We start from the raw sequence: 57,671 nt of genomic DNA on the forward strand, positions 1-57,671 counted from the left end.
GAAAGTTAGCGGCGAAGCAAGTGCTTAATTTAACAGAGTCTCAAGAGATTCCATCTATGGACTCTGCTAAAGCGACAGACCAAGTATCGTTTCTAGCTTTAAACAACGTAATGGAAGGTTTATATCGACTTGATAAAGATAATAAGGCAGCTCCAGGGGTTGCTGAATCATATAAAAAGAGTGATGATGGTAAAAAGTATACATTTACATTAAATAAAAATGCAAAATGGTCAAATGGAGACCCTGTAACAGCGAAGGATTTCGTGTTTGCTTGGAAACGTGCGGTAGATAAAAATACAGCAGCGGAATATGCATACATTATGTTTGATTTAAAGAACGCAAAAGCAATTAATGATGGGAAAGCACCACTTGATACGTTAGGTGTAAAAGCTGTAGATGATTACACATTAGAGGTAGAATTAGAAAATCCAGTTCCTTACTTTGTAGAATTAACTTCATTCGGAACATTCTATCCGTTAAATGAAAAATTCGTAAAAGAAAAAGGTGAAAAATTTGGTTTAGAAGCAGATACAACGTTATACAACGGACCATTTACATTAACAGACTGGAAACATGAAGAAGGATGGAAATTAAAGAAAAATGCACAATATTGGGATAATAAAACAGTTAAGTTAGATGAAATCAACTTTAACGTAGTAAAAGATAGCGGTACACGTGTAAACTTATATGAAAGTGGACAAATCGATCGTGCGGGACTTACATCTGAAATGGTTGACAAATATAAATCAAATCCAGACTTCTATACACAAAAAACACCATCAACGTTCTTCTTACGTTTAAACCAAAAACGTGGTGGGCAAGATACAGTATTAAAAAACAAAGATTTACGTTTAGCGATTGCAAAGGCATATGATAAAAAAGGCTTAACGAACGTTATTTTAAATGACGGATCTACACCGGCAGATTACTTAGTACCAAAAGAATTTGCGAAGAGTCCAGATGGAAAAGACTTCCGTAAAGATAACGGAGATATTTTAAAAACAGATGTGAAAAAAGCAAAAGAGCATTGGGAAAAAGCGAAAAAAGAACTTGGAAAAGAGCAAGTAACGATTGAGCTATTAAACTACGATAGCGATAATGCGAAAAAAGTAGGGGAGTTCTTAAAAGGAGAACTTGAGAAAAACTTACCAGGGTTAACAGTGAACTTGAAAAATCAACCGTTTAAACAAAAGTTAAAATTAGAATCAGATTTAGATTATGATTTATCTTACGCTGGTTGGGGCCCTGATTACTTAGATCCAATGACATTCATTGATATGTTCGTTACAAATGGTCCTCATAACCAAACTGGATATTCAAATCCAAAATATGATGAAATTGTAGAAAAAGGTAAAGGCGAGCTATTAACGAAAACGAAAGAACGTTGGGATAGCTTACTAAAAGCTGAGAAAATGTTACTTGATGATGCTGTAATTGCACCATTATATCAACGTGGTGATGCTATCGTTCAAAGACAGAAAGTAAAAGGTATTGTTCACCATCCAGTTGGTGGAGACTACAGCTATAAATGGGCATATATTACAGAGGATAAATAAGATGAGGGGCGTACAATACGCCCCCTTTTTCTATGCACTTTTCTTCCGTCCTCGAATATATAAAATAAAAAAGGGAGAATCCCATGAAACGAAACACATACATCGATTTCCTAGCTTATTACGGAATAGGAAGTGCTCATCCTGGTGGTTTTACGTTAACAAAACAATTGTTAGCACAACTGCCTTTTAAATATGGAGCGAATGTCCTTGAGATAGGTTGCGGTACGGGGAAAACAGCGGCATATATGACAAGGGAATTTGGTTATAAAGTAACAGCGGTTGAAAAGAATGAAATTATGATTCAAAAGGCAAAAGATAGATGGTTGTTTGAAGGGTTAGATATACAATTAATTGAAGGAAATGTAGAGAATTTACCGTGTTTGAATAACTCATTTGAGTTCGTACTTGGAGAATCAATCATCGCTTTTACAGACAAAGAAAGGGTTATCTCGGAGTGTTATCGTGTATTACAGCAGGACGGTAAGCTTGTTGTCATTGAAATGATTATTGATAGGCACATTGATAAGGGTGAGGAAGAAAAAATCGCCCAATTATATGGTATGAAAGAACTGTTAACTGAGAATGAGTGGGTACAATTATTTCAGAAAGCAAATTTTAAAAGAATTACAATTGCGGGTGGTGGCACGATTGCAGAAACAATCTCTGGCTCTGTAGAAGAGCCAGAATGGAATGTATCCTCACATATTCCGAATGAGTTATATGAGGCGTGGGCACAGCATGAAAATGTACGGCTTATGTACCAACACATTTTAGGGCATCGTATTTTTATATGTGAAAAATAAAGAAAAAGAGTTGGCTAAAGGTAGCCAACTCTTTACTATGTTAAATGAAAAATAATGCAGCTAATGTAATTCCGAAGATGAAACCAAATCCGAGTTCAACACCCCAGCCACAACCGCCGCCTCCCCAGCCGCCGCAACCACAACTACTACAACCACGACCACCACATCCGCAGCTGCTGAATCCACCACCGCATCCGAATCCACAACTATCACACCTGCTAAGGCCTCCACAAAGGTCACAACCACCGTTTGCATAAGCGTCGTAGTATCCGAACCCTGAATCAAAAGATGAGCGCTGTTGCACCGGTTCAATCCATACAGAGTTTTGTGTCACATCGATTATTTTACCTAAATGTATACGGCCATCACGGTCTTCGATCCGAACAACTTTTCCGAAATAACGTTGGCATGTATGATAACATTTTTGTCTATGCATATTCTTTCCTCCTTCCGCATTACAGTAATACGATATGTAAGGGGGACAAGTGCGGCTTGTACGAATGCCCTATCTATCATAATTGTTATAGGAAAGGGGAAATATAAGAAGAGGATATATAAGGAGGAAAAGGCATGAAATCTACAGATCAGTTTCAGACATACGAAGTACCATGGGAAGATTTTATTGAAGCGTTACGAGAGGAAATGAAGAAGCAAGTAGGGACAGATATTATTGATACAGTAGTTTGCAATTTAGAAGATGGTTTTGAAGTGTATACATATGTGCAGGGGGATTTAGATTTTGAATATAAGGAAGCGCTTGAGAGAAAATACGGAAGTGATGCGAAGACACCTAATGTGTTAACGATAATGTTATTAGCTAGTATTTATAATACAGGTGAAGAGAATATACGCTTGCATGCGGATCATAAAGAGAATCCGATTGTTGAAGTGTATGTAAAGCAATGAAACACGCTGTGAAAGGCGTGTTTTTTAATTGTATGATAAAATGTTAGAAAATTAAGAAAGAAGGTGATGAGTTGGGAATTAAACATCTTAATTTAACAGTTGCAGATGTAGTAGCTGCAAGAGAGTTTTTAGAAAAGTATTTTGGCTTAACTTGTAGTGGAACAAGGGGGAATGCCTTTGCAGTTATGCGTGATAATGATGGATTTATACTAACGTTAATGAAAGGGAAAGAAGTTCAGTATCCAAAAACATTTCATGTAGGATTTCCACAAGAAAGTGAAGAACAAGTAGACAAGATAAATCGAAGATTGAAGGAAGATGGATTTTTGGTCGAGCCTCCTAAGCATGCCCATGCGTATACGTTTTATATTGAAGCACCTGGTGGATTTACAATAGAAGTGATGTGTTAAGTCAAAAATCAAACTTTTTGTTATGTGTTTTTAAAATAAAAAGTAGGAAAAGTCTGTTTTAAGCGTGGAGCTTAAACAGGCTTTTTTACTTATATAATTGGATAGAGAATGCTAGAAGGAATATTACCAAGTGTATGATCTGTTTACATAATAAGGTTATGGTGGGTTAGTTGTCCTAAAATACAAGTCATATATCTTGTTTCCTCTCATAAATTTAAACATAGGAATTTGTCTACAAAGGTGGCGAAGCCTCATCATGAAAATCCGAATTTGTGCCACGTTCATGTTGTTTCTATTTATATGTTTACCTTTATCAGCTTTTGCAAAAGGAGAGGAGGCAAAGGAAAGGGTCGTTTCACTTGTATATGACGATTCGGGCAGCATGAGAAATAACGATCGCTGGAAATATGCCAATTATGCTTTGCAAAGTTTAGTTGCGCTATTGGATGAAAAAGATAAATTTTCTTACGTTCCAATGAGTAAGCCGAATGATCCATTAAACATTTCGTTAACGAAGGATAAAAGGCAAACAGAAATTGAGGGAATTGGAGCGTGGAAAACGTATTTAAATACTCCATTTAGCGCGGTAGAAACGGCGATGCAATCTATAAAAAAGGAAGCAGATATAGATGGAAAACGTGAATTTTGGCTTATTGTATTAACTGACGGGGCATTTAATGATTTAGAGAAAGATAAGGTTGGCGGAAAAGAACAAATTTTGCAGAAATTAGCCCAGTTTAAGAAAGAAATGGATACAAAAAAGATATCGTTACATCCAGTCTTAATTACGATGGAAGAAGATTTAGGACAACAAGAAAAAGAACAACTAAATACGTTCAAGGAAATATGGAAGAAAGAGATAAATGGTGTTACGATGCCGTCAAGCGGAGAAGATGGCATTGTAAAAAGTGTAAATCAAGTGGCAGCATTAGTTGCAAATCGTGATCCATTCTCCTCTGTTGAATCGATTGTAAAAACGAAAGTAGTGGGGAAAAGAGTAGAGATTACAACACCATTTCCGTTAAAGCGTATGACGCTTGTACGACAATCGCCTTCTCTGCCCGATTATCAGGTCACACAAATTTCTAAACCATTACAATTACAATCTTCTTTTTCCATACATGCACCAGGAGAAGCAAAATTGTTCGGAAATATAGTTCATATAAGTACGGAAAATGAGGAAGTTATTAAACCAGGAACTTATACGATAGAAGTGGATCAGGACATTGAGAAAGAAGGACTACAAGTATTAGTTGAACCAGCGCTTAATTATACGGTTTCTACTTATGACAAAGATGATAGTAGTCAAAAAAATGTAGAGAACATGTACGAAGGTGTTACTGCTGTTATTGAAGCAAAGCCTACGGAGTTGCCAGTTCAGTCTTCTTACTTTCAGGCAGAAGTAGAAATAGATGGAAAACAATATGCAATGAAGTGGAACGATAAAAGGCATGTGTTTTATTACGAAACGAAGCTTGGTAAAGGGTTAGTACGCGGGAAAGTTCATATGAATATAAAGGGGTTTTATAGACAGACGAAAGAATTTAAAATTGAAACAGCTGAGAAACCGAAATTATCACTTCAAACTGTTACAAAAGATTATGAAGAAAAAGTGACAAATTTAGAGAATAGTAAACCATTTGTTTTACAACCACAGTTAGATGGTAAGTTAATGACAGAAGAAGCTGTAAAAAAACTATTAAAATCTACTGGTGTCACATCTAAACAATCAATTAATTATAAAATAAAGCAACATGGAAATCAAATCTATGTTTATCCTCGTCCCTATTACTCCGACACATTTAATTTTACAGATACCGGCACCGTAGAAGCTACCATCGTAATGCAGGATTCAAAGTTACAAGAAGTAAAGAAAAACATAACATTCCATATTCAAGATGCTCCGTTTTATGAAAAATATGCGCTTATTTTTAAGTTTGTCATTCCTATCACTTTATTACTGCTAGCAGTAGGAATCATTGTTTTAGGATGGATTGTTCGGCCAAGATTTCACCGGAAAGCACTACTGTATTATGAATGGGATCAAGAGGTAGCGAAAGATTGGCTATATCAATCTGAACCAGAATTACTTCGAAATAAATGGTGGAACCATTATTTTGGTATCCCATTTAGAGCAGAAAGAAAAACCGTGCAATCCGTTACGTTTATAGCGAAGAAAGGTTCGAAATCTGTCTTTGTAGCGAAAGAATCACAAGTAGTTGGAATGATTATTGATGGAATGTTTATAGCAGAGGATGAAGTAGGAATGGAACATAAGACACTATATCCAAATGAACTTTTACTAATTGATAGGGGATATGGTAAAGAGATTTACAAGTACGAATGTGAATAGTAGGTAGGGATAAGAAGGGGATGGAGTATTGATCCTCTTTCCCTTTTTTCAAACAAGCAAGAATAGGAAGGTGGTTCACATGACATTACAAGTTCCAACAATATTAATTGGTTTAGGTGGAATCGGTAGTACTGTGACGCATCAAATATATGAAAAACTGCCTGAAGAGCGCCGGAAAAAGGTAGCAATGCACGTATTTGATACAGATGTGAATACATTAAGTAAATTCGATCATATTCGAAAGTTTAAGACACAAACAAGTTCTAGTAAAACGCCTAGGGAGTATATTGCGGGAGATCCAACGATCCCAGAGTGGTTTCCGATGGATCCGACTATACTTGATAAACCATTAACAGAAGGAGCAGGACAGTTACGCGTCATTTCACGTTTAGCGTTACGTGCTGCGATGAAAGAAGATAAATTGACGTCTTTTTGGCAAGAAATCGAGAAGATTTTTCCGGTTACAAGTGATCAAACGGAATATGGTGTGCGTGTCATTATAGTAACATCACTAGCAGGCGGAACAGGTTCAGGGATGTTTCTGCAAATTGCTTTATATTTACGTGAAATGCTTCGGAAGAAATTGCAGCATCATAACATTTTAATACGCGGTGCGTTTTTAATGCCGGATGTTTTAGTAAAGACGAGAACGGTTAGCGCGAAAGAATTTGAAACGGTGCAAGCAAATGGCTATGCATCGTTAAAAGAATTACATGCTATTACGCTCGGGTCTACTGGAGAATTATCAAAACGCGGCGGTGTAACAATTGAATTAGAGTATCGCCCTGATCAAGTAGATGAAGACGGAAGAACGAATCATACAATTAAACAACATCATTTACCGTACAATTATTGTTTCTTATACGATTACGAAAACCTACATGGACACCATTTACACAATTTATCAGACTATATGGAACAGATGGCAAATACAATTTATTTACAGTTATTTAGCCCGATGTCCACAAGTCATTTTGCACAGGAAGACAATCAAATTCAGCAATTAGCAGAATCAAGCGGAAAAGGACGATATTGCGGGGCAGGAACGGCAAAACTCATTTATCCATATGAACATGTGTTAAAATATTGTGCTTTAAAATGGGCTGTGCAAGGTTTAGATGAATCGTGGCTTCATTTAGATCAACTGTTTCAAGAGAAGAAGCAAAGATACGATCAAGATGTAAAACGTGGGATGCAACGTGAAAAGCCGGAGAGAGGTAAAAGTTATTTAGAGGACTTGGAGCATCTTGCTACCCGTCCAGAGCAAGCTCATATTTTCTATAGACAAATGTACAATGAAACACGTGAAGGAGCAGAGGGTGGTAAGCTCGGAGTTGCGAAATCAAAACTTTTTTTAGAAGCTGTAGAAAGTTATGTACAACGAACGGTGCAAAAAGATGAGGAATTAAATCGTCTGCAACATGAGTGTAAAATTTCAGCTACGAAATTGAAAATGATGGAACAAATGAAGGGTGAAGTGGCAAGAGTGGATCATGCGGTTCGTTTATATGCGTATGCGATTCCGAGCCGGGTACATGAACATGTAACGACACTTTTATATGACATGATTGAATCAGACCGCTTTTCACCAAGTGGCTCTGAAGGGCAGTCCTATCAATTAAATACATGGTTTTTAAAGAAAACAGATCCCGTTCACCCAGTAGCAGCACGTTTTATGTTATATGAAATTCGAAAGCAGTTAGTAGAAAAAATGAATCGACTACATGAAAATAATGAACAAAAGCGTAATGTAATTCAAAATTACGATAAAAAATTTAATGTGGGTAATATTGATGGAACGGTAACGGCTGTACGCCGAGTAGAAATTGCTCAACAACAAGGCTGGTTCGGAAAAATGATTAATAATCAGCAACGTTTATTCAAAAGAGAATTTGAAGACATCGTAACGCAATATGTACACAAATTAAATGAATATCGAAAAGAAATGCTATTAGAACTTGTATATCAATCGCTATATCAAGCAGTTAATAAAATGATTCAATATTGGGAAAGATTTTTTGATAATTTACATGAAACACGTGAAAATTTACTGTTTGAAATCCAAAAGCGCAGTAAGGAATTTGAAGGGAAAACAAACCCGACGAATGTATATGTATTAGCTGAGGAACAGCTGCAAGAAAAGATATGGCAAGATATGCAGGAACATTTAAATTTAGGTGTACTACCGAAAGATATATCAGCGGAAATTTATATGAGTTTGTACGGGGAATACTGTCGTGATGCGAAAACAGAAGAGATTCAGTCGAAAAAGGTAGAGGATTTCTACCGAGAACATATACTGAGCTATTGTTATGACGAACTGCAAGTACGCTATCGTGATAAATTAGAACTGAATATTATTGAAGCGTTGCGAAAAGAAGCAGATTATAAGAAACGTGATCGCGATGAATACGTTCGTGAAAAAATTGAAGACCTGTTCCATTTAGCGAGTCCATTCGTTCCGAAAGTTGCTCATCATAGGGAATTACAATATTGGGGTATACATCCTTCTTTAAAGAAAGAGTTGCAAGAGGAATTAATTCAAGAAATGTTTAAAGAAAAAGATACAGTACATGAAGCCTTTTCGCCATTTGAAGTGATCTGTTATCGAGCGCATTACGGCTTATCGCTGCAAGACTTTCCTAAATTATCATCAGGACATATTTCAAATGGATTTATGAATGATAAAGGTGACTATTTCCAATCGTATTATCGCCGTGTAAACAAATTAAATAGTAAAAAATCTAGTTTAACGCCGCATTTAGATAAGTATTGGCATTTACCAGCCTTTATGCCAGATTTAAACGCGACTCAAACAAAATTAGATTATGATAAATGTAATCGTGCATTACTATACGCATATATGTATCGCTGGATTAGTTTAGTTGCTGTTGATGGACAGTTTGTGTATCAATATAACGGTGTAGGACGTAGCTTTTTAATTCAGTCGATGGGGAAAAATATTTCAAGCGAAAGTTATAAATTACACAGAGCGTTGCTTCATAATCCGTTTATTTATGAAAACATCTTGTCACGATTTGAAGAAGAGCAAGAAAAGGCGATGATACAAGGTGGACATTTATATACACATTCGTTCGTATTAGGAGCCCAAGATGTAAGATGGCTTAGAAAAGAACATGTCCACAATCTTTTGGATATGATTTTAATGTATGACCGTGAAGCGAAGTATGATCCGACGTTAGAAGAAACATCAGATGAATTATTAAGACTATTCCTTGATGAAATCGAGTTGTATTTCCAGAACTATTACGGTACAGGTGCCGATATGGTGGCAAAGAAAGAGAAAGAAATGTTTATTAAACAGTTGTGGGATCGCTCGCATGCAAAAGGATATGTAGATCCAAATAGCGCTCCGTATAAAAAATGGCAAAATTTATTAGGTGTTCAAGATGAAGAAGAAACGTCAAAAACGAATGTATAATGAATGAAAAGGGAATCCTTAAAAGTGGCAATACAACTTTAGAAAAGAGGGATTCTGATGCCGTTTTTAGGAAGTGTATATCAAATATTTGGGTTATATCCGGAACTTTATTATGGGATGATTTCAGCGGAGCTGCAAGAGGAAGCTCAGAAGGAGCATCTTGAAAATAGTAGTGCAGAAGCTGAAGCGGAAGAATAAAAAAAGTGCAGATGAAAATCTGCACTTTTTTGTTAGTATTAAAATGGTAAAATAACCTCAAATGAATTATTATTTTTAAATAGTAACTCATTTGAGGTTATTATGATTTTCATTGCATTGTATGCAATGAAAATTGTATGAAAATCAATGTAATAAAATGTGTATGAATATTAAGGTGGAAAACAACAATGTTTTTGAGAAAATAATTATGTATAAAAATAACATTTGATACATAATCAACCGATTATTTTTGATTGATTTATTATTGACAATATAATTAATTGTATGATAAATTCAATCAGCATTCTTAATGGTTTTTTTGTACCATTAATATTTTGAAAATTCAATATGCTATAAGGGAATTGATTTTTCTGTTTTTTTGAGGTGGGTTACTAAGTCTATAGGGGAAGTGAACTATGTATATTTTTATTTTTAAAATAGAACAGTAATAAAGAATGTAACAAGTAAGAGATAAACTTGAAAAAGAGGTTTCAAAGAATGAGTCTTTTCATAAAGAAAGCAATGGATGAAGAAAAGAAAAAAGTATTGAATCAAACTTTAGGAGCGATTGATTTAACTCTTTTAGGTATTGGAGCAATTATTGGTACAGGTATTTTCGTATTAACTGGTATTGTAGCAGCGAAACATGCTGGTCCGGCGATTGTATTATCTTTTGTATTAGCGGCAATTATATGTGCATGTGTAGCTTTCTGTTATGCTGAATTTGCATCTACAGTTCCAGTTTCGGGAAGTGTATATTCATATACATATATGACACTAGGTGAGATTTTTGCATTTATAGTTGGCTGGTGTGTTATGCTGGAGTATTTATTAGCGACTTCTGCGGTTGCAGCAGGCTGGTCAGCATATTTTCAGTCATTGCTACTAGGTTTTAATATTCACATTCCTACGGTTTTTGCTTCGGCACCAGGAATGGGGAAGGGTGGAATCATTGATTTACCAGCAGTTCTTATTATTTTAGTTGTTACATTTTTATTAAGCCGTGGTGCAAAAGAAAGTGCACGAATAAATAATATAATGGTTATTATTAAACTGGCTGTTATTGTAGGATTTATTGTTGTAGGGACACAATATGTAAGACCAGAGAATTGGCAACCATTTCTACCGTTTGGTTTTCACGGTGTGGTAGGAGGCGCTGCTACTGTATTTTTTGCTTTTTTAGGATTTGATGCAGTTGCAACAGCCGCAGAAGAAGTGAAGCGTCCACAACGTAACGTGCCAATTGGGCTACTTGTTTCCTTGTTCATTTGTACGGTTCTATATGTAGGTGTTTCATTCGTGTTAACTGGAATGGTTCCGTTTACGGAATTAAATGTTGCTGATCCGGTTGCATATGCGTTGCGCATTGTAGGAGAAGATAGAATTGCTGGGTTGTTATCGGTGGGAGCGATAGCAGGGCTAACAACAGTTCTGTTAGTAGCTATGTTTGCATTTGTTCGTGTATCTTATTCGATGAGTCGAGATGGATTGTTACCAAAAAGACTTTCAAGTGTCCATAAACGTTTACAAACTCCATTTTTTAATACATGGGTTACAGGTATACTAGCAGCTTTATTAGCGGGATTAGTGGATTTGAATTTATTAGCTAATTTAGTGAATATGGGAACGATAACAGCATTTGTGTTTGTATCTATAGCTGTCATTGTATTAAGAAAGACACATCCTAATATGAAGAGGCCATTCCGTGCTCCTCTAGTACCTTTTTTACCTATCGTTTCGATAGTAAGTTGTATATATTTAGCTTTGAACCTTTCTAAGCTTACTTTAATTAGTTTTGTGGCATGGATTATAGTAGGGGTTTTCATATATTTTGTATATGCTAAAAAACATAGTAATGTTAGAAATAGAAATAAAGTATAGTCCATTGAAATAATACTTGTAATGGAAATGAAAACACGCTACTTATTCATATAAGAACAAGTAGCGTGTTTTTTCTATTTAATAATCCCATTTTCTAAAATTTTAATAGTTGGTGCCACTTTCACATTAGCTTTTGAAAAGGCACTCGGCCAATCATCTTCGACTTGTTTCCATTCTTTATATTGAAACGCTCTCGCATAATCACCAAATCCGAATGGATCAAGTTGCTGTTTTTGAATGTTGTGGATTAAATCGTTCAAATCTTTGTTTAGTTGTTTTGTAATAAGAGAAGTTAATTTCTTTCTATCTTTGTCTATATCCATATTGAATGTAAGTTCAGAGACAGCAATTTTTAAATCCATTTTAACATTAAATTTGAAGTGGTTATCGCTATAGTCTGTATGGATATCACGATTCATGCTAAGAACATTTATTGTTACGAAATCGCCGCCATCGGTATCTTTTAAATCACTATTACTTTCAACTGAAGTAGAAGGGATTTTCAATGTAAGCGAAACCGGTGTATTCGCTTTCTTTTGTAACAAAAGAAGAAGGGCGCTTTCATAACGATTTAATGACATTTTATAAATTCCGCGAGAAGTTAATAGCGCGGAACCAGTAACGATAACATCCTTTTTACCTTTTTTTATTTCTGAAATAGCAGGTGTTATACCTTTATTAAACGTTTGCCTGTGAAATTCATGGAATGTCGTAAAAACGGTCCGATTGTACAGTTTGTTCGTGTTAATTAAATCTGTTAAATACTCGGGAAGGGCAGGCTTATCTTTAAAGTTATTATATATAACTGAAGAAATTGGACCGTCTACTGCAACCATGCGCATGTTTCCAGTGTTTTTAGGATCACGATACCAAACATCAAGGTAAGGCATAGCCCCTTCTTGTTTTAAAAAATTTGTGCTAAATAAAATGAGCTGTAACTTTTCTGTAGATACTAAACCGCCACTTGAACTATTAAACGTTGCTTTTGCTTCTCGAGGTGTACGTACTTTCGCTTCATGTGTTTCGTACTTTTTTTCTACGTCTTCATTAAAAATAGGATTTACGTGGTACACAATTAATTTTCCTTTTGCTTTTGCGTCAAAGCCGTAAATTAATGAAATCGATTGTTTTTCTAAGTCGAGGCGATCTCCACAGCCTGTTAAAAAGGTTATGAGAAAGTAAAGTATAGTGAAATGAATAAAGCGCCTCATCTAAACTCTTCTCCTTTTCCAATGCTGATAAAGTGTCATGTATAAGAGAAATACGACTGGGAATAGAAAAACGATAAAATAACTTGCAGTTCCCCAAAATTCTCGCAACGAACTTATTTGGTAAGAGGAAGGGATATAAAAGAATAAGATGAAAATACACCCGAATAATAAAACATAAATAGGTAATGAACTGCTTTTTTTGTTAAGTAATTGATTAATTCCATCTGAAGCAGTGAAAATATAAGGAATACAGGAATCAAAAATAATAAAGAGATAAAATGACAAAAAGATAATTTCAAATCGTTCAAGAAATGAGAAGTGAAATGGTGTAACAAGAGAAAGAGTCGGCCATAAAAACTTTGTTATACCATCTGGACTAAAATAAACAAAAGAGACAAACGTGACTTGAAGATAAATAAATAGCGTAATCAAATTTGCAAGAACAATTCCTTTTTTTGCAGATGATTTATTACTGAGATAAGGATAAAGGACAAATGCAAACTCAAATCCGAGAAACGCAATGATAGTTGATTTTACTGTGTTTAAAACTGGTATCCAGCCTTCTTTAAGAAGAGGAAGAAGATAAATCCAATGCCCATCTTTAAGCGGAATAAACAATAGAAAAGGCATCCATAGTGTGAAAAATACAGTGAAAACAGCATAGCGACTTATAATAAGAACGCCTTTACATGCTAGCATTAACATTGGAATAGATAGTAAAATCATAATTAAAAACATTGGAGTTCTAGGTAAAATCCAAATGTGAATAACGTATAAGAGGGAAAAAATTAAGGAAATAGCTGCAAGGACAGCATATAAAATCCAAAAAATCATTCCTACTCTTCCTAGCCACTCCCCAAGATAACGAGTCAGCACATCGAGTAAAGTATATCCAGGATGATTTTCCATAATTTTCACAATACATAAACTGACTAAAGTAGTGAGAGCACATCCAATAATAATAGACATCCAGCCATCTGTATTTGCCCCTTGTGCAACTTCACGCGGAAGTGTAAGGACACCGAATCCTACTTGAACACCACTAATCGTTAAAATGTATTGAAATAAACTAATCTCCCTCTTTGCACGTTTTGTCACTTATTATCCTCCTTTTCCTCAACATCTCTTTGCCGGTTATCTTGTTTTAATTGTAGAGATAGTGGTCGTTTCTTCATAATTTTCCATGGGAAACGTACAAGGGTATCTTTTAAATCCGAAGCAAATAACGGAGAAAAAGGACTACCATAAGGAACACCGAGAGATTCCATAGAAAGTATATGAATAATAATGATTGCCATCCCAACCATAATTCCAATGACGCCAAATAAAGAGGCGGCTATCATCATTGGGAATCGAAGAAGTCGAATTCCTGCTGACATTTCTAAGTTAGGAATAATGAAGGAGGCAACCGCAGTAATTGATACGACGATAACCATAACATTACTAACAATCCCAGCTTGAACGGCAGCTTGTCCAATTACAATTCCTCCTACGACGCCGATTGTTTGTCCAACAGGCCCAGGAAGCCGAATCGCTGCTTCTCGGAGCATTTCGAGAACTAATTCCATTAATAAAGCTTCTAATATGGGGGGAAAAGGAATTTTGGCTCGAGATTCTCCAATCGTTAACAACAATTTGAGCGGAATCACTTCATAATGGAAGGAAATCATAGCAATATAAAGAGCAGGAGCAAATATTGCAATAAATAGCCCAGTGAAACGAAGAAGTCGTATAAAAGATGGAATCATGGGTCTGAAGCTGTAATCATCTATCGTCTGAAAAAAGGATGAAAAGGTCATAGGTCCTATTAATACGCCTGGTGAGCGATCTACAACAACGGCAATTCGCCCATCTAGAATATGATGTGCTGTTGTGTCAGGGCGTTCAGTTATTGATAATTGCGGAAAGAGAGTAAAGGAATTATCTTCAACAAACCCCTCTAATTCACCAGTAGTAAGAATCGCATCAACTTTTACTGACTCGATACGGGATGCCATTTCTTTTACGACATTTTCGTTCGCAACATCTGCTAGATAAAGCAAAAAAACCTTTGAAGTAGCTCGTTCACCAACAGTGAATTCCTTCACTTTCAATTCGCGATTTGGAATATATCGACGAATAAGTGCAAGGCTGTCGCTCGCTACTTCATTAAATCCTTCGTGTGAGCTTTTTATGGAGCTCTCTGTTGTAGGTTCTTCAATGCTCCTTTTTGGTGCCGCTTGCGTATCAAGCTCTAAAGTGGATAGTTGTCCGTTTATAAATAAAATACTTTTGCCGTGTAAAAGAGATTGTTCAATGTCTGTCCACTGTTGAACTTTTTTAATATTTCCGATAGAAACAGAGGCTTCCCAAAAATCGTCTTCATTCCACTCTTTAAATAAGAGAGGACGAAGAATGTTTACGTTAATAACAGTTTTGTCTACAAGTCCTTCCATATATATAAGTGCAGCTTCCTGTCCGTTTTTTAATGGAAAAGTGCGTGTTATTAATTCTGGAATACCGCTAAACATTTTGGACAAGTGCTTTAAATTAAGGGAAAGGGAAGAAGAGATAGATTTATTTAATGCGTAATCAGCTTGCTCTTGGGTAGAAAAAGATTTTTCACCACGAATCCATTTATTAAAAGACCCCATTTGTTCGCTTACTCCTTGTTATGTTTTATCTCGATTGGTGAGGGCTGATGATCAGTGGGGGATGAAGAAAACCCCCCACTGATTAAAGTTTCACTTTATATGGGTTATTATGGATAGTTACAAGCTGATATATGCGTAGTTTAAATTTTATATTGTATATTTTTAACTTTAACGCTATAATTATAGTGTTAAAGATGGAATCGTGATATGACCTGTTATGACTCTATCGTTTTATTTATGAATAAATGGATTGGTATTTTAGCAAGATGTGCTAATAAACTACTCCACCATGATAATAACGTGCCGAAATGCGGTGCGTATATTTTCGTGGTGGAGTTTTTTTATTCTCAAAAAGGGGGAAAGACCATGAATAACAACATGGTTCATATTACAATTGACGGAAAAAAGTATACAGCGGAGCCCGGTTCAACGATATTGGGTGTTATTAATGAGAACGGGATTGAACATCCGCAAATTTGTTACGTGCCAGAAGTAGATCCTATTCGAACATGTGACACTTGTATTGTAGAAGTTGACGGAAAGTTAATGCGATCTTGTTCGACAGTAGTGATGGAAGGTATGAACATTGAACGTGCTTCTGTTCGCGCAAAAGAAGCACAAACAGAGGCGATGGATCGGTTACTAGAAAATCATTTATTATACTGTACAGTATGTGACAACAACAATGGGAACTGTAAACTGCATAATACAGCAGAATTAATGGAAATTGAACATCAAAAATATCCGTATGAACCGAAAGTAGATGTAAGTGAAGTTGATATGACGCATCCGTTTTATCGCTATGATCCTAATCAATGTATTGCATGCGGTCAATGCGTTGAGGTGTGTCAAAACTTACAAGTAAATGAAACGTTATCGATAGACTGGGAAGCGGAACGCCCACGAGTTATTTGGGATGAAGGAGTAAATATTAATGATTCTTCATGCGTTAGCTGTGGTCAATGTGTAACGATTTGTCCTTGTAACGCTTTAATGGAGAAAACGATGCTCGGTGAAGCTGGATTTATGACGGGATTAAAACCAGATATTCTTGAACCGATGGTAGATTTAATTAAAGAAGTTGAGCCTGGATATAGCGGTATTTTTGCGGTATCAGAAGTGGAAGCGGCCATGCGTGATACTCGTACGAAGAAAACGAAAACAGTATGTACATTTTGTGGTGTAGGTTGTTCGTTTGAAGTGTGGACGAAGGGGCGTAAAATTCTTAAAGTACAGCCATCTTCAGATGCACCAGTTAACGCAATTTCCACTTGTGTAAAAGGGAAATTTGGTTGGGATTTCGTAAATTCTAAAGAACGAATAACAAAACCTTTAATTCGTAAAAATGGAACGTTTGTTGAATCTACATGGGAAGAAGCACTGAATGTAGTTGCAAATAAATTAGGCGCTATTAAAGAAGAGTACGGTAAAGGTTCTATCGGATTCATTTCTTCCTCTAAAATTACAAATGAAGACAATTATGTAATTCAAAAATTAGCTCGACAAGTATTTGGAACGAATAATATTGATAACTGCTCACGTTATTGCCAATCACCAGCAACGGATGGTTTGTTCCGTACAATTGGTATGGGCGGTGATGCCGGAACGATTAAAGATATTGCGCAATCTGGTCTTGTTATTATTGTAGGATGTAATCCGACAGAAGGTCATCCTGTTCTAGCTACACGTATTAAACGTGAACATAAATTACACGGACAAAAGTTAATTGTAGCTGATCTTCGTAAAACCGAAATGGCAGAGCGATCAGATGTCTTTATTAGTCCAAAACAAGGAACAGATCAAGTTTGGTTAATGGCTGTTACGAAATATATGATCGATCAAGGTTGGCATGATCAGGAATTCATTAATGAGAATGTAAACTTCTTTGAAGATTTCAAAGAAAGCCTAGAGGAATATACACTTGAATATGCAGAAGAAGTAACAGGCATTTCAAAAGAAACACTTATTCAAATGGCTGAAATGATTCGTGATGCAGATGGTACATGTATCCTTTGGGGTATGGGGGTAACGCAAAATACAGGTGGTTCTGATACTTCCGCTGCAATTTCAAACTTACTTCTTGCAACAGGGAACTATCGTCGTCCAGGAGCAGGTGCATACCCACTTCGAGGCCACAATAACGTACAAGGTGCTTGTGATATGGGGACTTTACCAGGATGGCTTCCAGGATATCAGCACGTTACTAACGAAATGGAACGTGCGAAATTTGAAACTGCTTACGGAGTGAAAATTGATAGTGAACCAGGTCTTAATAATATCGAAATGCTTCACGCAATTGACGAAGGAAAAATGAAAGCAATGTATCTTGTAGGAGAAGATATGGCTCTTGTAGATTCTAATGCAAATCATGTACATGAAGTGTTATCGAGCCTTGATTTCTTCGTTGTGCAAGATGTTTTCCTTTCTAAAACTGCTCAATATGCAGATGTTGTATTACCAGCAGCGCCATCTCTTGAGAAAGAAGGTACTTTCACAAATACAGAGCGCCGTGTCCAAAGATTATATCAAGTTCTTCCTACGCTAGGAGATGCGAAACCAGACTGGTGGATCGTCCAGGAAGTTGCGAATAAACTAGGTGCAAACTGGAATTATAGCCACCCAAGTGAAATCTTTGCTGAGATGGCAAGTTTATCACCATTGTTCTCGCAAGCGAACTATGAAGTGCTTGAAGGATGGAACAGTTTCCATTGGGGAAGTTTTGATGGAACGAATACACCACTTCTGTTCCAAGACGGATTTAACTTCCCAGATAAAAAAGCTCGTTTTGCGATTGCTGACTGGGTACGTCCAGCTGAATTTCCAGCTGAGTTTGACCTTCACATTAACAACGGTCGTATGCTTGAGCATTTCCATGAAGGGAATATGACAAATAAATCAACAGGTATTCAAACGAAAGTACCTGGTGTTTTCGTTGAAATCTCTCCAGACCTTGCAAAAGAACGTGGCGTAAAAACAGGTTCGTTAGTTCGTCTTGTCTCTCCTTTTGGAGCATTAAAATTACGTGCACTCGTTACAGATCGTGTAAAAGCGAATGAGTTATATTTACCGATGAACTCTACAGATAACGAAACGGCAATTAATTTCTTAACAGGTCCTGCTGTGGATGTACGTACGAATACACCTGCGTATAAACAAACAAAAGTACGTATGGAAGTATTAGAAGTTGATGGCGAAAATCCGATGCCAAAAGCGAACCCACGCAATAAAAAACGTCACCCTCAAGCTGGAATTGAGGTACATCGTAAGTGGGCACGTCCAGGGTATGTGCATTTAACGGATAAGTAGGAGGAGAAAACTATGGCTGCACCTATAAAAATGATTCAAAAACAAGAATTAACTGAGGAAGAAATAAAACAGCAAAAGTTAGATGATTTAAAAGAGCTTCTAACTAATAATGAAGAAGCTCTAAATCAGATGTTTAATATAGTAGGGGAATTAAATGACATTGGAATGCTAGAAGCTGCAAATTCAATGCTAAAAGCGAAAGAACCAATTGCGAAAATTGTTCTAGGTCAAGTAACTCGTGAGCCTGTTACAAATTTAATTAATAATATGATGGGCGCTGCAGGTGCGTTAACTGAACTTGACCCAGAACTTACGAAAAAGCTTATAGGTAGTTTATTAGTCGGGCTAGAAGAAGGTAATGAACATCTAGAAAGTAATAAAAAAGTAGGGGTATTCGATCTTATGAAAGTATTGAAAGACCCAGATATTAACCGTGCTATCGGGTTTGGGCTTCATTTCTTAAAAGGTATGGGGAAAGGGTTAAAAGACGAATAAACTTCATGAAGTGAACCTTTCCGCCCAAATATTTGTAGGAAATAGTTTGGGCGGAAGGCTCATTTTGGTAAAATATATAATAGAGTAAAATGAGGCTTTTGGGAGGTATAATTGTATGTCAAAAAAAGTACATGAATTTAATGATATGATACGAAAACTTCGAAAGGAACTTTTCGGAAAAGGACCAGAACGAATTCATACTGTTTTTGCGGAAAATATGGCTATAGCGACTCTTTATGGAAACTTAACACCTACTGAAAAATTTATTTCAAGTACGATGGACGGTGCGGAAATGGTTCATATGGCTAGAACGAAAATGATTCAAGAAGTGTATGCTGCGAATTCCCGTGAACATTTGGAGGAACTTGTTGGAGCGAAATTAGTGAATTTGTTTTCAGATATGAAAGTAGAAGAAGATATTGCAGTTTCTGTATTTGTTTTTGATAAAAATATAACGTGAGAGAAGGATACTGATCGTGAAACCGATACAGGTAGAAAGAGAAATCTTTCGTTATGAACAAGGAGCATTTAAACATATAGAGGACAGCATTGTAACAGAGTTTCCTGTCACCATTAAAATGAACGGACAGGAGTTTGTTACAATGGTTAGTACTCCAGAATATATAGAAGATATGGTAATAGGCTTCTTGGCGTCTGAAGGAATCATTCGGAAGTATGAAGACATTGATAGTGTATGGGTGCAGGAGAAAGAAGGATTTGTGCATGTAACAACGACAAAAGTAAATCCGTATTATGAACAAATGCAAAATAAACGCTATATTACGTCTTGTTGTGGTATGAGTAGGCAAGGGTTTGTTTTTGCAAATGATGCACTAAGTGCAAAAAAAATGAAGGGTGTCCATGTACAGGTTGCTGCCGATGATTGTTTTCGGTTAATGAAAGAAATGCAGCAATCTGCGGATACGTTTCATCGTACTGGTGGGGTTCATAATGCAGCTTTATGTGATGTTAATGGTATTATTTTAAGCCGAATGGATATTGGTAGGCATAATGCACTAGACAAAATTTACGGTTATTGTTTAAGAAACGATATTTCTATAAAAGATAAAATCATTGTTTTTAGTGGTCGTATTTCTTCGGAAATATTATTGAAAGTTGCAAAAATCGGTTGTGAAATTATACTATCAAAATCAGCTCCAACTGAGTTAGCTTTGCAACTAGCGGAAGATTTAGGTATTACGACAATAGGATTTATTCGTAATCACTCCTTAAATGTATATACCCATCCAGAACGTGTTTTAAATATAAAATAAAAGTGAGGCAATGAAGATGAAATCAGTTACATTAGACAAGTTGCAACGTCCGTTAAAGGATTTACGTATTTCAGTTACTGATCGCTGTAATTTTCGCTGCCGATATTGTATGCCAGAAGAAATATTTGGTCCTGATTACTCGTTTTTGTCTAATGATAAAATTTTATCTTTTGATGAAATTGAAAGGATAACACGTATTTTCGTTTCTTTAGGTGTGAGAAAATTACGGATTACAGGCGGAGAACCGTTACTTCGAAGAGGGCTTCCAAAGCTTATTGAGCGCCTTAATAAAATTGATGGTGTAGAAGATATCGGTTTAACAACCAATGGATCGTTACTTAAAAAGTTTGCTCCTGATTTATATAAGGCGGGACTATCACGTGTAACAGTTAGCTTAGATTCCTTAGAAGAAGAGCGGTTTTTCTATTTAAATGGTAATAGGAGCAAAGTGCAAAGGGTTCTGGAAGGAATACAGGCTGCAGCTGAAGTTGGAATGAAAATTAAAATAAACATGGTCGTTCAAAAGGGAAAAAACCAACAGGACATTTTGCAGATGGCGCAATATTTTAAGGAAAATAAGCATATTCTTCGTTTTATTGAGTATATGGATGTTGGAAATTATAATGGTTGGGATTTAAAAGAGGTCGTCTCTAAACAAGAAATAGTAGATACGATTCATCAAGTTATGCCGTTAGAACGGATAGAAGCAAATTATTCTGGTGAAGTGGCTACTAGGTATCGTTATATAGGAAGCGATGAGGAAATAGGTATTATTTCATCAGTAACAGATTCTTTTTGCTCATCATGTACGAGAGCTCGTATTTCTGCAGAAGGAAAATTATATACTTGCTTATTTGCTTCTAAAGGAAATGATTTAAGAGAATTGCTTCGTTCTGAACATACAGATGAGGACATTACAGATGTAGTACGCGATATATGGAATAATAGGGAAGATCGTTATTCAGATGAACGCTTAAATCATACAAATAAGAAAACAATACCTAAAATTGAAATGTCACATATCGGTGGTTAATATATAAAGCTAGCGTCATAGTGAAAAATGGAAAATTTACAAGAGTTGTGGATTTTCTATTTTATAGTAAAAGTGATGATTGATATCTCTGTAAAAGATGTGCAGAGAAATTAAGCAGCATTCAAAAACCTTTATTTTGAGGAGGTTTTTTGAAGCTGCTTTTTTATTTGGAGAAAATGGAGGAATGGGTAATGGCATTTCATAAGCCGGAACAAATTGCTGAGCTTGTCATTGAGGCCGGTGTTCAAAAAGTAAGACAGACATTGCCAGCGATGCTTATTCTCGGTTTTTTAGGAGGAGCGTTTATTGCGATAGGTTTTTTACTTAACATTCGAGTTTTAGGGAATTTACCTGAGCGCTGGGGAAGTCTAGTGAATGTTTTAGGAGGAGCAGTATTTCCTGTTGGACTCATGCTCGTAGTATTAGCAGGAGGAGAATTAATTACGGGAAATATGATGTCACTGTCTATGGCGCTTTATGCAAAGAAAATTACATTGATAAGTGTACTGAATAACTGGGTTTGGATTACTCTCATGAACTTTATTGGAGCAATTTTCGTTGCGTATTGCTTTGGACATCTTGGCGGATTAACAGAGGGAGAGTATTTAAATAAAACGGTAGCGATAGCGGAAGGGAAGTTACATGAATCATTTGGGAGAACTTTGATTTTAGCAATTGGTTGTAATTGGCTCGTTTGTCTTGCTCTTTGGCTCGCTTACGGGACGAGTGATTTTGTCGGGAAAATCATCGGAATTTGGATTCCAATTATGGCATTTGTAGTGATTGGATTTCAGCAAGTAGTAGCAAATATGTTTGTCATTTCCGCTGTTATTTTTGCTGGTCATCTAACGTGGATGGATCTGGCTAAAAATTTTGTTCCTGTTTTTATCGGAAATGTAATTGGAGGAGCTGGGTTTGTTGGTTTTGCTTACTTTGCTTGTTATCAGAAACAACATTCTAATATGAAATAGAGTTCTTGAGAGGAAGGGTATGTAATGGCTGATCGGTATTCACGACAACAGTTGTTCAAACCAATTGGGAGTAAAGGACAAGAAAAAATTCGAAATAAACATGTGTTAATTGTAGGGGCAGGCGCATTAGGAAGTGCAAGTGCCGAAAGTTTCGTACGTGCAGGTGTTGGCAAGTTGACGATTATCGATCGTGACTACGTTGAATGGAGTAATTTACAAAGGCAACAATTGTACTCTGAACAAGATGCGAGAGAGAAAATGCCGAAAGCAATTGCTGCAAAAAATCGGCTAGAACAAATTAATTCGGAAGTACAAATACATGCTTTCGTAATGGATGCAACTTCAGAAAATATGGAAGGTCTATTAAAAAATGTAGATGTAATCATTGATGCAACAGATAATTTTGATATTCGATTTGTAATAAATGATTTATCACAAAAACATAATATTCCGTGGGTATATGGTTCTTGCGTTGGATCATATGGTATGAGTTATATAATTATTCCGCAAGAGACACCGTGTTTACATTGTATGCTGAAAAATATCCCTGTTACAGGTGTGACGTGTGATACTGCTGGGATTATTAGCCCGACTGTTCAAATCGTCGCAGCATATCAAGTGGCAGAAGCGCTCAAAATTTTAGTGGAAGATTTCTCAGCAATTAGAAAAACATTTTTCATGTTTGATATATGGAGTAATCAAAATCATTTTATAAAATTAGGGAAAATAAAAACAGACGCTTGTCTCTCATGCGGTTTGAATCGAACTTATCCTTATTTATCATACGAAAATCAAACGAAAGCAGCTGTTTTATGCGGAAGAAATACAGTTCAAATTAGAACAGTAGACAATAGGAAATACAATTTTGATGATATAGAAAAAGTATTAAAAAAACTGGGAAAAGTAGATCGGAATCCGTATTTACTATCTTGCCAATTCGATGATTACCGCGTGGTTGTTTTTCGAGATGGTCGTGTTTTTATTCATGGTACAAATGATATTTCGAAAGCGAAACAACTATATTATCGCGTATTCGGTTAATAGAGAGGGTGTCAACAATGGAAAGAAGAGTGCCAATTACGGTTGAAGAAGCTGTTCGTAAAGTGATGGGATTTGCTGATAAAGGCTTAAAGGAGCTATTACCAATTGAATTAGCTTATGGACGTATATTAGCGGAGGATTTAGTAGCTGACCATGATGTACCGTCATTTAATCGTTCGCCGTATGACGGATTTGCTATTCGAGCAGAAGATACTAATTTAGCAAGTTATAAAACGCCAATTGTATTTGAAGTAGTGGGTGAAATTGGTGCAGGATCGCTATTCCATGAGAAAGTAGGTCCATTTCAAGCAATTCGAATTATGACAGGAGCACAAATTCCGAATGGGTGTGATGCGGTTGTTATGTTAGAGCTGACTCGTCAATATGAGAAGAATGGCAACAATTATATGGAAGTGAAGCGATCATTCAAAACGGGCGACAATATTTCTTTTCAAGGTGAAGATGCTCGTAAAGGAACAGTTCTTGCAAAGAAGGGATCGTACATTAATCCAGGTATTTCAGCTCTTCTTGCTACATTCGGTTATAGTGAAGTACCAGTTGCGAGAAAGCCTGTAATGGGACTGTTAGCGACTGGGAGTGAATTACTGGATGTCAATGATTCATTACAGCCAGGGAAAATCCGAAACAGTAATACGTACATGATATTGTCTCAAATTCGAAGAGCGGGCGGAAGAGTAAAATATTTTGGGAAGTTTAGTGATGATTTTAATACGTGTTTTACAGCTGTGAAAGAAGCGCTTGGCCAAGTAGATATGTTAATTACAACGGGCGGTGTATCAGTAGGAGATTATGATTATTTACCAGCTATTTACGAAAAGTTAGGTGCATCTGTTCTTTTTAATAAAGTTGCAATGCGACCAGGAAGTGTTACGACTGTAGCACAATTAAATGGCAAGTTATTATTTGGTTTATCAGGGAATCCATCAGCTTGTTACGTAGGGTTTGAATTATTCGTAAGACCGTGTATTCGGACGTATATGTTTAGTGAAAAAGTACATTTAAAAAGAGAAAAAGCGTTATTAGGAGAAGATTTTCTAAAACCGAATCCATTTACAAGATTTGTACGAGCAAAATTGCAATATGATGAGGGGAAATTAATCGCTTATCCATCAGGGTTTGATAAATCTAGCTCAGTTTCTTCATTGGCAGAATCCAACGCGTTTATCGTATTGCCGGGCGGGACAAGAGGATATAAAAAAGATATGTTTGTCGATGTTCTTTTATTAGAAGATAACGAAGGTAGTGAATGGCCTTGGACATTTCATAAAGTGAGAGGTGGTTTTAATGGGACAAGTGCTATTTGAGATTGTAGATAAACCGATTTTAGTTGAAGAAGTAACGAATAAAGTCGCAAGAAGGGAAGCAGGTGCGATTACAACATTCATTGGTACGGTGAGAGAATTAACAAAAGGAAAACGAACGCTACATTTAGAGTATGAAGCATATAAACCGATGGCAGTAAAACAACTTATGAGAATTGGTGAAGAAATTAGTGAAAGATGGCTGGATGCAAAAGTAGCAATTACGCACCGTGTAGGGCGGCTAGAAATAATGGATATTGCGGTAGTCATTGCAGTTTCATCACCGCATCGTAAAGTAGCTTATGAAGCGAATGAGTACGCGATTGAACGTATAAAACGAATCGTTCCAATTTGGAAAAAAGAATTTTGGGAAGATGGAACGATGTGGGTTGGAGATCAACTTGAAAACACACCTTATCCAGAAGGAAAACCAAAGAAGGAAGAATGAGAAAATGATTACAATTTTACTGTTTGCAAATTTGCGTGAGGAAGTTGGATCGGATCGATTAGTAATTTCAGAAAAGCAAGAAATGACAGTGCAGCAATTAAAAGAATGGCTCAAAGCCAGCTATTGTTTACAATCGCTGGATAAAGTGATGGTGGCTGTTAATGAAGAGTTTGTAATGAATGAAGAGATGATAAAAGCCGGAGATATAGTCGCATTAATCCCACCCGTTAGCGGGGGATAATAAGCTTTTTCACCAGATGAAGTGCCAAGAAAATGTTGTATATAAATTAGAATAAGAGAAGGGATGAGTTCTATGCTTACTCAAGAACAAATAATGAATGCATTAAAACATGTAGAGGATCCAGAGTTACACAAAAGTGTTGTAGAATTAAATATGGTTAGAAATATACAAATGAACGGAACAGAGGTTAAACTTGAAGTAGTACTAACAATCCAAGGTTGTCCGTTAAAAGCAAAAATTCAACAAGATATTGAAGAATCGCTTCACGCAATTGGTGCCTCTAAAGTGGAGGTAACATTTGGTTCTATGACACAAGAAGAACGTGCAGCTTTAACAGAGAAGTTAAAGCGAAATACTAGAACAGAAACTGGTATGCCGAGCATGCTTCGCCCGGATTCAGGAGTACGTTTTATTACTGTAACGAGCGGAAAAGGCGGAGTTGGAAAATCAACGGTGACAATTAATCTTGCAACTGCACTAGCTCGTATGGGCAAAAAAGTGGGGATATTAGATGCAGATATATATGGTTTTAGTATTCCGGCTATGATGGAAACGAATAAGAAACCAACGATGATTGATCAAACGGCAATTCCAGTCATTAGTCACGGTGTTAAAATCATGTCGATGGGATTCTTTACAGAAGGAAATAACCCAGTGATGTGGCGCGGACCGATGCTAAATAAATGGATTCAAAATTTCCTTGCGAATACGCACTGGGGAGAATTAGATTATTTATTACTTGATTTACCACCAGGTACAGGAGATGTTGCGATTGATGTTGCAGCGATGATTCCGCAAGCGAAAGAAATAATTGTTACAACTCCGCACAATATAGCTTCATTCGTTGCTTCAAGAGTTGGTGTAATGGCAAAACATACGAAGCATGAGATTTTAGGTATTGTGGAAAATATGGCTTATTATGAAGAACAAGATGGATCGAAAAATTATCTCTTCGGAAAAGGCGGCGGCGAAATGCTTGCAAAACAATTGCAAACAGAAGTAATTGCCAAAATACCTTTTGCGAAACGTGAAGAAAATAATGGTTCATCTGTATATGATGAAGATTCTCTTGTTGGAGAAGTGTTTACATCGTTAGCTGAGGATATTATTTATAGAGGATAGAGGGGGAAGTTTAGTATGGCATGTAACATTGATCATTCTATTGAAGATGTGATGAATAAGCTTGAAAGTCAAAAGGATTTTTTACCTGAAGGGATCTTTAAAGAGTTAAAGAGTTTTTTGCAAGGTATTCATTCACAGAAATTATTAAATGATGTTTTTCACCTCCTAAAAAAGTATGATTTAGTCAGTGAGGAAGAACGAGAGACGAGAAACGCACAATTGTTGTACATTTTGAATTAAGTACTCTTTGGCTTTCGAATTTTTTCAGAAGGGGTGAATGTGATGGATATGAAAAAGATGATTGAAACGATAGAAGTAACTAGAGTGACTGACGAGGAATTATCGATTTCGAATTTACATCCAAAGCTTGTGAAGTTGTATAGTCAAAAAGATAGTGCAGAGTATACGAAGCTATTAAAATATATTTTATCATTATCCGTACAGCTGAAGCTGAATCTTGTATTGAAATATTTTGGTGTACGTCCCATTGTTGCTGTAGACGAGCGGTGGCAATTTCAAGAGATATTTAAATGCTTAGCTAAGAAAGATGAGAATGGGGAATGGTTTCTAAATTTTGTTTCTTTATATGTAGGGCTAATTGTAGTTCTTCGTTTTGATGAGAAAGTGATTGAGAGCAATTTTTTTGATGATATGGTAGTAGATGAATGTAATGAAATATAAGATTCTGCTCATAACATTTTTCTATATTAAATGCTTTAACTGCGATTTTAGTTGGTTTTGTAAATATGAAGGTAACTAATTAAGAAAAAGGAATGAAACTAGTTGGATAAAAAGAGTTCTTCAGTTGTTTCCGTCGTTTTTTCGTGTTACTATTAATCGAATTTTTCATAAGGAGAGAAAGCGATGAAATGGATTTATTTTCTTATTATTAACGTTATAGCTTTTAGCCTTATGGGGCTTGATAAACGAAAAGCAAAGAAGAAACAGTGGAGAACGCCAGAAAGTACGTTGTTTTTATCGGCGGCAGCTGGAGGAGCAGTTGGAGCTTGGATCGGCATGTATATGTTTCATCATAAAACTCATAAAAAGAAATTTGTTTTCGGCATACCGTTACTTGTTGTAATAACGGTATGTTTATTATTCGTTGTATGAGAAATGTCGAAAGAAATGCAGATTGATTATTGGTAAAGTGAGCATGTGAGACCGTATAATGGAGAAAAAATGAGAAGAGGAGAAAAAGGAAGATGGGGAGTCAATCAGCAGAGCAAAAAAAAGGGATACTATACGCGGCTGGTGCTTACACGATGTGGGGAATCCTACCGATTTATTGGAAATGGGTTGAGGAAGTTCCAGCAGATGAAATATTAGCACACCGCATCGTTTGGGCGTTTGTTTTTATGTTACTCGTATTAGGTGTTACGAAGAGGTTTCGTCAGTTTATTGGGGAATTTGTGAATCTTTTTAAACGACCTAAATTATTAATGTCATTAACAATAGCTTCAGTCTTGATTAGCGGAAACTGGTTTGTTTACATATGGGCCGTTAATCATAATCATGTTATTGAAGCGAGTCTTGGCTATTATATTAATCCGCTTATTAGTATTTTACTTGGTACAGTCGTTTTAAAGGAAAAGTTAAACTTCTGGCAATATGTTGCAGTTGGTTTAGCTGGAGTGGGGGTTATCATTTTAACAGTGCGTTTCGGATCTATTCCGTGGGTTTCTCTTTCACTTGCCTTTTCATTTGGATTATACGGATTAACGAAAAAACTGTTAAACTATGATGCTACAATTGGACTTACGATGGAAACGATGTTAGTGACACCGCTTGCAATCATTTACCTTGTTATGACAGGCGCCCATGGTTTCGGCTCATTTGGATCTATTTCAATGTTATCGACATTACTATTAATAGGAGCAGGTATTGTTACAGCTCTACCACTTTTTTATTTTGCAAAAGGAGCCCAACTTATTCCGCTTTATATGGTAGGTTTTTTACAATATATTGCACCAACAATTAGCTTAATTTTAGGTGTATTCGTATTTGGTGAACATTTCACATCTACTCATATGATTGCATTTTTCTGTATATGGGTTGCTTTATTTGTATTCTCGGTAGCGAAGACAAAGTTTTTAGTGCAGAAACAACCGAAATTTATAAAAAATAAATCAGCAAAAGTATCATAATGCGTAGTATTTTCTACGCATTTTTCTTTATACTGATACTATATAGGATTTCCATCATAGCTAGTAGGGAGCTGAGAACGTGGAAACAATTTTACATAATGATCCGCTTATGGCCGCTGTAATTTCATGGTTTTTAGCACAATTAACGAAAGTAGTCTTTAAATTAGTCAAAACGGGTGAATTTGATTTTGCAAAGTTTTTCGCTTCAGGTGGGATGCCGAGTTCTCATGCTTCAACTGTTACAGCACTTGCTACAGGAGTTGGGGTAGTAGAAGGTGTGGAAAGCTCGATGTTTGCGGTTGCTACTATTTTTGCCATTATTGTTATGTATGATGCTTCAGGAGTAAGGCTTGCAGTAAGTAAACAAGCAAAAATATTGAATGAGTTTTTTCACGGTAGACAAACAGAATATAAGAAGTTAAATGAACTTGTTGGGCATACACCGTATGAAGTAGTAGTTGGTGCTTTATTAGGGATTATTGTCGGAGTAGGATATTGTTTATGAGCGGAACATTTTATATGTTCTGCTTTTCTTTGTTTTTATACATATTCAGCTACCTTTTTGAATATCGTTATACGGATTTCGAAAGGGTGGGTGAGTAACTTGTTATTATATGAAAAAGTGCATGAAGAAATAGCGAGAAGAACAACTGCACTTCAAACAATGCAACGGCAAGATGGTACGTGGCAGTTTTGTTTTGAAGGAGCGCCACTAACAGATTGTCATATGATTTTTTTATTAAAATTATTAGGTAGAGATAAAGAGATAGAACCGTTTGTAAAAAGATTAGCATCACTTCAAACAAATGAAGGAACATGGAAATTGTATGAAGATGAAATGGGTGGTAATTTATCTGCTACAATTCAATCTTATGCTGCCTTACTTGCATCGGAAAAATATACAAAAGAAGATGCGAATATGAAGCGAGCGGAAATGTTTATAAATGAGCGCGGTGGGGTAGCGCGTGCTCATTTTATGACGAAGTTTTTATTAGCGATTCATGGAGAATATGAATATCCTTCTCTCTTTCATTTGCCAACACCAATTATGTTTCTGCAGAATGATTCCCCTCTCAGTATTTTTGAACTGAGTAGCTCAGCACGTATTCATTTAATTCCGATGATGTTGTGTTTAAATAAAAGATTTCGAGTAGGGAAAAAGTTATTGCCAAATTTAAATCACATTGCAGGCGGGGGCGGAGAATGGTTTCGGGAGGATCGGTCTCCAGTTTTTCAAACGTTAGTAAGTGACGTGAAGAAAATTATAACGTATCCACTTTCTTTGCATCATAAAGGATATGAGGAAGTAGAACGTTTTATGAAAGAGCGTATTGATGAAAATGGAACATTATATAGCTACGCAACTGCCTCGTTTTATATGATTTATGCTTTACTTGCATTAGGACATTCTATTCAATCACCAATTATTCAAAAAGCTATAACGGGAATCACATCTTATATATGGAAGATGGAGAGAGGGAGCCATTTGCAAAACTCTCCATCAACTGTATGGGATACAGCTTTACTCAGTTATGCTTTGCAAGAAGCTCAAGTTCCGAAAGCAAGTAAAGTGATTCACAATGCATCAGCATATTTACTAAGAAAACAGCAAACGAAGAAAGTAGATTGGAGTGTACATGCACCGGATCTCTTCCCAGGTGGTTGGGGTTTTTCGGATGTGAATACGACGATTCCAGATATTGATGATACAACTGCTGCGTTAAGAGCATTGGCGCGAAGTAGAGGGAACGAAAATGTAGACACTGCTTGGAAGCGAGCGGTTAATTGGGTTAAAGGATTGCAAAATAATGATGGTGGTTGGGGGGCTTTTGAAAAAGGGGTAACGAGCCGTATATTAGCAAATTTACCAATCGAAAATGCAAGTGATATGATTACAGATCCTTCTACACCAGATATTACAGGAAGAGTATTAGAATTTTTCGGAACGTATACGCAAAATGAATTGCCCGAGAAACAAAAACAAAGTGCGATAAATTGGTTAATGAATGTACAAGAGGAAAATGGATCGTGGTATGGGAAATGGGGAATTTGTTATATATATGGTACGTGGGCAGTGTTGACTGGTTTACGGTCACTAGGAATACCATCTAGCGATCCATCAGTGAAACGAGCAGCTTTATGGCTTGAACATATACAGCATGAAGATGGTGGCTGGGGAGAATCTTGCCAAAGTAGTGTGGAAAAAAGATTTGTTACTTTGCCATTTAGTACACCATCCCAAACAGCATGGGCGTTAGATGCCCTCATTTCTTACTATGATAAAGAAACGCCAGTTATTCGAAAAGGTATTTCATATTTGCTCTCCAACTCTTATATAAATGAAAAATATCCTACTGGAACAGGTTTACCAGGTGGGTTTTATATTCGTTATCATAGTTATGCTCATATATATCCGTTGCTTACTTTGGCTCATTATGCAAAAAAATATAGAAAATAAACCGAGAGATGTCTCTCGGTTTATTTTGTTGGGTAGTAGGTCCCTTTTGAAAAGAATAAGGTTGTGATGTACCTTATTTTTCGGTTGATTGGCGCTTTTGACGTGCATCAGCGGCATTTGCACGTGCGTTTGCTTCTAAGTCATTGTGGTCAGCGAGTTCGCGAGAGAACTCAACATCAATGCCATCCGTTGCTTTGCTTTGTTTGAAATTCTTTTTGTTCATTCGACACAATCTCCTTGCGTTTATGCGACGTTGCAAAGTTAGTTTGACACAAATAGACTTTTTTATACAAAGAGGAATTGGAAAGCAAGGAGCCGAAATATACAGTATAAGTAATAGAAATGGGGGGATAGGAATGGAGTTTTTAAATGGGAAAACAGCTGTTGTAACAGGAGCTGCACAGGGAATTGGAAAAGAGATTGCAAGGGTTTATGCAAAACTAGGGGCGAAAGTATTAATTAGCGATGTAAATGAAGAGAATCTACAAAAAACGACACATGAGTTATCAGATGAAGGATATGAAGTGTGCTCATATCGATGTGATGTGAGTAATCAAAATGAAGCAAAGTCGTTAATTGAATATGCGGTTCAAAAATTTGGTACGTTACATATTTTGGTGAATAATGCTGGAATTACAAGAGACGCAATGTTACATAAAATGGAGAAGTCTGCCTGGGAACAAGTATTACAAGTGAATTTAACTGGAGTTTTTTATTGTATGCAACCCGCGCTTCTTTACATGAGACAACAAGGGTATGGACGCATTATTAATATATCTTCAATTAGTAGAGAAGGAAACATAGGTCAAGCAAATTATGCGGCTACAAAGGCAGGAGTTGTAGGATTAACGAAAACAGCAGCGAAAGAAGTTGGAAGTTTCGGTATTACTTGTAATGCGATTTGTCCGGGGTTTATGGATACAGATATGACCAAAACGATACCAGATAAAGTGAAAGAAAAGATGGTTGGCGCTATTCCAGTTGGTAGAATTGGAACGCCAGAAGATATTGCGAACGCAGCAGCCTTTTTAGCATCAGAATACGCATCTTATATTACAGGTGAAGTATTAAATGTGAGCGGAGGACTGCAAGTTTAAAGGAATACATAATGAAAAGAACCTGACCAGGTAGGTCAGGTTCTTTCTCATTAATTTAAGTTAAGCCAAACGCTCTTTACTTCTGTATAGTTATTTAATGCGTAAGATCCCATTTCACGGCCAAGACCAGATTGTTTAAATCCTCCAAATGGAGATGCTGCATCAAAGACGTTATAACAGTTTACCCATACTGTACCTGCACGTACTTTACTTGCAACATAGTGTGCTGTTTTAACATTTTCTGTCCACACACCAGCCGCTAAGCCGAATTGTGATTTATTTGCACGTTCAATTACTTCGTCAATATCGTTAAACGGTATTGCAGAAATAACTGGACCGAAAATTTCTTCTTTTGCGATCGTCATTTCATCATTTACGTCAGCGAATACTGTAGGAGAAACGAAGTAGCCTTGATCGAATGGATTACTTCCTCCGCAAAGTACTTCAGCGCCTTCTTCAATCCCTTTTTCAATGTAGCCCATTACACGTTTTTGTTGTTCTTCGGAAACGAGAGGGCCAATTGTTGTTTCAGGGTTAAGACCGACACCTTGATTTAGTTTTTTAGAATAGAGGACGAGATCAGCCATGACATTATCATACATTTTCTTCGGAACAAATAAGCGTGATCCAGCAGAGCATACTTGTCCTTGGTTAAACATAACACCAGAAAGTGCACCAGGAATCGCGCGAGATAAATCAGCATCTGGCAATATGATATTTGGTGATTTACCGCCTAATTCAAGTGTAACGCGTTTTAATGTTTCGGATGCTTGTCGCATAATTTGTTTACCGACAGGAGTAGAACCGGTAAATGCAATTTTGTCAACGAGTGGATGATTAACGAGAGCTTGTCCAGCTGATTCACCGAATCCAGGTACGATATTAATAACACCTTTCGGGAATCCAGCTTCTTCAATTAATTCAGCTAAGTATAGAGCAGATAGTGGAGTTTGTTCTGCAGGTTTTAAAACGATTGTACATCCTGTAGCAAGCGCTGCTCCCATTTTCCACATTGCCATAAGGAGCGGGAAGTTCCAAGGGATAATTTGACCAACGACACCAACAGCTTCATGGCGTGTATAGTTAAAGTAATCACCGGAAACAGGAATTGTTTGACCAACGATTTTCGTAGCCCAACCAGCGTAATAGCGCATATGCTCAATTGCAAGTGGTATGTCTGCTGCCATTGTTTCACGGATTGGCTTTCCGTTATCTAATGTTTCGAGCTGTGCAAGCTCTTCTTTATGTTCTTCCATTAAATCAGCTAACTTGTACATAAGACGGCTTCGCTCAGCGGTGCTCATACGAGACCAAGGACCTTCGTCAAAAGCCATACGAGCTGCGACTACAGCTTTATGAATATCTTCGCGACCAGCTTCAGAAACGACGGCAAGAGTTTCACCAGTTGCTGGGTTAGGTGTTTTAAATGTTTTACCGGAAGCGCTTTCGATGAAAGATCCATTCACATATAACTTTTTTGTACCTTGAAGAAATTTCTCTACCTTTTCATGAAGATTTACAGCTAGTTGACTCATTGTATAACCCCCTTGAAAATATAATGTAAACGCAGTACGAGACGGCGCTTATTCCGAAATCAAGGATGTGGAAACTAGATGGAAAGCCTCTAATTAAAATCATAATTAAGAAATACTGAAAATTCAAATTTCATTTGTGTTACAATTGTAAAAAATATGTAATGTAAGAGAAGCTTCTATATGATTATAAAAAATCCTGCTTGTTTTTGCTTTCTAGTAGGAAAAACTAGAAGAACAATGGTACAATAATACATCGTGAGAGGAGGGGTAAAAATGAAAGATTATCATGATGATCCACGCTTTCGAATAGCCCATAGAGAAGCGTTAATTGGTCTTGGACTTGCTATTATTAATTTTATAATATGGTACGGATTTGCTTATGGGCTTGGTAGTAAAAATCCGAATGAATATACATATGTATTAGGTTTTCCCGCATGGTTTTTTTATAGCTGTATCGTTGGATTTATCGTTATGGTTATTTTACTTAGTTTAGTTGTTCGTTTTGTATTTCAAGATATTTCACTCGATGAGGAAGAAAAAAGTGAGGAATAATAGATGAATTGGTATGTAATCATTCCAATGATAATTTCGTTTATCGTTGTATTTTTAATTGGTGTATATGCTTCAAGACGTGTGCAAGCAACTGCTCATAATAAATTTTTACAAGAATATTTTCTTGGTGGGCGTGAGCTAGGCGGTTTATTATTAGCGATGACAATGATTGCTACGTACGGTAGTGCAAGTAGCTTTATTGGTGGCCCTGGTATTGCTTACAATATGGGGCTTGGATGGGTACTGTTATCTGCGATTCAAGTTGTAACAGGCTATATCGTTTTAACGGTTATCGGTAAAAAGTTTGCAATTATCGCTAGGAAGATGGAAGCAATTACTCTTATCGATTATTTAAAAGGGAGATACAATAATAAAGCAGTTGTTATACTTTCTGCGTTATGTATTATTATCTTTTTATTTTCAGCGACAGTAGCCCAGTGGGTCGGTGGTGGACGATTAATCGAGTCACTAACGGGTCTATCGTATACAACAGCACTATTTTTATTTACTTTTTCTGTACTTGTGTACGTATTAATTGGTGGATTTCGTGCAGTTGCTCTATCAGATACATTATTAGGAATCATTATGTTAGTTGGAACGACAATCATTTTAATTGCTACTGTCATTGCTGGTGGTGGAATTGAAAAGATTATGCAGGAACTTGTTCAAATTAATCCAAAGTTAATTACACCATTCGGAGCAGATGGCAGTTTAACGAAATCATATGTTACATCATTTTGGATTTTAATTGGAATTGGCGTTGTCGGCTTACCGCAAATTAGCGTGCGTGCCATGTCTTATAAAAATTCAAAAGCGATGCATCAAGCTTTAATAATTGGAACCGTTGTCGTTGGCACAATTATGATCGGTATGCATTTAACTGGTGTATTTGCAAGAGTAGTACTTCCAGGTATAACGGTACCAGATAAAGTAATGCCGCTACTTGCGATGGAAGTGTTACCTCCTTGGTTAGCTGGAGTTTTCTTAGCTGCACCGATGGCAGCGATTATGTCTACAGTAAACTCTTTATTATTACTTGTAAGCTCGTCAATTATTAAAGATATATACGTAAATTACATAAATAAAGATGCAGCAGACAGTACGATAAAAAAAGGAAGTTTATGGATTACTGGTATTGTAGGACTACTCGTTTATGCAGCGGCGATTAAACCACCAGATTTTTTAATATGGCTAAATTTATTTTCTTTCGGTGGATTAGAAGCAGCATTCATTTGGCCAATCGTATTAGGGTTATATTGGAGGAAAGGAAATGCTACAGGAGCGCTTGCGTCTATTTTAGTTGGGGTAGGCTCATATATGTGTATTCATCTTTTCTATCCAAATCCGTTCGGTATACATACAGTTGTCTTCCCGATTTGTTTTGCGTTTATCGCTTATGTTATTGGAAGTATGAGTGCTGTAAAAAAAACAGTATAGGTTAGCTGAAGAACGTAGTCCTTATAAGACTGCGTTTTTTCTTATGAATTTGTTCTTTTTTTATTCTGTATATCCACGGTTATTCATAAATTAATAACAACTGAGGGGATGGAGTTGAGGTCGATGAAAAAAGTGTTATTTTTAGGAGACCCAGGAATTGATGACTCTTTAGCAATTATGTATGGATTGTTGCATCCTGATATTGATATTGTTGGTGTAGTAACGGGATATGGAAATGTAACACAAGAAAAGGCGACAAGTAATGCCGCATATTTATTGCAAATGGCAGGACGGGAAGATATACCTGTTATTAATGGTGCGAAAATTCCTTTATCCGGAGATATTACGACGTATTATCCAGAAATTCATGGGACAGACGGTTTAGGGCCAATTAAACCTCCAAAAACTTTTTCACCAAATATAAAGCCTTTTTGTACATTTTTTGATCTTCTTGAAAAATATAAAGGAGAATTAATAATAGTCGATGCTGGTAGATCAACAACATTAGCGACAGCATTTATTTTAGAAAAGCCGATGATGAAGTATGTGAAAGAATATTATATAATGGGCGGTGCTTTCTTAATGCCTGGCAATGTAACACCAGTCGCAGAGGCGAATTTTCATGGTGATCCCATTGCGTCACAATTAGTTATGCAAAATGCCAAAAATGTGACATTAGTGCCACTTAACGTTACATCTGAAGCAATTATTACACCGGAAATGGTAAAATATATTACGAAACACTCTAAAACGAGTTTTAATAAGTTAATCGAGCCGATATTTACGTATTATTATAAAGCATATAAAAAGTTAAACCCGAAAATAACAGGTAGTCCAGTACATGACGTCGTTACAATGATGGTTGCGGCAAATCCATCCATTTTAGATTATGTATATCGTCGTGTCGATGTAGATACAGTTGGAATTGCAAAAGGAGAGAGTATTGCTGATTTTCGGCCTCAACCTGATGCAAAAGCATTAAAAAATTGGGTGCGAATTGGTTGGTCGTTACATTATAAAAAGTTTCTTGAGGATTTTGTGAAATTTATGACGTAGACATAATAGGAGCATACAAGTTAAAATAATGGAGATGGTTATTTAAATGACCATCTCCATTATTTTGTTTTTAAATGATAAATAGAGAAGAGTTACACAATAGGAGAGGAATTTTACTTGAAAAAAACTATAGTATGCGCAGTAATTGTGGGTATTTTTGTTTTGCTAATATCGGGTAACTTTTTAGTGAAAAAAGTGTGGAGTTCAAATAATGATGATGCACAGTATATTGCATCTTTTATTGAAGAACATAAAGATGAAAAAAATAGTGCGCTTCTAGTAAAGAGAAATGATAAAGTTGTTTATTCTGTAAACCCAAATGTTGTATTGCCAGTTGCTAGTACGATGAAATTAATTGTGGCGCTTGAATATACGAAACAAGTTACTGAAGGGAAAATTGATTCTTCTAGTTTCGTGTCGATTAATGATGTGAATCGTTATTATGTGCCGAATACAGATGGTGGTGCACAAGATAGATGGCAAAAGTATTTGGAGAAGACGGGCAAGATAACTGAAGGAGCGGTTTCTTTAGAAGAAGTGGCAAAAGGAATGGTTAAGTTTAGTTCGAATGCAAATGCTGAATACTTAATGGAATTGTTAGGATTAGATAACATCAATCGAAATTTACAAAGTTTATCACTTCCTGCACATCAACCACTATTTCCAATCGTTTCATCTTTGTATATCCCGGGATATTTGCATAAAGAATTACATGTTCCAAAATATAAAATAGAGAAAAAGTTAAAAGAAATGTCTCAAGAGCAATATCGTGAATATGCGATGATTATTCATGAACGCTTAAAGAAGAAGGGACCATTATTACAGAAGGAAATTCCGCTTTATTTAGAGGAACGTTACGACAAAATTTGGTCAGATAGATTACCAGCAGCTTCTGCAAATGATTATATGGTATTACTTCAAAAGGCAAACCATAAAGGTGGCTTGACAGAGGCTGAAGAAAAAGTGTGGGCAAATATCGTTGAAACAGACATGAGTGCCAAGAAATACCGTAAAACATTCAGACATGCGGGGCAAAAGAATGGTTACACACCATGGACGGTTACAAAAGCAGTTTACGCTATGGATAAACGTGGAAACTGTACGGAGATTGTGTTTTTGGCGAATAATTTAAATGAAGACGATAGTGCAGAAATACGGAAACATTTAGCAAACTTACATTTCCAAGTGTTGCAAAGTGATAAGTATGATGCGACTTTTATTAAATAAACTCGGTGCAGAGAGCACCGAGTTTATTTTTATGTACAAGCACTTTTTTTCTATCTCTGGGTATGATGGGTAGTAATACTTAGGTGAGAGGGGAAAAGGTGATGAAACAAAGTAAAGAAGAGTTTATAAAGAGTGAAGGCGCTGATTTCCCTGGGAAAACATATGTGGATTGTGTATTACAACATGTATTTCATTTTCAAAGAAATTACTTATTGAAAGATATGTTTCAAGTGCATAAAGCACATATTACGATGCTGACGGAAGAAAATTTAATGAAAAAGGAAGAAGCTAAAGTTATATTACACGCATTAAAAAAGGTAGAGGGAATTCCAGAAGAGCAATTGCTCTATACAGAGCAGCATGAAGATCTCTTTTTTTTAGTCGAACATTTAATTTCTCAAGAAGCGAAATGCGATTTTGTAAGTAATATGCATATTGGTAGAAGTAGAAATGATATGGGCGTAACGATGTATCGCATGAGTTTAAGGCGATATGTATTACGATTAATAGAACATCATTTGTTATTGCAAGAAAGTGTACTGCAACTTGCCGTTGATCATAAGGAAACGATCATGCCAGCTTATACACATACACAACCAGCACAGCCAACAACATTTGGTCATTATACGTTAGCAATTTATGATACGATGCAAAGAGATTTAGAACGAATGAAAAAAACGTACCAGCTTTTAAATCAGTCTCCAATGGGGGCAGCTGCACTCTCTACAACAAGTTTCCCGATTAAACGAGAACGAGTTGCTCATCTACTTGGATTTACAAATGTAATTGAGAACTCATATGATGCTGTTGCTGGAGCGGATTATTTATTAGAAGTTAGCTCGCTACTTATGGTAATGATGACGAATACGAGTAGATGGATTCATGACTTTTTGTTGTTAGCAACGAAAGAATATGACGGTATTACTGTTGCAAAGCCATATGTACAAATCAGTAGTATTATGCCGCAAAAACGAAATCCGGTTTCAATTGAACACGCTCGTGCAATTACGAGTAGTGCTTTAGGAGAAGCATTTACAGTATTTCAAATGATTCATAATACACCATTTGGTGATATTGTCGATACGGAAGATGACTTGCAGCCATATTTATATAAAGGGATTGAAAAGGCAATTCGTGTTTTTTGTATGATGAATGCAGTGATCCGAACGATGAAAGTAGAAGAAGAAACGTTAAAAAGTCGTTCCTATAAACATGCAATAACGATAACGGATTTCGCCGATGTTTTAACAAAAAACTATGAAATTCCATTTCGGCATGCTCATCATGCAGCAAGTGCTATTGCAAATATGTTATTGGAGCAGAAAAAAGAACTACATGAATTACACTTCAAAGAGGTAAATATGTACTTGCAAGAACATTTTAAAATAAATTTATTAGAAAAAGAGTGGAAAGAAATTATATCGCCAGAAGCTTTTATTCAAAAAAGAAATGTATACGGTGGACCGAGTAAAAAAGAAATGAATCGTATGATTAAAAATCGACAAGAGTCATTTCGAAAAAAAGAAGATGTATTTGAAAAGGAAAAACAGAGAATTTTACAAGCTGAAAATGCTTTGAATACATTAGCTTTGAATATTATTGAATCGTAAAAGAGGGATTTAATGAATTAATCGCCAATACTTAATTAAAATATAAATAGAGAGAAGAGATTGTCGATGATTCAATTACATGTATATGAAGAGATTTTTCATTTTAAAGAAGATGTTACACCATTTCTAGAAAAGAATGAGCAGGAAAACAATCTCATATTAGGTGTATTACAAATGGTCCAACAACCAACATTTATGGGGATAGCGAAACAAGGAGAAGAAATTGCGGTTGTATTTCTGCAAACAGAAGAGAAGAAACAAATCATTGTTGCAACTTCTGAAATTGCGGGAGTAACTATTGAGGAACTTGCAAAAGAATTAACGAAAGTATATCCGGATATTCCTGGATTGATCGGTAATAAGAAAATTGTACAGAAATTAGCGGAAGAGATTGCAGTATTAGAAAATAAAAAAACGCATGTTGCAATGGAGCAAGGTGTGTATAAGTTGAACAGAGTAAAGAAGAAGTGTAATGCGAATGGACTTTTTCGAGCGGTAAATAATGATGAATTACCATTAATAGAACAGTGGATATATCAATTTTGTGAAGACGTAAAGCTTCCTACTACGAAAGAAGAAGCAAAACAAACTGCGTATACATTAATAACTACAAATCGACTGTTTGGTTTGGAAGTGGATGGGAAACTCGTTTCTGTAGCTGCAAAAACGAGACCAACTAAAAATAATATAACAGTTAATTTTGTATATACGCCGAAAGAAGCAAGGAAAAAGGGATACGCATCTAAGTGTGTAGCAGCACTTAGTCAACGTATGTTAGATGAAGGGTACAAGACGACTACGTTATATACTGATTTAGCGAATCCGATATCGAATAAAATTTATCAAGAAATTGGTTATGAGAAAATTGCGGAGTCTGTGCTTATATTTTTAGAGAAGTAAAACAAAAAGGTGTGCGATTTTAGCACACCTTTTTGTTATTCATCAATTCTAATAATCTCGCCTTGAGGGAAGTCCTCAGTTTCTAGTAAGTTACGAATAGCTTTCGCAACATATTCAGGTGATAATAGTTTTCCTTCTTCTTTTAATGCAATGAAGCGGTCCAAGTTTATGAAATCTTCTTTATTTGTTTCACGAATTTGTGATTGCATATTAGTATCAACAACGCCAGGTGCAAAAGCGACGATTTTTACTGGATATTCTTTTTCTGCTTCTTCAGTTGCTACGCACTGTGTAAACATATTTACACCAGCTTTCGTTGTACAATAAGCGCCCCAGCCAAAGTAAGGATTTTTTCCTGCACCAGATGAAATGTTAATAACGCGTTTATCTACTTTCCAGTCTTTCGTATGTTTCATAAATGTAGATGTAAGAATCATAGGTGCAAGTAAATTAATGTGAACGTTCGTAATGAATTGTTCGCTTTCAGCTTTTTCGATTGGCTTCATAGGTGCAACTGTACCCGCATTATTAATTAAATGAATAGAGGATACATTGTCTTTTTTAATAGATGAAATGATCTCTTTAAAGTTAGTTTCTAAGTTATGTACATCTTGAAGATCTAGGGAATGAAAAATGCAATTGCTGTTATATTGCTCTGCAAGTTTCGTAAGCTCTTTATTTTCTCTTCTAGAAATAGAGATGACAGTTGTATTTTTTTCTAATAATTGCGTAGCGATTGCCTCACCTAAACCTTGTGAAGTTCCTGTTATGATAACGTAGCGCATAGTTTTATAAACCCCTCTCATATGTGCGGAATTTTGTTGGACAACGTACATTGTATAGTTTGTCTACATTTTATAGTATAGAGCACTTTTTACTATAATTGAAATGAGATGATTGTGTGCCTTTTATCAATAGGTTTACGACAACAGTACCTGGTGCCGTCACGTTTACTGGGAATACGCTGGGACTTAGCCCTACATCACCTGCACCAGGTAATATTTTTGGTACACTTGCTGTGTTTACGACAGTAAATACAGCATTGCAAGTACCAGGGTTCCCAGCAGGGACAACAGATGAATGGCAATTGAATTCTTCAAGTGCAATTTTAAATCTTCCAGCGGGAAGCAGTGTATTATATGCAGAATTAGTTTGGGCTGGTACTTTCCGGACTGATACGGAAGATGTGTTACCATTTTTAAATGATAACATTACATTTACAACGCCAGCAGGGACGTTTTCTGTTACGCCAGATCCTGCTACCGCGCAGCAAGGTTCAGTAGGAAATCAGTTTTATTATGCTCGCTCTGCCAATGTAACGAATCTTGTTAGTGCAGGTGGGGCAGGCACATATACAACGGGTGCTGTGCCAGCTGCAAGAACTTCAGCCGACCCAACAATCAGTCGTTCAGCTGGATGGACGCTTGAGGTTGTGTATCAAAATGCAAGTTTACCACTTCGAAATTTGTCAGTATATGCAGGTCAAGAAATTATCGATGCTTCATCCCCGCCAGTTGATGCTACAATTTCAGGTTTTGCTACGCCGGCAACAGGAGCTGTTACAGGAAGAGTGCTCGTAACTGCTCAAGAAGGTGATTCTAACATTGTTGGAGATCAACTTCGCTTTGGGCCGAATGCAAATGCTACAGTTGCATTATTCGGACCGAGAAATCCTGCGAATAATTTCTTTCAGTCACAAATTTGTAATGACAGTGGAAATTTAGATACGAGCGGCACGTTTGGAGATTTGAATCAGCCGTTAGGGGTAGCTTTGGCCGTCCGAAGACAGGGGTGGGATATTACGAATGTAGATGCCTCCCCATCTTTAGTAAACAGTCAAACATCAGCAACGGTTCGATTTGTTACAAATGGAGATGGATACGCTGCAGCTGGTTTTGGTGTTCAAATTGATGCAACAGGTCCAATTATTAATCCTGTTAAATCAGTTAATAGAACAGTCGCGGGGGTAGGGGATACTCTCACTTATACAATTACGGTCCCAAATACAGGAACAGGAAGTGCAGAAAACGTTGTATTACGTGATAGTATTCCGAGCGGAACGACGTTTGTTGCAGGTAGTGTTACGGTAGGGGGAGTAACACAGCCGAATGCAAACCCTGCTAATGGAATTAATTTAGGCACAATCCCAAATAACACGCAAAGAATTGTTACATTTCAAGTTCGAATAACATCATTCCCGAATCCCAATCCTATTTTAAATCGTGCAATGGTGTCATATCAATTCCGTCCCTTCGTTGGTAGTCCTCCTATTACAAGTACGTCTTCTTCAAACACAGTACAAACGACAGTGAATCAAGCAACTATAAGTATGCAGAAATCTGTAGATTTACAAACGGCAACGCTTAATGATGTATTAACGTACACAGTTAATGTCACAAATAATGGAAACGTCACTGCGAACAATGTTATTTTTGTTGATAGTATCCCTGCTGGAACAACATTTGTCGCAAATAGCGTTACGGTAAATGGAGTAGCGCGTCCAGGAGCGAATCCAGCAAGTAGTATTAATCTTGGAAGTATTAATGCATCGCAAACGACTGTAGTGCGCTTTCAAGTTCGAGTAACATCGAACCCTCTTGTCAATCCAATTCCAAACCGTGCGAGTGTAACATTTACCTTTACTCCAGTGCCTGGTCAACAACCAGTTTCAGGGCAAGCGACAAGTAATACTGTAGTTACGACAATTAATATAGCTGATATAGCAACGAGAAAAACAGTGGATAAAGCTTTTGCAACGGTTAACGACGTTCTTACGTACACGGTAACAATTCAAAATACAGGAAATGTACTTGCAACGAACGTTATTTTTCAAGATCCGATCCCAATTGGAACGACATTTATCGTAAATAGTGTGACTGTGGATGGGGTTTCACAACCTGGGGTAAATCCAGCGACTGGGTTTACAGTAGCTAATATATCTCCTGGCGGAAGTAGGACTGTTACATTTCAAGTACGAGTAACATCTACGCCGTCAGGAGGTACGATTCCGAATCGCGGAAATGTATCTGCTAATTTCGTCGTTATTCCGAATCAGCCACCGATAACAATTAATAGACAAACGAATACAGTTGTGACACAAGTTAATACAGGCGGTTTAAATGTAATAAAAGAAGTAAATACAACGCAAGCGGCGGTAGGGGATACTTTAACGTACACAATTGCCGTCCAAAATACAGGGAACGTTCCGTTAACAAATGTATTTTTCCAAGACCCTATTTCTTCTGCTGTTTCATTTGTTGCAAATTCTGTAACAATTAATGGAGTACAGCAAAGTGGACTAAATCCGAATACAGGATTCTCTCTTCCGAATATTCCTGCGGCTCAAACGGTTGTAGTCACATTTGACGTAGTAATTGTACAGAATCCAGAAAATGAAGATATTTTAAATCAAGCAAATGTAACAGCAAGCTTTCAAGTGAATCCGAATGAACCACCAGTAACAATCAATGTACCGAGTAATGTTGTGAATACGACAGTACAATCAGGAAACTTTGAAGTTGTGAAAGCAGTCAATACGGATGTTGCAACGGTAGGAGATGTTTTAGTATATACAATCGAAGTTATAAATGCAGGTAGTGTACCAGCTGCAAATGTATTTTTCCAAGATTCAATTCCACAAGGGACATTATTTATTGAAAATAGTGTATTGGTTGATGGTGTTTTACAAGAGGGGGCAGATCCAGGACTAGGATTCCCATTAAATGATTTACCTACTGGCGCGAGTGTAATTATTTCATTTGAGGTATTAATTGATGAAATTCCACCAGGGAATAATGTTGTAAATAACGCGAATGTAACTGGAGATTTTCTTGTAAATCCAACAGAGCCACCAATTACTGTGACGGTTCCAAGTAATACTGTTATGACAGTTGTGAATTCCTCAGGGTTAAATGTAATGAAGAGTGTAAGCGCTACTGAAGCAGGTGTAGGAGATACACTAACATATACAGTTGCTATACAAAATAGTGGAACGGTAGTAGCGACAAATGTATCATTCCTTGATCCGATTCCAGCTGGAACCACTTTTGTAGCGAATAGTGTAACGATAAACGGGACACCTCAACCAGGTTTAAACCCGACAACTGGATTTCCACTTGCTAATATTCCAGTAGGAGGTATGGTGACGGTCACTTTTCAAGTGACAATCACGAGTGTACCACCAAATAGAGTTCTTCCGAATAATGCGAATGTCACTGCTGATTTCCAAGTAAGTCCTCTCCAGCCACCAATTACAATTGTAACGATTAGTAATATTGTTGTGACGCGAGTGAATGTAGGATCACTTAATGTAATGAAGAGTGTAAATACACCACAAGCCGGTGTAGGAGATACGTTAACGTATACGATTCTTATTCAAAATACAGGAACTGTTCCTGCAACGAATATTGTTTTTCAAGATCCAATTCCGTCTGGTACTGCCTTTGTAGCAAATAGTGTGACGATAAATGGAGTCGTACAGCAAGGCGCGGATCCTATGGCAGGATTCCCGGTACCAAATATTCCGGTCGGGCAAACGGCTACCATTACGTTTCAAGTTACAGTGACGGGTGTTCCGAGCGGTGGAAATATAAGAAACCAATCGAACGTTACTGCAAGTTTTCTTATAAATCCAGCAAACCCTCCAATAACGACTGTTACAAATAGTAATTTTGTAGTGACGCAAGTAAACACAGCACAGTTAAATATACAAAAATCTTCATCTGTACAACAAGCAGCACTTGGAGAAACTTACACGTATTCTGTTGTCATTCGAAATAACGGTACAGTAACAGCAACGAATGTCTCTTTCCTTGATCCAGTTTCTCCAGAAACAACATTTGTAGCAAATAGTGTAACGATAAATGGAACGCCACAACCTGGATTTGACCCAAATGTTGGTTTCCCGCTTCCTAATATTGCAGCTGGAACAGCATTGACAGTAACGTTCCAAGTTACGGTAGTTGCACCGTCTACACGTGGAGCAGTATTAAATACAGCATCTGCTACAGCCACTTTCTTATTAAATCCTTTACAACCACCTGTAACAACAACGAATTCAAGTAATACAACGGTAGTTACAATACCGTTACCTCCTCCTGGTGAAGTAACAGCAACAAAAACAGTTGATGTTGCAACTGGGGCTGTTGGGGATGTATTAACGTATACCGTGCTCATTTCAAACGTAGGGATTATCCCTGTTACAGATGTGTTCTTCCAAGATGTCATACCAGAAGGAACGATGTTTGTTGACAATAGTGTAACGATAGGTGGAGTGCAGCAACTTGGTTTAAATCCAGAAATAGGATTTACAGTTACGCCATTATTAATCGCTGGTGGAAGTATTGAGGTCACATTCCAAGTGACGATTACAGAAATTCCAGATAATGAAGTCATATTAAATGATGCAGACGTTACATTTACTTCACAACCAAATCCGCAGGAACCACCGATTACGGAAACGATATTAACGAATTTAGTCGTTACGACAATTAATATAGCGTTTATTTTTCCAGTGAAAATAGTAGATAAGGAAGTAGCGACTGTAGGAGAAATATTAACGTATGATGTATTGATTTTTAATTTCGGAACAGTGCCAGCGACGAATGTTCAATTTATCGATACTACTTCCGCCGGTGTAGCATTCGTACCAGGAAGCGTGAGTATAAACGGGGTACCAGCACCAGGATTAGATCCTTTCATTGGTTTTACAGTTCCAGATATACCTGTAGATGATTTTGTACTCGTCACATATCAGGAAGTGGTTACGAGCATACCAGAAGGTGGAACGATTGTTAACTTTGTAGATGTTACAGCTACGTTTGCTGTAAGTGAAACAGAGCCGCCTATTACGGAAACGACGACAAGTAACACGACATTAACAGAAATAAATGAATCTGGTTTGAATGTTTTAAAATCAGTAAGTCAGCCGGTTGTTGCAGTAGGCGATACAATCACATATACAACAGTAGTTCAAAATACGGGAACAGTGATAGCGACGAATGTTCAATATAGTGATGTATTACCATCCTCTATAACATTCGTACCGAATAGTGTAACGATAAACGGTGCGTTACAGCCTGGATTAGACCCTAACACTGGCTTCTCACTTCCGGATATAATTCCAGGTGAAAGTGTAGAAGTCACTTTCCAAGTAACAGTTGTTAGCGTTCCGTCAAACGGAACAATTGCCAATACGGCAAATGTTACCGGAAGCTTTATTTTAGTACCAGGAGAACCACCAGTTATAGTAAATCAGCCAAGTAATACAACACTCACAACTGTAAATAGAGGACGCTTTAATGTTATTAAACAAGTAAATAGAGCCGCTACTCTAGTTGGAGATGTATTGACGTATACAGTGCAAATAACGAATACAGGAACAGTAACAGCTAACAATGTTCAGTTTATTGATACGATTTCAACAGGTGCGTCATTTGTACCAAATAGTGTAACGATAAATGGAGCTCCGCAACCAAACTTAAATCCGATTACTGGATTTGGAGTTGGAGATATCCCAGTTGGTGAAACAGTTATAGTGACGTTTCAAGCGACAGTTACAAACATCCCGTCATCAGGAACAATTACGAACGTTGCAAATATAACAGGAAGCTTTACTTTAGTGCCAGGAGAGCCACCGGTTGTAATAACAGAGCCGAGTAATACGACGATAACTAGAGTGAATAGAGGACGATTCAGCGTTATAAAATCTGTAAATAAAGAAGCGACACGATTAGGAGATACGTTAACGTATAGTGTGCAAGTTACAAATACGGGAACGGTAACAGCGACGAACGTTCAGTTTAGCGATGTTCCATCACCTAGTTTAGAATTCGTTCCTGGGAGTGTACAAATAAATGGGATTCCGCAAGTAGGTTTAGATCCATTTGTAGGCTTTGCATTGCCTAATCTTGCAGTAGGGGATAGCGTATTAATTACATTTGAAGTAAATGTAATCGCAGTTCCGCCTTCTAGTAGCATTATGAATACAGCAAGAGTAACGGGTGATTTTGAATTAATTCCAGGAGAACCTCCGTTTACAATTACGAATTCAAGTAATACGACAGTCACACCAGTAAATAGAGGCAGTTTAGATATGCAAAAAGAAGTAGATCATTCAATTGTTGGAGTAGGAGAAACAGTAAAGTATACGGTTCGAATATTAAATACTGGTACTGCTGATGCGATGAATATTCAATTTATCGATGTCCTATCTCAGGAAGCTGTTTTTGTACCAAATAGTGTAACTGTAAATGGAGTAGCTCGTCCGGGAGTAAATCCGCAGGTTGGATTTACGATTGTAGACATTCCAGTCGGTGAGACGGCGATTGTAACATATGAAGCTACGATTACAAGTTTTCCAGATGGTGGTACAGTAGTGAACGTTGCTGGGGCGTTAGCAGAATATATTTTAGTACCAGGGGAGCCGCCAGTTACAGTGATGGATACGAGCAATACCGTTATAGTGACGGTAAATACTGCAATCTTATTTGTTGCAAAAGGAGCAAACTTTGAAGTAGCAATGATAGGGGATGTTGTCACTTACGGAATCGCTGTTATAAATGATAGTACAGTTCCTGTGACCAACATTGTGTTAACAGATATCATTGATCCGAATACGCTATTTATAAATGGCACGGTAACGGTAAATGATGTATCTTTTCCATTCGCTAACCCGAATACTGGTATTCCATTAGGTGATTTTCAGCCAAATGATGCAGCAATTATTAATTTCCAAGTTGTAATAATAGGAGGGCAAATAAATAATTTAGTTACAAATACTGCTACAGCGAATGGGCTTGCAACTGTAAATCCGAATGAGCCGCCAGTAGTAGTTGAAGGTGATAGTAATACAGTTGTTATCCCGTTTATTCCTCAAAATGTCTCAACGACAGTCGTAAAAACGGCAGATTTACAGGTAGCAACAATTGGAGATGTCATTACGTTTACGACAGTCATCACAAATACGGGTGATACTGTAATGCAAAATATTCGTTTTCAAGATATGTTAGATAGTAGTGTTCGATTTGTTCCTGGAAGTGTAACGGTTGATAATACGCCAGTGCCGAATGTAAGCCCGGCAGTAGGGTTTCTTATCGGAAGTTTAAATCCTGGTGAAGCAAGGACAGTTTCGTTCCAAGTAGCAGTACAGAGCGCGCCAAATGGTTCAGGAAATTATATAAATCAAGCGAGTATTCGTTTTGAACATCAAGTAGGCACAGTATTGCCACCTGTTACACAAATAGTAGAAAGTAACATAGTTGTCATTCCATTTGTTCCAACGATTGAACAAATTTGCGAAACGAATCTTAATTGCTTAGGGAAAATTCCTTTTCAATGTTCTCCGTGTGATCATTTGCAAATAAAGAAAAAATAAATGAAGAAAGAGCATCCTGTAAGAGAAGGATGCTCTTTCTTCATTAATCATGTAGATTCTTTTTCGGGCGAGGTGAAAAATTCGTCGATTTTGTCGGAAAGTAGTAATGGAATAGCTCCTTTTATAACAGAAATGTCCCAGTCCCACCATGCGAGATTCTCTAGTTTGTCAATTGTTTCTTGCGGGAAACGATATCGAATAAATTTTGCAGGATTACCAGCCACAATTGCATATGGCGGTACGTCCTTTGTAACAACACTCTTTGCACCAATAATGGCACCGTTACCAATTGTAACACCAGATAAAATGCAGGATTGATAACCAATCCATACATCATTGCCAACTACGATATCACCTTTTGAAGAAGGGTGACCAGTAATATGTGCTCCTTCATCAAAAAGTGCATTAAATGGATAAGTCGTTATCCAGTCTGCGCGATGTTCACCGCCAAGTATGAAAACGACTTCTTCTGCTAATGAACAAAACTTACCTATTTTCAATTTTGTTTCATCGTTCCAAGAAAAAATGGTTGGCCCTACTTTACTATAAGTATAATCACCAATATCATATTTATTATATTCAGGTTTTTGATTTAAATATAACATGCTTCTTCAGCCTCCTTTCTCAATTAAGTGATACGTATGGAATATTATATGCAAGATGTAGTAATGTGAACTGTATTAATAGGTGAAATGAACAAAAGGGAGTGGGATGTATGCGATACGAAATGGGTTTATATAATAAACCGTTTCAGTCAATTCGATCAGGGGAAAAAGTATATGAAGTACGCCTATACGATAAAAAACGTCAACTAATAAACAAAGACGATGAAATCGTATTTACGAATCTTAAGACAACAGAAATGATGACGGTAAAAGTAACGGAAATAAAGCGATACGAGAGCTTTAAAGCTATATATGAACAAATCGATAAAAAATTATTGGATTGTGAAAATGATAGTTTAGAGGAAATGTTAGAAAGTACATACAAAATATATACGAAAGAACAAGAAAAAGAGTGGGGAACAGTTGCGATTCGTATTGAGGTAATAAAATGATAAGAAATCGCGGAGCCGCCATCATTGTACAGGAAGGAAAAATCGCTCTTATAAAACGTATTCGAGAAGAGGAAAGATATTATGTTTTTCCTGGCGGAGGGATTGAGGAAGGTGAAACGCCTGAAGAGGCAACGAAAAGAGAGGTATACGAAGAATTAGGGGTACATATACAAGTGGAGCACCTTATTGCAAAGGTAAAATATAAAGGAAATGAATATTATTATGCTGCCTATATTACAGGCGGAGTGTTCGGAAGCGGAACAGCTGAGGAATTTCAGCTGGAAGGTAGGGGAAATTATATTCCGTTATGGCTACCGATAAACGAGTTGGAAAAAGTGAATATAAAACCTTATGGAGTGGTCAGAAATATATTTAATCATTATAAAATATAACGTCTGACAACATACAAAAAAAACCATTGACATAGTCTTCTGATTTAAGTATTGTATTCGAGTATGTTTATAATCAGGAGGTTTATATGAGCAATCAAACTACTACACATCATGTGAAAATGACAACAGCGGATCCATCTGGAATTGGTCTATTTGGATTAGCGATGGTAACACTTGTAGCATCATCTCAAAAGTTAGGCTTAACAGATGGCGTTTCACTTGTATTACCGTGGGCAATCTTTTTAGGAGGATTTGCACAAATCTTTGCTTGCATTCATGATGCAAAGCATAACAATACATTCGGTACAACAGCATTCGGTGCGTACGGTCTATTTTGGCTAGGTGTTGGAATGACTTGGTTAATTCAACTTGGAGTATTTGGCGAAAAATTAGCACAAGCTGCAGATTCAAAACAGCTTGGTGTAGCCTTTATCGGATATTTGATTTTCACAATCTTTATGACAATTGGTGCAATGGAAACACATAAAGTATTATTTATGATTTTCGTCCTTATTGATTTCTTATTTATCGGTCTTTCATTAAGTACTTTAGGTGTTATGCCGCATGCAATGCATAATTTAGCAGCATATTCTGAACTTCTTATTTCATTATTATCTTTCTACGGTTCAGCAGCAGCAGTGTTAAATACACACTTCGGAAAAGTTGTTTTACCAGTAGGAAAGCCTTTTGGTATTTTTAAAAAATAATAAAAAAGCACAGATGATTGTATAGTCATCTGTGCTTTTTTATTTATTCCGCTCTTTGTGGGTTGTCTGAAAAAGCCTGATTGGTGAGGACTCATTAAACTTTCACTTTATCCCGCTATTTGCCGGGCAGTAAGCCCCCCCGCCTCAAAATTCAGCGGAAACAAAGAAGTTAGGTGGGGGATGAATACCCTCACTGATTAAAGTTTCACCTTATTTGAAATAAGTAATGTGAAATGTAAATAAAAGTAGAAAAAATCAATTGAAATTGATTCTCATTATTAATATAATGAGAATGATAATCATTTATTGTTAGAGGGGGATGCCAAAGTGGCAAAAATTTTAATAGCTTATGCAAGTATGTCAGGAAATACAGAGAGTATTGCTGATTTAATTAAAGTTAGTTTAGATGCTTTTGATCATGAAGTAGTATTGCAAGAAATGGAAGGCATGGACGCTGAAGAATTATTAGCTTATGATGGAATCATTTTAGGATCTTATACGTGGGGCGATGGTGAATTACCATTTGAAGCGGAAGATTTTCATGATGACTTAGAAAATATAGATTTAGCTGGGAAAAAGGTAGCGGTATTCGGATCGGGTGATACAGCGTATGAACTGTTTTGTGAAGCGGTAACGATATTTGAAGAACGTCTTGTGGAACGCGGTGCAGAGCTTGTACAAGAAGGGCTGAAAATTGAATTAGCTCCAGAAGATGAAGAGGATGTTGAAAAATGCAGTAATTTTGCAATTGCATTTGCTGAGAAGTTCTAAGAATGGGAGTGTCAACGTGGAGACAATGTTAAGTGCAACTGCTATTACAAAGTTAAGAGATGGAAAACTGTTGTTAGCTACTACATATAATGGCTTATTTGTTGAACAAGACGGAGAATGGAAACGAATTTTAAATGGTTTTCAAAAACGAATTAGGGATTTACATAGCGAAGATAATGTAGTTTATGGTGTAGGTGACGAAGGGATTTTTATTCGCAGTATGAATGGTGGAGAGAACTGGACAATTCAGCGTTTTCCAACAAAAGCAACGAGTTGGAATGTATGTAGCACTGTACAAGGAACTGTTGTTGCTCATGGAGAAAAAACGCTGTATCTTTCTCATAATTTCGGTTTGACATGGGAAACTATTCATCCGTTTCTTGAGTATGGCAGTGCGGCACCGTCTATTCGATCATTATTTTTATATAAACATTACTTATTTATTGGTACGAAAATACATGCTAAATATGGTGGTGTTTGGCTCTTTGATTTGAAGACACGTAAATTAAAGAGGATTAAAATTGCGATGAATCAAATGATCTCCGCGTTGACTTTACACAATTCTTATTTAGTAGCGGCAAGTGGATCGTGCAAGGGAGTTAGCGGGAATATTTCTTATTGTAAAATAGATGAAAGTATTGCAAGTGAAAAAATATATTGGCATACATGTCAAAGTGAGCAGAAAGCAAGTAGTTATTTAGACTTAAGTGTAGATCAACATGTTTTATATACAACTTCAACGCAAAATAAGGCGGGGATTAGTAGTGTGTGCCGTGTGCTTCTTGAAGAAGGTATTGTTACAGTATGTGATTCAGTTAAAGGGCACGGATGGCGCATTGTTAATCAAAAAGATGGTTATGTAGTAGCCGGATCAGGTGAATTAAAAGCAATGCAGTGGGAACAAAAAATAATTTAAGAAAAAAACTTTACTTTTATTATATTGATATGATATAGTATATTTAAACCATTTTACTTTTAATAATATAGAGATTTAAATGAGCTGTAACTTCCGAGGAGGATAGCAATGTTAAATCTCCTCAGGGGTTGCAGTTTTTTAATATCTGGCTTATTATTGTAAGGTGGTTGAAAATGAATATGTACATATAGGTACATTGTAGGAGGATTTTTTTCATGCAAAACGGTAAAGTAAAATGGTTTAACTCAGAAAAAGGTTTCGGTTTCATCGAAGTTGAAGGCGGAGAAGACGTATTCGTTCATTTCTCAGCTATCCAAGGCGAAGGCTTCAAAACTTTAGAAGAAGGTCAAGAAGTTACTTTCGAAGTAGAACAAGGTAACCGTGGACCTCAAGCTACTAACGTAAACAAGAAGTAATTTTTGAAAAAAGAAGGGCTCGCCCTTCTTTTTTTTTGCATTTTTATAGATGTCCTCCTACTTACATATCATAACAAGACTGAATTTTCATTCATTTATTCGGAGTATTTTTGTATAAAGTACATGAATAAATAAATACTGAAAATAAAGTGTTTGTGTGAAAAGGAATTTAGAAAGAGGTAAATAAATTGAAAAACGCTACACATTTCATTGTGTTTGATATTGAAAGGAATTTCAGACCGTATAAATCAGAAGATCCATCAGAAATAGTTGATATCGGAGCTGTAAAAATAGAAATAGGTACAATGAAGATAATTGAAGAATTTTCGGAGTTAGTAAAACCAAGTGCACGATTAACTCGTCATACAACAAAATTAACCGGTATTACGAAAAAAGATTTAATGGGTGTAGAAAAATTCCCTCAAATTATAGAGAAATTTATTCAGTTCATCGGCGAAGGTTCTATATTTGTTTCATGGGGAAAAGAAGATTATCGCTTTCTATCTCATGATTGTACATTATATGGTGTTGAATGCCCAAGTATAGAAAAAGAAAATAGAATTGATTTGCAAAAATTTGTTTTCCAAGCATATGAGGAATTGTTTGAACATACGCCAAGTTTACAATTTGCGGTAGAACAGCTCGCTTTAACGTGGGAAGGAAAACAGCACCGTGCTTTAGCAGATGCTGAAAATACAGCAAATATACTTCTTAAAGTATATAGCGAGAGAGATATTAATAAGCGATACAAAAGACATGGTGAACTTGAACTTGTAAAAAACGGAAAACTAACAGAAAAAGCGAAAAAAAAGATGCGAAAATGGGTGTTTAAAGAACTAAAGAAAAATACAGAACGCCCTTTTGAATGGAGTACATTTGAAAGTGGTGACACGTGGGAAAGTATAACGGAAAGATATTATATAAGTGAAAATACAGTAGAACTCCTGAAAAAACATTTTCGTACAGCAGTGAGAAAAGCGGAACGGCAGATTAGGTATTTGGCTGAGATGGAGGAGAATACAGAGGTTAAATGAATTTCTCCTCCACCTCTAACTACATACATGTAATAACAGCGTATTGATATTAAATAGGCATCAATTTGTTGTTGTGATTGTGCATTATAATTGTTTTGGGATTGTTAAGACGTAATAAGCGTTTTAAACCGTATTAATAAAATAAAAATATATATAAAGAAAAGAGTGTAGTTTAATGGAAACAATCTTTAACATTTTAACTGTTTTAGTTTTTGGGATAATATTTACCACACAATTAGCATTAACTACACTTTCTTTCATAGTAAAGAAGAATTGGAAAAAACTTAATATCTCTTTAAGTTGTGGTGTATTAAAGTTTAAAATAGAAGAGTAAGATTGAGTTTTGTACAAGGGAGGTGTGATAGTGGTAGACTTGGATATTAAAGATGTCACAGTAAAGATGGAATTAAACGGTGTCTTTTGGAATGAGGATCGGATTGCTGAAATGAAGGTGACTACAAAAGAAGAGCATTCTGTTATTCTTCGTCTAGTAGTTGATTTAGAAAGTAAAACTATTAGGGCGACGAGTGCGGAAATAGTGAATGGATTCTGCCCTCTGTGCAAACAGAAAAGGGACGAATGTAGTGAACTTAATGACTTGCAAAACAAAATGGAAATTTTAGAAGAAGCCTACGATTGGGTGAGAGAACATCCGGAATATCGTTTTCAATTATCTTTTTACGAGTACAATAAATTTGAGGTAGTAAAGTGAAATTTGCATCTTAACAACTTATAGAAGGACTTGGTCAACTAGAAATATTGAAGTAGATATTTCTAATGGAAATAAGCTTGTATAACAAGGAAGGGATGTATTTGATTCTGCAACAAATGTCATCTTGCATCAAAAAAATTTGAAAATAAACATGTTTTATTATAAAGCAGAAAAATCGATTCTTAGTAGAATCGGTTTTTAATATAAACAAAAGAGCGCTTATTAAAAGCGCCCAGTAACAACAGTTATATGGAAGTATTTATCCCGTAAAAGCCCGATTGGTGAGGGTTAATAATTAGTGGGGGATGAACAAAACCCCACTGATTAAAGTTTCACTTTATTCAATACCGCTCGGATCAAACGAATACTGCTGCTTATTCTCAATCCGCTCAATCACATCTTGCAGCTCATCTGGCTTCAGAAACTCAATAGGAGAGAAGCCTTTTTCAAATGTAAGTGTGTCTGCTTCAATCATAAGTACATATCGATCATTTACCTTCGCAATATGTATTTGATCCCCGAAATCAGCAAGCAGGGCCTTCACAGAGATATGATCTGCTTTTAGTTTTAATTCGACTTCAGGAGCATGCTCGACGATTTGAGCAGTTGCTTCCATTACTTCTTCGGTTGAAAATTGTTCCATAATTTCGCGTTTCGGACTGGCAGCCCATACTTCCATCGCTTGGTCGAATTGTTCGCGTTCTTCCGTACCTTCTTCAAATACATCTTCAATTTGGTCGTATACCATGTCCATTACTTGTGTTTTCATAATTTCAGGCATAGAGCGTTCGTATTCGACGAATTTTAAGAAGTCTTCAAAGTAGCGGGCATGTGATGCTTGGTGTATTTTTAGTTCGCCTACTTCAACCATACCTTCTTCAGGCATGTACGGATATTGGATAGATTTCATATTCTTTGTTGTGATGGCCATTTCAACGTTACGAATCAGTGTTGATTCATCAGAAATAGAAGCAACCTTTGGTTCAAAGTCGCATTTCATTACGAATACGAATGGATCATCAAAGTATTTGCGTAGTTTTGCCTGAGCAATTAAAAATACACCACCACGTACAGCGCTTGTGTCAAGATATGTATAAACGAGAGGTTCGCTCATATCTTTAAAGTTTTCTTTTGTTTCTGCAAAGCGAATACGATTAAAAAGGTTGTAATGAGGGTTTGAATCAAGTTCGTGCCCTTCTTCTACAATAAAGCGACCAATTTTTGTTGGGGCTTGTTCTGTTTTTGCATGACGTTCTACTTTTCGCTTCGATATTTTTAATAACTCACCATTCAAAAATTCTTTTAAGGAACTATCTTCATATTCTTCAGCGTCTAAAGTTTGAAAATGTTTGTAGCGTTTATCAACTGCTTCACCTTTTCCTTCTACTTGTACAACATAAAAGGAAAGATAATTTATTTCAAAATCCATATTTATCACCTTGTTTCATTTCATTAACTCTTATCAGTATAGAGATGGAAAAAACTTTCGTCAATTTATATAAGGAAGGGGAAGCCCCTTCCTTTATATAATCTTTATTTTCTCGATTAAAATCCGTCTTCTAATGCTGCGAATGGAATGTTTAGTCTGTTTTCTACTGTGCGTAAACGTTGGTTTAAGCGGTTTAGTCTACGTGTATGGCGCTCAACTGTATTTTCTAGTTGACGAACTCTTTGTTCAAGCTCATTTACGCGTCTTTCTAATTGACGATTTCCAGTGCCAGGAAAAGAGATTGGAAGTTGGAATTGTCTATTTTGGTCATATGGATTCGTGTGCTCTGCTTGATCTATATAAGATTGATATTGTGTTTGTAAGTCATACTGTGGTTGTTGGTACGCATATTGATTATATGGATCATATGGATTGTAGGGATACATAATAACATCCTCCATTTCTTTAAAATAGGTTGAATTCACCATAATGTATGTGCAAAAGCGGAGTGGTGGCACGGCAAATACCTATTTATGTTGACGGGATTTCTCTTTATCCCGCTATTTGCTGGGCAATAAGACCCCCATGTCAAAATTCAGCAGAAACAAAGAAGGTCGGGATGCCCGTAAAACCCCCACTGATTACAGTTTCACTTTATAAAAAATAGCTTGAGGGTTTTTGATTTGTATTTCTTTTGCTTAATGGTATATACTGGATAAAAGAGAGAGTTTACATAAAAGTTACAATTCTATCAAACTCAAACTTTTATGTAAATATGTATAGACATTTATAAAAGAAAAGAGTAATTTATATAGAGTGAAAAATAACTTGTAACATTTTATAAACATATTGTAAAATGATTGTAACAAAACATACATAAAAATGAAATAAATACATAATAGTGATGTTGGGGAAAGGGAGAGAGTATATTGTTCCGTAAAGTAAAGGGTATATTGGTTGGGGTGTTATGTGTAGCTATAATGAGTGGCTGTGGTGCAAAAGTAAGTGATGTTGCATTGGTAAGTGATATTGGTGGGCATACTGTAGAGGCTAAAGCAGAAGTGCAGGATACTATTAGTTTAGTTGATGGTCGAACTGGTACTGAAGTGAAAAAATTAGATTTATCTAGTTTAGGCTATTTTGAAGATGAAGCGAAATTTAAAAAGTCTGTAACAAAGGTTGTTGGTGAGGTTGGAAA

52 protein-coding genes (2 of these 52 only partly in view) are annotated in these 57,671 nt (G+C 36.5%); 42 read left to right on the forward strand and 10 right to left on the reverse strand.

Annotated features, from left to right (window positions below; translation table 11 throughout):
* Together HMAS_RS06625 and HMAS_RS06630 are read left to right on the forward strand one after the other, a co-directional pair.
* Positions 1 to 1,556: the 3' portion of a peptide ABC transporter substrate-binding protein gene (locus tag HMAS_RS06625; protein ID WP_000823441.1), read on the forward strand. 139 nt of this gene lie to the left of the window's left edge; 1,556 of the gene's 1,695 nt are visible here — the last part of the coding sequence; its start codon lies beyond the left edge, outside the window; it ends in the stop codon at positions 1,554 to 1,556.
* 83 nt (positions 1,557 to 1,639) lie between these two features.
* Positions 1,640 to 2,359, forward strand: a complete 720-nt coding sequence (locus HMAS_RS06630) for a class I SAM-dependent methyltransferase (protein WP_000828241.1) — start codon at positions 1,640 to 1,642, stop codon at positions 2,357 to 2,359.
* Positions 2,360 to 2,399: 40 nt separating this feature from the next.
* Here HMAS_RS06630 and HMAS_RS06635 read toward each other — a convergent pair whose 3' ends face one another.
* Positions 2,400 to 2,795 carry a hypothetical protein gene (locus HMAS_RS06635; protein WP_000555006.1) on the reverse strand — a complete coding sequence of 132 codons (396 nt, stop codon included), beginning with the start codon at positions 2,793 to 2,795 and terminating at the stop codon, positions 2,400 to 2,402.
* Between the two features lie 134 nt (positions 2,796 to 2,929).
* Between HMAS_RS06635 and HMAS_RS06640 the strand changes: the two genes are divergently transcribed.
* The 6 genes from HMAS_RS06640 to HMAS_RS06665 all read left to right on the forward strand — a co-directional run bounded on the left by HMAS_RS06640 (position 2,930) and on the right by HMAS_RS06665 (position 11,549).
* Complete coding sequence (locus tag HMAS_RS06640; protein WP_000842887.1) at positions 2,930 to 3,265, forward strand: hypothetical protein; 336 nt, start codon at positions 2,930 to 2,932, stop codon at positions 3,263 to 3,265.
* A 71-nt stretch (positions 3,266 to 3,336) separates the two neighbouring features.
* Complete coding sequence (locus HMAS_RS06645; protein ID WP_000511518.1) at positions 3,337 to 3,675, forward strand: VOC family protein; 339 nt, start codon at positions 3,337 to 3,339, stop codon at positions 3,673 to 3,675.
* 256 nt (positions 3,676 to 3,931) lie between these two features.
* Entirely contained in the window at positions 3,932 to 6,028 is a 2,097-nt protein-coding gene (locus HMAS_RS06650) for a vWA domain-containing protein (protein WP_116344726.1), read from the forward strand.
* Positions 6,029 to 6,107: 79 nt separating this feature from the next.
* Positions 6,108 to 9,470 (forward strand): tubulin-like doman-containing protein, encoded by a 3,363-nt coding sequence (locus HMAS_RS06655; protein WP_116344727.1) that lies wholly within the window; start codon positions 6,108 to 6,110, stop codon positions 9,468 to 9,470.
* Between the two features lie 57 nt (positions 9,471 to 9,527).
* Positions 9,528 to 9,668 carry a hypothetical protein gene (locus tag HMAS_RS06660; protein WP_001116192.1) on the forward strand — a complete coding sequence of 47 codons (141 nt, stop codon included), beginning with the start codon at positions 9,528 to 9,530 and terminating at the stop codon, positions 9,666 to 9,668.
* A 498-nt stretch (positions 9,669 to 10,166) separates the two neighbouring features.
* Positions 10,167 to 11,549, forward strand: a complete 1,383-nt coding sequence (locus HMAS_RS06665; RefSeq protein WP_000051661.1) for an APC family permease — start codon at positions 10,167 to 10,169, stop codon at positions 11,547 to 11,549.
* Positions 11,550 to 11,623: 74 nt separating this feature from the next.
* On the opposite strand, the gene gerSC is transcribed toward HMAS_RS06665, so the two are convergent.
* From gerSC to HMAS_RS06680, 3 genes are read right to left on the reverse strand one after another with little or no spacing between them, the layout of a single operon-like run.
* A complete protein-coding gene (gene gerSC / locus HMAS_RS06670) occupies positions 11,624 to 12,760 on the reverse strand; it encodes a spore germination protein GerSC (protein ID WP_001252217.1) in 1,137 nt (378 codons plus the stop codon).
* Positions 12,761 to 13,858, reverse strand: a complete 1,098-nt coding sequence (locus HMAS_RS06675) for an endospore germination permease (protein WP_000166518.1) — start codon at positions 13,856 to 13,858, stop codon at positions 12,761 to 12,763.
* A complete protein-coding gene (locus HMAS_RS06680) occupies positions 13,855 to 15,393 on the reverse strand; it encodes a spore germination protein (protein ID WP_000534516.1) in 1,539 nt (512 codons plus the stop codon). Before HMAS_RS06680 ends, HMAS_RS06675 begins: the two co-directional genes overlap by 4 nt.
* Before the next feature lie 366 nt (positions 15,394 to 15,759).
* Here HMAS_RS06680 and fdhF point away from each other — a divergent pair, with 366 nt between their 5' ends.
* The 17 genes from fdhF to HMAS_RS06765 all read left to right on the forward strand — a co-directional run bounded on the left by fdhF (position 15,760) and on the right by HMAS_RS06765 (position 31,251).
* Positions 15,760 to 18,699, forward strand: a complete 2,940-nt coding sequence (gene fdhF, locus HMAS_RS06685; protein ID WP_116344728.1) for a formate dehydrogenase subunit alpha — start codon at positions 15,760 to 15,762, stop codon at positions 18,697 to 18,699.
* Between the two features lie 12 nt (positions 18,700 to 18,711).
* The gene (locus HMAS_RS06690; protein ID WP_000729897.1) at positions 18,712 to 19,194 is read left to right on the forward strand and encodes a DUF1641 domain-containing protein; all 483 of its coding nucleotides are present in this window, start codon (positions 18,712 to 18,714) and stop codon (positions 19,192 to 19,194) included.
* 115 nt (positions 19,195 to 19,309) lie between these two features.
* A complete protein-coding gene (locus tag HMAS_RS06695; RefSeq protein WP_000039582.1) occupies positions 19,310 to 19,654 on the forward strand; it encodes a DUF2294 domain-containing protein in 345 nt (114 codons plus the stop codon).
* A 16-nt stretch (positions 19,655 to 19,670) separates the two neighbouring features.
* On the forward strand, positions 19,671 to 20,468 hold the full coding sequence (gene fdhD / locus HMAS_RS06700) for a formate dehydrogenase accessory sulfurtransferase FdhD (protein WP_000802688.1): 798 nt from the start codon (positions 19,671 to 19,673) through the stop codon (positions 20,466 to 20,468).
* A gap of 16 nt (positions 20,469 to 20,484) precedes the next feature.
* Entirely contained in the window at positions 20,485 to 21,501 is a 1,017-nt protein-coding gene (moaA, locus tag HMAS_RS06705; RefSeq protein ID WP_000844127.1) for a GTP 3',8-cyclase MoaA, read from the forward strand.
* Between the two features lie 191 nt (positions 21,502 to 21,692).
* On the forward strand, positions 21,693 to 22,472 hold the full coding sequence (locus HMAS_RS06710) for a formate/nitrite transporter family protein (RefSeq protein WP_000863998.1): 780 nt from the start codon (positions 21,693 to 21,695) through the stop codon (positions 22,470 to 22,472).
* A 24-nt stretch (positions 22,473 to 22,496) separates the two neighbouring features.
* Entirely contained in the window at positions 22,497 to 23,513 is a 1,017-nt protein-coding gene (locus HMAS_RS06715; RefSeq protein ID WP_000785260.1) for a molybdopterin-synthase adenylyltransferase MoeB, read from the forward strand.
* A gap of 17 nt (positions 23,514 to 23,530) precedes the next feature.
* Positions 23,531 to 24,838 carry a gephyrin-like molybdotransferase Glp gene (gene glp / locus HMAS_RS06720; protein ID WP_116344729.1) on the forward strand — a complete coding sequence of 436 codons (1,308 nt, stop codon included), beginning with the start codon at positions 23,531 to 23,533 and terminating at the stop codon, positions 24,836 to 24,838.
* Positions 24,819 to 25,283, forward strand: coding sequence for a molybdopterin synthase catalytic subunit MoaE (gene moaE / locus HMAS_RS06725; protein WP_000531881.1), 465 nt, complete (start codon positions 24,819 to 24,821; stop codon positions 25,281 to 25,283). The genes glp and moaE overlap by 20 nt, the downstream gene beginning before the upstream one ends.
* A 4-nt stretch (positions 25,284 to 25,287) precedes the next feature.
* Positions 25,288 to 25,524, forward strand: coding sequence for a molybdopterin converting factor subunit 1 (gene moaD / locus HMAS_RS06730; RefSeq protein WP_000628500.1), 237 nt, complete (start codon positions 25,288 to 25,290; stop codon positions 25,522 to 25,524).
* Positions 25,525 to 25,596: 72 nt separating this feature from the next.
* Positions 25,597 to 26,646, forward strand: coding sequence for a P-loop NTPase (locus HMAS_RS06735; protein ID WP_016123211.1), 1,050 nt, complete (start codon positions 25,597 to 25,599; stop codon positions 26,644 to 26,646).
* Between the two features lie 15 nt (positions 26,647 to 26,661).
* Positions 26,662 to 26,886: a group-specific protein gene (locus HMAS_RS06740; RefSeq protein ID WP_116344730.1), complete on the forward strand. Its 225-nt coding sequence runs from the start codon at positions 26,662 to 26,664 to the stop codon at positions 26,884 to 26,886.
* A 42-nt stretch (positions 26,887 to 26,928) separates the two neighbouring features.
* The gene (locus HMAS_RS06745) at positions 26,929 to 27,327 is read left to right on the forward strand and encodes a hypothetical protein (protein WP_071732500.1); all 399 of its coding nucleotides are present in this window, start codon (positions 26,929 to 26,931) and stop codon (positions 27,325 to 27,327) included.
* Positions 27,328 to 27,510: 183 nt separating this feature from the next.
* Positions 27,511 to 27,759, forward strand: coding sequence for a DUF1294 domain-containing protein (locus HMAS_RS06750; protein ID WP_000871349.1), 249 nt, complete (start codon positions 27,511 to 27,513; stop codon positions 27,757 to 27,759).
* 92 nt (positions 27,760 to 27,851) lie between these two features.
* On the forward strand, positions 27,852 to 28,793 hold the full coding sequence (gene rarD, locus HMAS_RS06755) for an EamA family transporter RarD (RefSeq protein ID WP_000535539.1): 942 nt from the start codon (positions 27,852 to 27,854) through the stop codon (positions 28,791 to 28,793).
* A gap of 79 nt (positions 28,794 to 28,872) precedes the next feature.
* Positions 28,873 to 29,298: a divergent PAP2 family protein gene (locus HMAS_RS06760; RefSeq protein ID WP_000447822.1), complete on the forward strand. Its 426-nt coding sequence runs from the start codon at positions 28,873 to 28,875 to the stop codon at positions 29,296 to 29,298.
* A 99-nt stretch (positions 29,299 to 29,397) separates the two neighbouring features.
* The gene (locus HMAS_RS06765) at positions 29,398 to 31,251 is read left to right on the forward strand and encodes a prenyltransferase/squalene oxidase repeat-containing protein (RefSeq protein ID WP_025708955.1); all 1,854 of its coding nucleotides are present in this window, start codon (positions 29,398 to 29,400) and stop codon (positions 31,249 to 31,251) included.
* 73 nt (positions 31,252 to 31,324) lie between these two features.
* Here the strand turns inward: HMAS_RS06765 and HMAS_RS06770 are convergent, their stop codons facing one another.
* Entirely contained in the window at positions 31,325 to 31,474 is a 150-nt protein-coding gene (locus tag HMAS_RS06770; RefSeq protein WP_001035815.1) for a YfhD family protein, read from the reverse strand.
* A 133-nt stretch (positions 31,475 to 31,607) separates the two neighbouring features.
* Here HMAS_RS06770 and fabG point away from each other — a divergent pair, with 133 nt between their 5' ends.
* Positions 31,608 to 32,348: a 3-oxoacyl-ACP reductase FabG gene (gene fabG / locus HMAS_RS06775; protein ID WP_025708953.1), complete on the forward strand. Its 741-nt coding sequence runs from the start codon at positions 31,608 to 31,610 to the stop codon at positions 32,346 to 32,348.
* Between the two features lie 50 nt (positions 32,349 to 32,398).
* On the opposite strand, the gene dhaS is transcribed toward fabG, so the two are convergent.
* Positions 32,399 to 33,883, reverse strand: coding sequence for an aldehyde dehydrogenase DhaS (gene dhaS / locus HMAS_RS06780; protein ID WP_000080281.1), 1,485 nt, complete (start codon positions 33,881 to 33,883; stop codon positions 32,399 to 32,401).
* Between the two features lie 273 nt (positions 33,884 to 34,156).
* Between dhaS and HMAS_RS06785 the strand changes: the two genes are divergently transcribed.
* From HMAS_RS06785 to HMAS_RS06810, 6 genes are all read left to right on the forward strand, one after another.
* The gene (locus HMAS_RS06785) at positions 34,157 to 34,435 is read left to right on the forward strand and encodes a YhdT family protein (RefSeq protein ID WP_000656239.1); all 279 of its coding nucleotides are present in this window, start codon (positions 34,157 to 34,159) and stop codon (positions 34,433 to 34,435) included.
* A 3-nt stretch (positions 34,436 to 34,438) separates the two neighbouring features.
* A complete protein-coding gene (gene panF, locus HMAS_RS06790) occupies positions 34,439 to 35,872 on the forward strand; it encodes a sodium/pantothenate symporter (protein WP_001104820.1) in 1,434 nt (477 codons plus the stop codon).
* Positions 35,873 to 35,995: 123 nt separating this feature from the next.
* A complete protein-coding gene (locus HMAS_RS06795; protein WP_000756457.1) occupies positions 35,996 to 36,928 on the forward strand; it encodes a nucleoside hydrolase in 933 nt (310 codons plus the stop codon).
* 117 nt (positions 36,929 to 37,045) lie between these two features.
* The gene (locus HMAS_RS06800; protein ID WP_000751366.1) at positions 37,046 to 38,155 is read left to right on the forward strand and encodes a serine hydrolase; all 1,110 of its coding nucleotides are present in this window, start codon (positions 37,046 to 37,048) and stop codon (positions 38,153 to 38,155) included.
* A 101-nt stretch (positions 38,156 to 38,256) separates the two neighbouring features.
* Positions 38,257 to 39,765 carry an argininosuccinate lyase gene (argH, locus tag HMAS_RS06805; RefSeq protein ID WP_116344731.1) on the forward strand — a complete coding sequence of 503 codons (1,509 nt, stop codon included), beginning with the start codon at positions 38,257 to 38,259 and terminating at the stop codon, positions 39,763 to 39,765.
* Between the two features lie 66 nt (positions 39,766 to 39,831).
* Positions 39,832 to 40,665, forward strand: coding sequence for a GNAT family N-acetyltransferase (locus tag HMAS_RS06810; protein ID WP_044306926.1), 834 nt, complete (start codon positions 39,832 to 39,834; stop codon positions 40,663 to 40,665).
* A 35-nt stretch (positions 40,666 to 40,700) separates the two neighbouring features.
* On the opposite strand, the gene HMAS_RS06815 is transcribed toward HMAS_RS06810, so the two are convergent.
* Positions 40,701 to 41,450, reverse strand: coding sequence for a (S)-benzoin forming benzil reductase (locus HMAS_RS06815; protein ID WP_001271056.1), 750 nt, complete (start codon positions 41,448 to 41,450; stop codon positions 40,701 to 40,703).
* 116 nt (positions 41,451 to 41,566) lie between these two features.
* On the opposite strand from HMAS_RS06815, the gene HMAS_RS06820 reads away from it, so the two are divergent.
* Positions 41,567 to 49,039 carry a DUF7507 domain-containing protein gene (locus HMAS_RS06820; protein ID WP_025708945.1) on the forward strand — a complete coding sequence of 2,491 codons (7,473 nt, stop codon included), beginning with the start codon at positions 41,567 to 41,569 and terminating at the stop codon, positions 49,037 to 49,039.
* Between the two features lie 47 nt (positions 49,040 to 49,086).
* On the opposite strand, the gene HMAS_RS06825 is transcribed toward HMAS_RS06820, so the two are convergent.
* A complete protein-coding gene (locus tag HMAS_RS06825) occupies positions 49,087 to 49,644 on the reverse strand; it encodes a CatB-related O-acetyltransferase (protein ID WP_000966302.1) in 558 nt (185 codons plus the stop codon).
* Positions 49,645 to 49,754: 110 nt separating this feature from the next.
* On the opposite strand from HMAS_RS06825, the gene HMAS_RS06830 reads away from it, so the two are divergent.
* The 8 genes from HMAS_RS06830 (at position 49,755) to HMAS_RS06865 (ending at position 55,044) form a co-directional block, all read left to right on the forward strand.
* Positions 49,755 to 50,096: an ASCH domain-containing protein gene (locus HMAS_RS06830; RefSeq protein WP_001268366.1), complete on the forward strand. Its 342-nt coding sequence runs from the start codon at positions 49,755 to 49,757 to the stop codon at positions 50,094 to 50,096.
* The gene (locus HMAS_RS06835) at positions 50,093 to 50,488 is read left to right on the forward strand and encodes an NUDIX hydrolase (protein WP_000620823.1); all 396 of its coding nucleotides are present in this window, start codon (positions 50,093 to 50,095) and stop codon (positions 50,486 to 50,488) included. The genes HMAS_RS06830 and HMAS_RS06835 overlap by 4 nt, the downstream gene beginning before the upstream one ends.
* 86 nt (positions 50,489 to 50,574) lie before the next feature.
* On the forward strand, positions 50,575 to 51,195 hold the full coding sequence (locus HMAS_RS06840) for an acetate uptake transporter (protein WP_000070938.1): 621 nt from the start codon (positions 50,575 to 50,577) through the stop codon (positions 51,193 to 51,195).
* A 327-nt stretch (positions 51,196 to 51,522) separates the two neighbouring features.
* Complete coding sequence (locus HMAS_RS06845) at positions 51,523 to 51,966, forward strand: flavodoxin (protein WP_001062752.1); 444 nt, start codon at positions 51,523 to 51,525, stop codon at positions 51,964 to 51,966.
* 16 nt (positions 51,967 to 51,982) lie between these two features.
* Entirely contained in the window at positions 51,983 to 52,882 is a 900-nt protein-coding gene (locus HMAS_RS06850) for a WD40/YVTN/BNR-like repeat-containing protein (protein WP_006922620.1), read from the forward strand.
* Between the two features lie 215 nt (positions 52,883 to 53,097).
* Positions 53,098 to 53,298 (forward strand): cold shock-like protein CspB, encoded by a 201-nt coding sequence (cspB, locus tag HMAS_RS06855; protein ID WP_001179150.1) that lies wholly within the window; start codon positions 53,098 to 53,100, stop codon positions 53,296 to 53,298.
* Positions 53,299 to 53,486: 188 nt separating this feature from the next.
* The gene (locus HMAS_RS06860) at positions 53,487 to 54,332 is read left to right on the forward strand and encodes an exonuclease (RefSeq protein WP_000786417.1); all 846 of its coding nucleotides are present in this window, start codon (positions 53,487 to 53,489) and stop codon (positions 54,330 to 54,332) included.
* A gap of 364 nt (positions 54,333 to 54,696) precedes the next feature.
* Positions 54,697 to 55,044, forward strand: coding sequence for a hypothetical protein (locus HMAS_RS06865; protein ID WP_000227983.1), 348 nt, complete (start codon positions 54,697 to 54,699; stop codon positions 55,042 to 55,044).
* Between the two features lie 337 nt (positions 55,045 to 55,381).
* On the opposite strand, the gene HMAS_RS06870 is transcribed toward HMAS_RS06865, so the two are convergent.
* Together HMAS_RS06870 and HMAS_RS06875 are read right to left on the reverse strand one after the other, a co-directional pair.
* Entirely contained in the window at positions 55,382 to 56,473 is a 1,092-nt protein-coding gene (locus tag HMAS_RS06870) for a DUF3900 domain-containing protein (protein WP_000345046.1), read from the reverse strand.
* Positions 56,474 to 56,589: 116 nt separating this feature from the next.
* Complete coding sequence (locus HMAS_RS06875; RefSeq protein WP_000283715.1) at positions 56,590 to 56,919, reverse strand: hypothetical protein; 330 nt, start codon at positions 56,917 to 56,919, stop codon at positions 56,590 to 56,592.
* A gap of 483 nt (positions 56,920 to 57,402) precedes the next feature.
* Between HMAS_RS06875 and HMAS_RS06880 the strand changes: the two genes are divergently transcribed.
* Positions 57,403 to 57,671, forward strand: the 5' end (the start) of a protein-coding gene (locus HMAS_RS06880) for a VanW family protein (protein ID WP_000488973.1). Its footprint extends 643 nt past the window's final position; the window shows 269 of its 912 coding nt (coding positions 1-269); the start codon lies at positions 57,403 to 57,405; its stop codon lies off the right edge, out of view.

The sequence above is a fragment of the Bacillus sp. HMA207 genome (assembly GCF_003402455.1).
Taxonomy (GTDB): Bacteria; Bacillota; Bacilli; order Bacillales; family Bacillaceae_G; genus Bacillus_A; species Bacillus_A cereus.

Coding starts and splice junctions, on each gene's coding strand:
- gerSC (WP_001252217.1), bottom strand. CDS start 12,760: ATGAGGCGCTTTATTCATTTCACTATACTTTACTTTCTCATAACCTTT.
- HMAS_RS06870 (WP_000345046.1), bottom strand. CDS start 56,473: ATGGATTTTGAAATAAATTATCTTTCCTTTTATGTTGTACAAGTAGAA.
- HMAS_RS06695 (WP_000039582.1), top strand. CDS start 19,310: ATGTCAAAAAAAGTACATGAATTTAATGATATGATACGAAAACTTCGA.
- HMAS_RS06795 (WP_000756457.1), top strand. CDS start 35,996: ATGAAAAAAGTGTTATTTTTAGGAGACCCAGGAATTGATGACTCTTTA.
- fdhF (WP_116344728.1), top strand. CDS start 15,760: ATGAATAACAACATGGTTCATATTACAATTGACGGAAAAAAGTATACA.
- dhaS (WP_000080281.1), bottom strand. CDS start 33,883: ATGAGTCAACTAGCTGTAAATCTTCATGAAAAGGTAGAGAAATTTCTT.
- HMAS_RS06665 (WP_000051661.1), top strand. CDS start 10,167: ATGAGTCTTTTCATAAAGAAAGCAATGGATGAAGAAAAGAAAAAAGTA.
- panF (WP_001104820.1), top strand. CDS start 34,439: ATGAATTGGTATGTAATCATTCCAATGATAATTTCGTTTATCGTTGTA.
- glp (WP_116344729.1), top strand. CDS start 23,531: ATGGAAAGAAGAGTGCCAATTACGGTTGAAGAAGCTGTTCGTAAAGTG.
- HMAS_RS06735 (WP_016123211.1), top strand. CDS start 25,597: ATGCTTACTCAAGAACAAATAATGAATGCATTAAAACATGTAGAGGAT.
- HMAS_RS06830 (WP_001268366.1), top strand. CDS start 49,755: ATGCGATACGAAATGGGTTTATATAATAAACCGTTTCAGTCAATTCGA.
- HMAS_RS06745 (WP_071732500.1), top strand. CDS start 26,929: ATGGATATGAAAAAGATGATTGAAACGATAGAAGTAACTAGAGTGACT.
- HMAS_RS06650 (WP_116344726.1), top strand. CDS start 3,932: ATGAAAATCCGAATTTGTGCCACGTTCATGTTGTTTCTATTTATATGT.
- HMAS_RS06710 (WP_000863998.1), top strand. CDS start 21,693: ATGGCATTTCATAAGCCGGAACAAATTGCTGAGCTTGTCATTGAGGCC.
- moaD (WP_000628500.1), top strand. CDS start 25,288: ATGATTACAATTTTACTGTTTGCAAATTTGCGTGAGGAAGTTGGATCG.
- HMAS_RS06655 (WP_116344727.1), top strand. CDS start 6,108: ATGACATTACAAGTTCCAACAATATTAATTGGTTTAGGTGGAATCGGT.
- HMAS_RS06740 (WP_116344730.1), top strand. CDS start 26,662: ATGGCATGTAACATTGATCATTCTATTGAAGATGTGATGAATAAGCTT.
- moaE (WP_000531881.1), top strand. CDS start 24,819: ATGGGACAAGTGCTATTTGAGATTGTAGATAAACCGATTTTAGTTGAA.
- cspB (WP_001179150.1), top strand. CDS start 53,098: ATGCAAAACGGTAAAGTAAAATGGTTTAACTCAGAAAAAGGTTTCGGT.
- HMAS_RS06840 (WP_000070938.1), top strand. CDS start 50,575: ATGAGCAATCAAACTACTACACATCATGTGAAAATGACAACAGCGGAT.
- HMAS_RS06835 (WP_000620823.1), top strand. CDS start 50,093: ATGATAAGAAATCGCGGAGCCGCCATCATTGTACAGGAAGGAAAAATC.
- rarD (WP_000535539.1), top strand. CDS start 27,852: ATGGGGAGTCAATCAGCAGAGCAAAAAAAAGGGATACTATACGCGGCT.
- HMAS_RS06785 (WP_000656239.1), top strand. CDS start 34,157: ATGAAAGATTATCATGATGATCCACGCTTTCGAATAGCCCATAGAGAA.
- HMAS_RS06810 (WP_044306926.1), top strand. CDS start 39,832: ATGATTCAATTACATGTATATGAAGAGATTTTTCATTTTAAAGAAGAT.
- HMAS_RS06815 (WP_001271056.1), bottom strand. CDS start 41,450: ATGCGCTACGTTATCATAACAGGAACTTCACAAGGTTTAGGTGAGGCA.
- HMAS_RS06635 (WP_000555006.1), bottom strand. CDS start 2,795: ATGCATAGACAAAAATGTTATCATACATGCCAACGTTATTTCGGAAAA.
- HMAS_RS06750 (WP_000871349.1), top strand. CDS start 27,511: ATGAAATGGATTTATTTTCTTATTATTAACGTTATAGCTTTTAGCCTT.
- HMAS_RS06680 (WP_000534516.1), bottom strand. CDS start 15,393: ATGGGGTCTTTTAATAAATGGATTCGTGGTGAAAAATCTTTTTCTACC.
- argH (WP_116344731.1), top strand. CDS start 38,257: ATGAAACAAAGTAAAGAAGAGTTTATAAAGAGTGAAGGCGCTGATTTC.
- HMAS_RS06690 (WP_000729897.1), top strand. CDS start 18,712: ATGGCTGCACCTATAAAAATGATTCAAAAACAAGAATTAACTGAGGAA.
- HMAS_RS06875 (WP_000283715.1), bottom strand. CDS start 56,919: ATGTATCCCTACAATCCATATGATCCATATAATCAATATGCGTACCAA.
- HMAS_RS06660 (WP_001116192.1), top strand. CDS start 9,528: ATGCCGTTTTTAGGAAGTGTATATCAAATATTTGGGTTATATCCGGAA.
- HMAS_RS06630 (WP_000828241.1), top strand. CDS start 1,640: ATGAAACGAAACACATACATCGATTTCCTAGCTTATTACGGAATAGGA.
- HMAS_RS06770 (WP_001035815.1), bottom strand. CDS start 31,474: ATGAACAAAAAGAATTTCAAACAAAGCAAAGCAACGGATGGCATTGAT.
- moaA (WP_000844127.1), top strand. CDS start 20,485: ATGAAATCAGTTACATTAGACAAGTTGCAACGTCCGTTAAAGGATTTA.
- HMAS_RS06640 (WP_000842887.1), top strand. CDS start 2,930: ATGAAATCTACAGATCAGTTTCAGACATACGAAGTACCATGGGAAGAT.
- HMAS_RS06825 (WP_000966302.1), bottom strand. CDS start 49,644: ATGTTATATTTAAATCAAAAACCTGAATATAATAAATATGATATTGGT.
- fabG (WP_025708953.1), top strand. CDS start 31,608: ATGGAGTTTTTAAATGGGAAAACAGCTGTTGTAACAGGAGCTGCACAG.
- HMAS_RS06715 (WP_000785260.1), top strand. CDS start 22,497: ATGGCTGATCGGTATTCACGACAACAGTTGTTCAAACCAATTGGGAGT.